This window comes from Microbacterium sp. NPDC012755 (assembly GCF_042901325.1).
Lineage (GTDB): Bacteria > Actinomycetota > Actinomycetes > Actinomycetales > Microbacteriaceae > Microbacterium > Microbacterium natoriense.
The window spans coordinates 2,940,951-2,996,612 of the sequence record NZ_JBIBCT010000001.1; the positions used below are offsets into that span (position 1 = coordinate 2,940,951).

The 55,662-nt window shown below is 68.2% G+C and carries 55 protein-coding genes (2 of these 55 running past the window's edge); 37 read left to right on the forward strand and 18 right to left on the reverse strand.

What is annotated here, in order from left to right:
• The 4 genes from ACFY5A_RS13700 to ACFY5A_RS13715 all read right to left on the reverse strand — a co-directional run.
• Positions 1-54, reverse strand: the start of a protein-coding gene (locus ACFY5A_RS13700; protein ID WP_387234795.1) for an ABC transporter ATP-binding protein. Its footprint begins 642 nt before the window's first position; the window shows 54 of its 696 coding nt (coding positions 1-54); it begins with the start codon at positions 52-54; its stop codon lies off the left edge, out of view.
• 78 nt (positions 55-132) lie between these two features.
• Positions 133-1,212, reverse strand: coding sequence for a GNAT family N-acetyltransferase (locus ACFY5A_RS13705; RefSeq protein WP_387234798.1), 1,080 nt, complete (start codon positions 1,210-1,212; stop codon positions 133-135).
• Positions 1,209-2,294 (reverse strand): GNAT family N-acetyltransferase, encoded by a 1,086-nt coding sequence (locus ACFY5A_RS13710; RefSeq protein WP_387234802.1) that lies wholly within the window; start codon positions 2,292-2,294, stop codon positions 1,209-1,211. Before ACFY5A_RS13710 ends, ACFY5A_RS13705 begins: the two co-directional genes overlap by 4 nt.
• A 39-nt stretch (positions 2,295-2,333) precedes the next feature.
• Positions 2,334-2,615, reverse strand: a complete 282-nt coding sequence (locus ACFY5A_RS13715; protein ID WP_223586489.1) for a hypothetical protein — start codon at positions 2,613-2,615, stop codon at positions 2,334-2,336.
• Between the two features lie 537 nt (positions 2,616-3,152).
• Here ACFY5A_RS13715 and smc point away from each other — a divergent pair.
• The 3 genes from smc to ACFY5A_RS13730 all read left to right on the forward strand — a co-directional run bounded on the left by smc (position 3,153) and on the right by ACFY5A_RS13730 (position 8,294).
• Positions 3,153-6,698: a chromosome segregation protein SMC gene (gene smc / locus ACFY5A_RS13720; RefSeq protein WP_387234805.1), complete on the forward strand. Its 3,546-nt coding sequence runs from the start codon at positions 3,153-3,155 to the stop codon at positions 6,696-6,698.
• Positions 6,699-6,876: 178 nt separating this feature from the next.
• On the forward strand, positions 6,877-7,749 hold the full coding sequence (gene ftsY, locus ACFY5A_RS13725; RefSeq protein ID WP_105673341.1) for a signal recognition particle-docking protein FtsY: 873 nt from the start codon (positions 6,877-6,879) through the stop codon (positions 7,747-7,749).
• A 44-nt stretch (positions 7,750-7,793) separates the two neighbouring features.
• A complete protein-coding gene (locus ACFY5A_RS13730) occupies positions 7,794-8,294 on the forward strand; it encodes a DUF2004 domain-containing protein (protein WP_105673342.1) in 501 nt (166 codons plus the stop codon).
• Positions 8,295-8,353: 59 nt separating this feature from the next.
• Here the strand turns inward: ACFY5A_RS13730 and lipA are convergent, their stop codons facing one another.
• Positions 8,354-9,343, reverse strand: coding sequence for a lipoyl synthase (gene lipA / locus ACFY5A_RS13735; protein WP_223586486.1), 990 nt, complete (start codon positions 9,341-9,343; stop codon positions 8,354-8,356).
• Positions 9,340-9,993 (reverse strand): lipoyl(octanoyl) transferase LipB, encoded by a 654-nt coding sequence (gene lipB / locus ACFY5A_RS13740; RefSeq protein WP_341942254.1) that lies wholly within the window; start codon positions 9,991-9,993, stop codon positions 9,340-9,342. The genes lipA and lipB overlap by 4 nt, the downstream gene beginning before the upstream one ends.
• 97 nt (positions 9,994-10,090) lie before the next feature.
• Here lipB and ACFY5A_RS13745 point away from each other — a divergent pair, with 97 nt between their 5' ends.
• From ACFY5A_RS13745 to ffh, 4 genes are all read left to right on the forward strand, one after another.
• Complete coding sequence (locus ACFY5A_RS13745; protein ID WP_387234808.1) at positions 10,091-10,672, forward strand: TetR/AcrR family transcriptional regulator; 582 nt, start codon at positions 10,091-10,093, stop codon at positions 10,670-10,672.
• A 64-nt stretch (positions 10,673-10,736) separates the two neighbouring features.
• Complete coding sequence (locus tag ACFY5A_RS13750; RefSeq protein WP_387234811.1) at positions 10,737-11,411, forward strand: hypothetical protein; 675 nt, start codon at positions 10,737-10,739, stop codon at positions 11,409-11,411.
• Entirely contained in the window at positions 11,408-11,908 is a 501-nt protein-coding gene (locus ACFY5A_RS13755) for an RNA polymerase sigma factor (protein ID WP_387234814.1), read from the forward strand. Before ACFY5A_RS13750 ends, ACFY5A_RS13755 begins: the two co-directional genes overlap by 4 nt.
• Positions 11,909-11,920: 12 nt before the next feature.
• Complete coding sequence (gene ffh / locus ACFY5A_RS13760; protein ID WP_341942250.1) at positions 11,921-13,477, forward strand: signal recognition particle protein; 1,557 nt, start codon at positions 11,921-11,923, stop codon at positions 13,475-13,477.
• Positions 13,478-13,482: 5 nt separating this feature from the next.
• Here the strand turns inward: ffh and ACFY5A_RS13765 are convergent, their stop codons facing one another.
• The gene (locus ACFY5A_RS13765) at positions 13,483-14,388 is read right to left on the reverse strand and encodes an EamA family transporter (RefSeq protein ID WP_387234817.1); all 906 of its coding nucleotides are present in this window, start codon (positions 14,386-14,388) and stop codon (positions 13,483-13,485) included.
• 78 nt (positions 14,389-14,466) lie between these two features.
• Here ACFY5A_RS13765 and ACFY5A_RS13770 point away from each other — a divergent pair, with 78 nt between their 5' ends.
• The gene (locus tag ACFY5A_RS13770) at positions 14,467-15,348 is read left to right on the forward strand and encodes a LysR family transcriptional regulator (RefSeq protein WP_341942248.1); all 882 of its coding nucleotides are present in this window, start codon (positions 14,467-14,469) and stop codon (positions 15,346-15,348) included.
• 60 nt (positions 15,349-15,408) lie between these two features.
• Here the strand turns inward: ACFY5A_RS13770 and glpK are convergent, their stop codons facing one another.
• The 3 genes from glpK to ACFY5A_RS13785 all read right to left on the reverse strand — a co-directional run bounded on the left by glpK (position 15,409) and on the right by ACFY5A_RS13785 (position 19,507).
• The gene (glpK, locus tag ACFY5A_RS13775) at positions 15,409-16,923 is read right to left on the reverse strand and encodes a glycerol kinase GlpK (protein ID WP_387234822.1); all 1,515 of its coding nucleotides are present in this window, start codon (positions 16,921-16,923) and stop codon (positions 15,409-15,411) included.
• Between the two features lie 26 nt (positions 16,924-16,949).
• Positions 16,950-17,702 (reverse strand): MIP/aquaporin family protein, encoded by a 753-nt coding sequence (locus ACFY5A_RS13780; protein WP_341942246.1) that lies wholly within the window; start codon positions 17,700-17,702, stop codon positions 16,950-16,952.
• Positions 17,703-17,797: 95 nt separating this feature from the next.
• Positions 17,798-19,507: an FAD-dependent oxidoreductase gene (locus ACFY5A_RS13785; RefSeq protein WP_387234825.1), complete on the reverse strand. Its 1,710-nt coding sequence runs from the start codon at positions 19,505-19,507 to the stop codon at positions 17,798-17,800.
• A 102-nt stretch (positions 19,508-19,609) separates the two neighbouring features.
• On the opposite strand from ACFY5A_RS13785, the gene ACFY5A_RS13790 reads away from it, so the two are divergent.
• Entirely contained in the window at positions 19,610-20,581 is a 972-nt protein-coding gene (locus ACFY5A_RS13790) for a sugar-binding transcriptional regulator (RefSeq protein WP_387234828.1), read from the forward strand.
• 2 nt (positions 20,582-20,583) lie between these two features.
• Here the strand turns inward: ACFY5A_RS13790 and ACFY5A_RS13795 are convergent, their stop codons facing one another.
• On the reverse strand, positions 20,584-21,732 hold the full coding sequence (locus ACFY5A_RS13795; protein ID WP_387234831.1) for a glutamate--cysteine ligase: 1,149 nt from the start codon (positions 21,730-21,732) through the stop codon (positions 20,584-20,586).
• Positions 21,733-21,941: 209 nt separating this feature from the next.
• Here ACFY5A_RS13795 and rpsP point away from each other — a divergent pair, with 209 nt between their 5' ends.
• The 4 genes from rpsP to trmD are packed head-to-tail and all read left to right on the forward strand — an operon-like array spanning position 21,942 to position 23,917.
• Entirely contained in the window at positions 21,942-22,379 is a 438-nt protein-coding gene (gene rpsP, locus ACFY5A_RS13800) for a 30S ribosomal protein S16 (RefSeq protein WP_105673354.1), read from the forward strand.
• A gap of 5 nt (positions 22,380-22,384) precedes the next feature.
• Positions 22,385-22,615 carry an RNA-binding protein gene (locus tag ACFY5A_RS13805; protein WP_105673355.1) on the forward strand — a complete coding sequence of 77 codons (231 nt, stop codon included), beginning with the start codon at positions 22,385-22,387 and terminating at the stop codon, positions 22,613-22,615.
• Positions 22,599-23,210 carry a ribosome maturation factor RimM gene (rimM, locus tag ACFY5A_RS13810; RefSeq protein ID WP_341942243.1) on the forward strand — a complete coding sequence of 204 codons (612 nt, stop codon included), beginning with the start codon at positions 22,599-22,601 and terminating at the stop codon, positions 23,208-23,210. The genes ACFY5A_RS13805 and rimM overlap by 17 nt, the downstream gene beginning before the upstream one ends.
• 11 nt (positions 23,211-23,221) lie before the next feature.
• Positions 23,222-23,917, forward strand: coding sequence for a tRNA (guanosine(37)-N1)-methyltransferase TrmD (gene trmD, locus ACFY5A_RS13815; RefSeq protein WP_387235947.1), 696 nt, complete (start codon positions 23,222-23,224; stop codon positions 23,915-23,917).
• Here the strand turns inward: trmD and ACFY5A_RS13820 are convergent.
• Complete coding sequence (locus ACFY5A_RS13820) at positions 23,914-24,486, reverse strand: histidine phosphatase family protein (protein WP_341942242.1); 573 nt, start codon at positions 24,484-24,486, stop codon at positions 23,914-23,916. The two genes, trmD and ACFY5A_RS13820, sit on opposite strands and share 4 nt — an antisense overlap.
• Before the next feature lie 81 nt (positions 24,487-24,567).
• Here ACFY5A_RS13820 and ACFY5A_RS13825 point away from each other — a divergent pair, with 81 nt between their 5' ends.
• Entirely contained in the window at positions 24,568-25,305 is a 738-nt protein-coding gene (locus ACFY5A_RS13825; RefSeq protein ID WP_387234836.1) for a class I SAM-dependent methyltransferase, read from the forward strand.
• 78 nt (positions 25,306-25,383) lie between these two features.
• Here the strand turns inward: ACFY5A_RS13825 and map are convergent, their stop codons facing one another.
• Complete coding sequence (map, locus tag ACFY5A_RS13830) at positions 25,384-26,166, reverse strand: type I methionyl aminopeptidase (protein ID WP_105673358.1); 783 nt, start codon at positions 26,164-26,166, stop codon at positions 25,384-25,386.
• A 109-nt stretch (positions 26,167-26,275) separates the two neighbouring features.
• Between map and ACFY5A_RS13835 the strand changes: the two genes are divergently transcribed.
• The 9 genes from ACFY5A_RS13835 to ACFY5A_RS13875 all read left to right on the forward strand — a co-directional run bounded on the left by ACFY5A_RS13835 (position 26,276) and on the right by ACFY5A_RS13875 (position 33,479).
• Complete coding sequence (locus ACFY5A_RS13835) at positions 26,276-26,764, forward strand: MFS transporter permease (protein WP_105673382.1); 489 nt, start codon at positions 26,276-26,278, stop codon at positions 26,762-26,764.
• A gap of 167 nt (positions 26,765-26,931) precedes the next feature.
• Positions 26,932-27,279, forward strand: a complete 348-nt coding sequence (gene rplS / locus ACFY5A_RS13840) for a 50S ribosomal protein L19 (RefSeq protein WP_105673383.1) — start codon at positions 26,932-26,934, stop codon at positions 27,277-27,279.
• A 118-nt stretch (positions 27,280-27,397) separates the two neighbouring features.
• Positions 27,398-28,132: a signal peptidase I gene (lepB, locus tag ACFY5A_RS13845; protein ID WP_341942240.1), complete on the forward strand. Its 735-nt coding sequence runs from the start codon at positions 27,398-27,400 to the stop codon at positions 28,130-28,132.
• Complete coding sequence (locus ACFY5A_RS13850) at positions 28,129-28,788, forward strand: ribonuclease HII (RefSeq protein ID WP_105673360.1); 660 nt, start codon at positions 28,129-28,131, stop codon at positions 28,786-28,788. Before lepB ends, ACFY5A_RS13850 begins: the two co-directional genes overlap by 4 nt.
• 61 nt (positions 28,789-28,849) lie before the next feature.
• Positions 28,850-29,176: a DUF2469 family protein gene (locus tag ACFY5A_RS13855; RefSeq protein ID WP_017204525.1), complete on the forward strand. Its 327-nt coding sequence runs from the start codon at positions 28,850-28,852 to the stop codon at positions 29,174-29,176.
• A gap of 99 nt (positions 29,177-29,275) precedes the next feature.
• Entirely contained in the window at positions 29,276-29,638 is a 363-nt protein-coding gene (locus tag ACFY5A_RS13860; protein ID WP_387234840.1) for a YraN family protein, read from the forward strand.
• Positions 29,635-31,164, forward strand: a complete 1,530-nt coding sequence (locus tag ACFY5A_RS13865; protein WP_387234843.1) for a YifB family Mg chelatase-like AAA ATPase — start codon at positions 29,635-29,637, stop codon at positions 31,162-31,164. The genes ACFY5A_RS13860 and ACFY5A_RS13865 overlap by 4 nt, the downstream gene beginning before the upstream one ends.
• On the forward strand, positions 31,164-32,339 hold the full coding sequence (gene dprA / locus ACFY5A_RS13870; protein WP_387235950.1) for a DNA-processing protein DprA: 1,176 nt from the start codon (positions 31,164-31,166) through the stop codon (positions 32,337-32,339). Before ACFY5A_RS13865 ends, dprA begins: the two co-directional genes overlap by 1 nt.
• Before the next feature lie 237 nt (positions 32,340-32,576).
• Positions 32,577-33,479, forward strand: coding sequence for a tyrosine recombinase XerC (locus ACFY5A_RS13875; RefSeq protein ID WP_387234846.1), 903 nt, complete (start codon positions 32,577-32,579; stop codon positions 33,477-33,479).
• A gap of 69 nt (positions 33,480-33,548) precedes the next feature.
• On the opposite strand, the gene ACFY5A_RS13880 is transcribed toward ACFY5A_RS13875, so the two are convergent.
• A complete protein-coding gene (locus ACFY5A_RS13880; RefSeq protein WP_341942237.1) occupies positions 33,549-33,929 on the reverse strand; it encodes a M23 family metallopeptidase in 381 nt (126 codons plus the stop codon).
• Between the two features lie 761 nt (positions 33,930-34,690).
• Between ACFY5A_RS13880 and rpsB the strand changes: the two genes are divergently transcribed.
• The 9 genes from rpsB to ACFY5A_RS13925 all read left to right on the forward strand — a co-directional run bounded on the left by rpsB (position 34,691) and on the right by ACFY5A_RS13925 (position 41,378).
• Entirely contained in the window at positions 34,691-35,602 is a 912-nt protein-coding gene (gene rpsB / locus ACFY5A_RS13885) for a 30S ribosomal protein S2 (RefSeq protein WP_223586473.1), read from the forward strand.
• A 50-nt stretch (positions 35,603-35,652) separates the two neighbouring features.
• Entirely contained in the window at positions 35,653-36,480 is an 828-nt protein-coding gene (tsf, locus tag ACFY5A_RS13890) for a translation elongation factor Ts (RefSeq protein WP_223586472.1), read from the forward strand.
• 91 nt (positions 36,481-36,571) lie between these two features.
• Positions 36,572-37,288 carry a UMP kinase gene (gene pyrH / locus ACFY5A_RS13895; RefSeq protein WP_105673366.1) on the forward strand — a complete coding sequence of 239 codons (717 nt, stop codon included), beginning with the start codon at positions 36,572-36,574 and terminating at the stop codon, positions 37,286-37,288.
• 67 nt (positions 37,289-37,355) lie between these two features.
• A complete protein-coding gene (gene frr, locus ACFY5A_RS13900) occupies positions 37,356-37,910 on the forward strand; it encodes a ribosome recycling factor (protein WP_105673367.1) in 555 nt (184 codons plus the stop codon).
• Positions 37,911-37,916: 6 nt separating this feature from the next.
• Complete coding sequence (locus tag ACFY5A_RS13905) at positions 37,917-39,071, forward strand: phosphatidate cytidylyltransferase (protein ID WP_341942236.1); 1,155 nt, start codon at positions 37,917-37,919, stop codon at positions 39,069-39,071.
• Entirely contained in the window at positions 39,071-39,649 is a 579-nt protein-coding gene (locus ACFY5A_RS13910; protein WP_341942235.1) for a DivIVA domain-containing protein, read from the forward strand. Before ACFY5A_RS13905 ends, ACFY5A_RS13910 begins: the two co-directional genes overlap by 1 nt.
• A 47-nt stretch (positions 39,650-39,696) precedes the next feature.
• Positions 39,697-40,365, forward strand: a complete 669-nt coding sequence (locus ACFY5A_RS13915) for a transglycosylase SLT domain-containing protein (protein ID WP_387234851.1) — start codon at positions 39,697-39,699, stop codon at positions 40,363-40,365.
• Positions 40,366-40,374: 9 nt separating this feature from the next.
• On the forward strand, positions 40,375-40,662 hold the full coding sequence (locus tag ACFY5A_RS13920) for a hypothetical protein (RefSeq protein WP_387234854.1): 288 nt from the start codon (positions 40,375-40,377) through the stop codon (positions 40,660-40,662).
• The gene (locus ACFY5A_RS13925; RefSeq protein WP_341942232.1) at positions 40,659-41,378 is read left to right on the forward strand and encodes an alpha/beta hydrolase; all 720 of its coding nucleotides are present in this window, start codon (positions 40,659-40,661) and stop codon (positions 41,376-41,378) included. The genes ACFY5A_RS13920 and ACFY5A_RS13925 overlap by 4 nt, the downstream gene beginning before the upstream one ends.
• A gap of 7 nt (positions 41,379-41,385) precedes the next feature.
• Here ACFY5A_RS13925 and ACFY5A_RS13930 read toward each other — a convergent pair whose 3' ends face one another.
• On the reverse strand, positions 41,386-42,435 hold the full coding sequence (locus ACFY5A_RS13930) for an AI-2E family transporter (protein WP_341942231.1): 1,050 nt from the start codon (positions 42,433-42,435) through the stop codon (positions 41,386-41,388).
• Positions 42,436-42,618: 183 nt separating this feature from the next.
• Here ACFY5A_RS13930 and ACFY5A_RS13935 point away from each other — a divergent pair, with 183 nt between their 5' ends.
• On the forward strand, positions 42,619-44,574 hold the full coding sequence (locus ACFY5A_RS13935) for a glycosyl transferase (RefSeq protein ID WP_341942230.1): 1,956 nt from the start codon (positions 42,619-42,621) through the stop codon (positions 44,572-44,574).
• The gene (locus ACFY5A_RS13940; protein ID WP_387234858.1) at positions 44,571-45,494 is read left to right on the forward strand and encodes a tetratricopeptide repeat protein; all 924 of its coding nucleotides are present in this window, start codon (positions 44,571-44,573) and stop codon (positions 45,492-45,494) included. The genes ACFY5A_RS13935 and ACFY5A_RS13940 overlap by 4 nt, the downstream gene beginning before the upstream one ends.
• A 39-nt stretch (positions 45,495-45,533) precedes the next feature.
• Here ACFY5A_RS13940 and glgB read toward each other — a convergent pair whose 3' ends face one another.
• The 3 genes from glgB to glgX all read right to left on the reverse strand — a co-directional run bounded on the left by glgB (position 45,534) and on the right by glgX (position 51,945).
• A complete protein-coding gene (gene glgB / locus ACFY5A_RS13945; protein ID WP_387234861.1) occupies positions 45,534-47,738 on the reverse strand; it encodes a 1,4-alpha-glucan branching protein GlgB in 2,205 nt (734 codons plus the stop codon).
• Complete coding sequence (locus ACFY5A_RS13950; RefSeq protein ID WP_387234864.1) at positions 47,735-49,807, reverse strand: alpha-1,4-glucan--maltose-1-phosphate maltosyltransferase; 2,073 nt, start codon at positions 49,805-49,807, stop codon at positions 47,735-47,737. Before ACFY5A_RS13950 ends, glgB begins: the two co-directional genes overlap by 4 nt.
• 65 nt (positions 49,808-49,872) lie before the next feature.
• The gene (gene glgX / locus ACFY5A_RS13955) at positions 49,873-51,945 is read right to left on the reverse strand and encodes a glycogen debranching protein GlgX (RefSeq protein ID WP_341942227.1); all 2,073 of its coding nucleotides are present in this window, start codon (positions 51,943-51,945) and stop codon (positions 49,873-49,875) included.
• Positions 51,946-52,037: 92 nt separating this feature from the next.
• Between glgX and ACFY5A_RS13960 the strand changes: the two genes are divergently transcribed.
• The 3 genes in view from ACFY5A_RS13960 to ligA are tightly spaced (at most 44 nt apart) and all read left to right on the forward strand, a layout consistent with a single transcriptional unit that may run on beyond the window.
• Positions 52,038-53,198, forward strand: a complete 1,161-nt coding sequence (locus ACFY5A_RS13960) for a cysteine desulfurase family protein (protein ID WP_387234867.1) — start codon at positions 52,038-52,040, stop codon at positions 53,196-53,198.
• 44 nt (positions 53,199-53,242) lie between these two features.
• Positions 53,243-54,340, forward strand: coding sequence for a tRNA 2-thiouridine(34) synthase MnmA (gene mnmA / locus ACFY5A_RS13965; RefSeq protein WP_387234870.1), 1,098 nt, complete (start codon positions 53,243-53,245; stop codon positions 54,338-54,340).
• Positions 54,341-54,378: 38 nt separating this feature from the next.
• A protein-coding gene (gene ligA, locus ACFY5A_RS13970; protein ID WP_105674917.1) for an NAD-dependent DNA ligase LigA crosses the window boundary here: on the forward strand, positions 54,379-55,662 show its 5' portion. The gene runs 1,083 nt beyond the window's last position; the window shows 1,284 of its 2,367 coding nt (coding positions 1-1,284); it begins with the start codon at positions 54,379-54,381; the stop codon falls past the right edge of the window.

Genomic DNA, 55,662 nt, shown 5'->3' on the forward strand with positions numbered 1-55,662 from the left:
GGTCGTGCCGTAGGTCTTGGTGAGGGCGTGAGCTTCGAGGACGGAGGAGTTCATGCTTCCCAGCCTCTCGTCACGCCCTCACCGCCGTCATCGGCCAGAGGAGTGATCCGGCTACATCGGACGGATGATGTCTCAGATCCTCTTCTGCCACGCGCCGGCGTACGAGACCGGGACGAAACCGATGGCCTCGTTGATGTCGAGCATCGGCCGGTTCTCCTCGGCGTTGAAGGTGGAGACCACCGTCGCCGCGGGGACGAGGTCGCGCCACCGCAGAAGGTTGGCGCACTTCACGATCGTTCCGAGCCTGTGCCCGCGGTGCTCCTTCGCGACGAGGGTGCCGAACTGATGGGTGACCCCTGCGCGCTCCTTCGCGATGACCAGCTCGTTGTAGGCCACGAGCGCGCCGGTCGGCGCATGCTGCACCGCGGCGACGGAGACCAGTTGACCCCCGTCGAGCAGCCGCGACTCTCGGCGGATCACGCGCTCGGCGTCCCAGTGCTCGGCGACGAACTCCATGTCACCGCTCGGAGCATCCGTCGACAGCCGGGCGAGGATGGAGGCGTACCCCTCTCGCAGTTCGGCAGGGGTGGGCAGGTTCCAGGAGATGACGCGGTAGTCGGCCCCCGCGAAGGCCTCGGCGTCCGCCAGCGCCTGCCGGATGCCGGTGTCGTCGGCATGCAGATCGAGCTCGCTGTTGCGCTCCACCTGCTCGAGGCCGTACCCCGCGCCGGCGAAGAGATCGGCCAGGGGAGTGGCCGGGATGCGGCCCCACCCCGTGCCGGGCGTCAGCATGCGCTCCGCGTCGATCGGACGGTGCAGGGTCCACGGCTGCAGGATGCTGCGTCCGCGCGACCGGGACTCCTCCTCGGCGCCTGCGAGGAGCGCCTCCTCGACGCCGCGGCCCCAGTGCTCCTCCGCGACGAGCAGGTCGATCTCGGCCGTCTGCGCACCGTCCTCCTGCGCGAACGCGACGGAAACCATGCCGAGGATCTCTCCGTCGACACGAGCCACGAAACCCACCTCCTGGGTGTCCGTGTCGTCCAGCCATGAGGGCAGCAGCTCCTCGGCGGAGGGGGAGAGATCGGGCAGTCCGACGGCCTCATCGCAGATGCGGCGGTTCAGGGCGGCGAACGCGAGGAAGTCGCCGGCGTCGTCATCGCTCAGGGTTCGTGGCACCACGAGCGGAGAGATCGTGATGGTCGGGGTGGTCATGAGAGGTCCTTCCTCCAGGCGCCTTCGTAGGCGATCGGGGTGAAGCCGAGGGCTTCGTTGATGGAGAGCATCGGCCGGTTCTCCTCGGCGTTCCAGGTGATCACGCGGGGACTGTCGGGTCGGAGATCCCTCCAGTCGAGCAGCCCCGCCGTCTTGACGAGCATCCCGAGTCGATGCCCGCGGTGCGCAGAACGCACCAGGGTGTCGGCCTGGTGGGTCGTGAGACCCAGCTCCCCGCCGATCGACAGCTCGTTGAAGGCGCAGAGCTCACCCGTCTCCGCGTGCTGGGCGGCGGTGACGAGCACCGTCTCCCCGCGCTGGAGGTAGCGGTCGTCGTGACGAGCGACACGCTCGGAGTCCCACTCCTCTTCCGGCATGTCGAGGTCGGCGTCAGGGGCGTCCGTCGACATGGCCTGCTTCAGGCGGGCGTACCCGTCGACGAACTCGGCGGGAGTGGGCAGCTGCCAGCTCACGATGCGGTATCCCGGCGCGTGCGCAGCTGCCTCCGCGTGCAGAGTGCGGAGCCGGTCGGCGTCGCCACTCAGCTCGAAGGCGCTGACGCGTTCGACCTGCTCCAGCGCGAATCCGTGGCGGAGCAGGAAACGAGCGCCGTGGTCCTTCGGGATGCTTCCGAAGCCGGTGGGCGAGTCCAGCCGGGACTCGTCGGCGTCGGTGTGCTCGATCCAGACCAGCAACCGCGCGACTCCTGCGATCGCGGCCTGCTGCTCGATGAAGCGCAGCGCCGCAGTGCCGATGCCCCTGCTCCATACGGAGCGGAGCAGGTTGATCGTGAAGAAGGCCGCGCGGCCGCCGTCGTCCGCGATGATGTTCAGGACGGCGACGCCGACGGCCTCCTCGCCGATGCGGATCAGCCACTGCCGGCGCTCCAGGTCGGCGTCCGACCGGAGGAGCGCCAGCAGGGCAGCCGGCGCGAGGTGATCGTCGTCTCTGCCCGTGGTCTCGGTCAGCGAGGCGTTCCGCACTCGCGCGTACTCGATGAGGTCGGCCGCGTCCGCCGCATCCGCCCGTGCGGGGAGCACGAGCGGATGCAGCGTGGCGGTGTCGGTGAGCGGGATGCTCATGTGTGTTCTCCTGTCGGCGCAGCTTTCACTGCGCGTTGGTCAGCGCATCTGCCGTTGCAGCTCGTACATGAGCAGGGCGTGAGTCTCGGCGGCAGAACGTTCCCGCCGCTCGATGAAGAAGCCGTCGTCGGGAGCGAGCGCGAGTGCGCGCGGTGCCCGACGAGGCCGCTGCGCCCGTTGGAGCAGCCACAGACCGATCCTCAGGGACAGCCGATCGGCGAGCGCCAGGCGCCGCTGATCGCGGGGTGCGGGGATCTGCAGGACCAGCTGGTCCTCGGTATCCGGCGGGTGGGTGGTGCTGGCGTACAGCGTGGTATTCACGGTGATTCCTTCGATGAATGATGGTGATGGGGTGCGGAGACGCCACCGACGACGACCGGAGCCGTTCGGCGGGAGCGGTGGGTGCGGTGGAGGTCCGCCGACGGATGCCGCTGAGAAGAGCGGGAGCCGGAACGGCGGTGGCCGTGATCTGCGAGGAGATCAGAGGACGGGGCGCGGAGAGACCACGAAGAGAGAACCCACCTGCGGCGGGCGAAACTCAGAGTGCGGTTCTACGAGAGCGCGCTGCGACGGTCGCCGAAAGCGGTCACCGAGAACGCAGAACGCGGCGCGGCAAATACACGCGCGGCGAGGCCAGTGGCCTGTGCGTTGAGCTGAATCATCATCGGTAACCTCCTTTTCGTGTTGCGATCCGGTGGTTACCGTAGCGAACGTTCGGATCGGGAGTCAAGCACCGGGCGTGTCGCACGGCGTGTCGCGAGGCGATCGGGTTCGGTCGCGTTCCGCGCGGTATCCCCGCCGACGCCCGTGATTCCGGTAGCGTATGGGCGTGATTCTCCCTGACCGAGTGGCCTCCGCATGCATCTGAAGAGCCTGACGCTCAAGGGGTTCAAATCGTTCGCGCAGCCGACGAGCTTCGTCTTCGAACCCGGGGTCACCTGCATCGTGGGGCCGAACGGATCCGGCAAGTCGAACGTCGTGGACGCGCTCGCCTGGGTCATGGGCGAACAGGGGGCCAAGACGCTCCGCGGCGGCAAGATGGAGGACGTCATCTTCGCCGGGACTTCGACGCGAGGACCCCTGGGGCGCGCCGAGGTCCAGCTCACGATCGACAACGCCGACGGAGCCCTCCCGATCGACTACGCCGAGGTGACGATCAGTCGCACGCTGTTCCGCAACGGATCCAGCGAGTACGCGATCAACGGGGAGAACTGCCGGCTTCTCGATGTGCAGGAGCTGCTCAGCGACTCCGGTCTCGGCCGTGAGATGCACGTCATCGTCGGTCAGGGGCGCCTCGACACCGTTCTCCAGGCTTCGCCCGAAGACCGTCGTGGCTTCATCGAGGAGGCCGCCGGCATCCTGAAGCATCGACGGCGCAAGGAGAAGACCCTGCGCAAGCTCGACGCGATGGAGGCGAATCTCACGCGCCTCAGCGACCTGGCCGGCGAGATCCGCAGACAGCTCAAGCCTCTGGGACGCCAGGCCGAGATCGCCCGCGAGGCGCAGACGATCGCCGCCGTCGTGCGCGATGCGAAGGCCCGCATCTTCGCCGACGACGTCGTCGCGCTCCGCGCGGCTCTCGCGGATCACACGCGCACCGAGCACGAGCGCCACACCGAGCGCCTGGTGCTCTCCGACCAGGCGGAGGCGGTGCGCGCGGGGATCACCCGCCTCGAGCAGGATCAGAACTCCGTCGTGGTCGACAGGGCGCGCGGGATCGCCTTCGGCCTGGAGCAGGTGCAGGAGCGGATGCGCGGGCTCTACACGCTCGCGAATCAGCGCCTCGCGCTCCTCGGATCGGAGGAGGACGACGCCGCGGTGACCGCGGTGACCGTCACACAGGCGACCATCGACGAGGTGAAGGACGAGATCACCGAGATCTCCGCCGGTCTGGGCGACGCGCAGGATGCGGCCACGGTCGCGAGCAGAGAGGTCGTGCACGCTCGCGCAGAGCTGGACACCCTGGACGTCGACATCGCCGAGCAGAGCGCGCTCGTCTCCGAGTACGACATGCGTCTGACCGCGCTTCGAGGAGCCGCAGAGGCCGCCGCATCCACTCTCGCCGCCGTCCGCGGCGCTGTGCTCCGTCAGGAGAACGCGCTGGAGGCGGCCGAGGCGCGTCGCCGGGAAGCGGCGGAGGCTCTGGAGTCGATCGATGACGCCGAGGCGCCTGATGGCACGGCCGCCGAGCACGCCGCGGCATACGAAGCGGCGCAGAAGGCGGCGACGGCCGCCGAGGCCGAACGGGAGACCCTGCGTGAACGGCTGCACGCGGCCGAGCGCGAGGTGGATTCGCTGACGGCCAAGGCCGCGGCCCTCGGCAGCGCGCTGTCCCTGTCCGGCGGGGCCGCGGAGATCGTCAGGACAGGGGGCGCGGGCATCCGCGGACTCGTGGGCGACTCGGTGCAGGTCCGCTCGGGTTTCGAGGCGGCCGTCGCCGCCGTACTCGGTCCCCTCGTGGAGGGCGTGCTCGTGGACACGCCCGTCGATGCGTTCACGCTTGCGGCGGAGGCGGCCGAGCAGCGCAGGGGAGTCGTGGACTTCGTCGTCGCCGAGGCGCCGCGTCCGTCGGCGTCGTTGCCGTCGATGCCCGGGGTGACCCCCGCGATCGACACCGTCACCGCGCCAGAGGGAGTCCTCGGCATCCTCTCGCACGTCCTGATCGCCGACGACCTCGATGCCGCACGCGCGGCTCGGTCGGCCCTGGATGCGACGGGCGACACCACGACCACGATCGTCACGCTGGGTGGAGACGTCGTCACCGCCCAGACCCTGCGCACCGGTTCGGGCGGGGAGCGTTCGCGCATCGAACTCGCCGCCGAGCGCGACGCCGCCACGGAGCGGCTCGCCGAGGTGCAGGTGATCGTCGACTCGCTCCGCGAGGCCCGCGAGGATGCGAACGACCTCATGGAGACGACCCGCCGTCAGGCGAAGGACGCGCTGCGCGCGCTGCGGGAGCACGACGCCGCACTGGCGAGCCACGCGGAGCAGGTCAACCGGATCACGGTGCGACACGAGTCCGCGGTCGCGGAGTGCGAGCGGCTGAAGTCAGGACTCGACCAGGCGCAGGCCGCCGTCGCCGAGGCCGAGGCGAAGGCCGACGCCGCGAAAGCGGAGCTGGAGAAGGCCGTCGACGCACCTCGCCCGGTCCTCGACGCCTCTGCCAGAGACGGCCTTCTCGAGGCGCTCGAGCTCGCCCGTGAGGGGGAGGTGCGGGCACGCCTCGACATCGAGACCCTGCGGGAGCGCGTGCGAGCGGGCCAAGCCCGCGTCGCGTCTCTGGAACGGCAGCGGGAACAGGAGCGCGATGCCGCGGCCGAAGCTGCTCGTAGGGCGGTCGTGCGCCGCGCTCAGCGCGAGTCGGCATCCGGGGTCGCGCAGGAGCTTCCGCGCATCCTCGACTCCCTCGACCGCTCGGTGACGGAAGCCCGTGTCGCCCTGGCCGAGGCGGAGGCCGCTCGCTCCGCGCAGAACGAGGAGCTCACCGCGCTGCGCACTCAGGAGAACTCGCTCCGCGAGCGTCTCGCCGGCCTCACCGAGAGCGTCCACGGGCTCGAGCTGCAGATCCACGAGAAGAAGCTGCATCTGAACAGCCTGCTCGAGCGCGTCTCCTCAGAACTCGCACTCGACGAAGATATTCTCATTGCGGAATATGGACCTGATCAGCTCGTTCCGCGTGATCCTGGCGTCGAGCCACCCGAGGGCGACGGCGCAGACGACACCGCGATCCCCTTCGATCGCCGTATCCAGCAGCGTCGACTGGCGGATGCCGAGCGCAAGCTCGCGCAGCTCGGACGAGTCAATCCGCTCGCTCTGGAGGAGTTCGCCGCGCTGGAGCAGAGGCATGCGTTCCTCACCGAGCAGCTCGCCGATCTCACGCAGACCCGGCAGGATCTGCTGACGATCATCGCCGACCTCGACGAGCGCATGCAGACGATCTTCGCGAGCGCATTCGACGACACGAAGACGGCTTTCGGCGAGGTCTTCCCGCTGCTGTTCCCCGGTGGAACGGGGAGCATCTCGCTCACCGATCCCGACAACATGCTCACGACCGGGATCGAGGTCTCTGTGCGCCCCGTGGGGAAGAAGATCGAACGCCTGTCCCTGCTGTCCGGTGGGGAGCGCTCGCTCGCGGCGGTGGCGCTGCTGGTCGCGATCTTCAAGGCGCGGCCCAGCCCCTTCTACATCCTCGACGAGGTTGAGGCTGCGCTCGATGACGCCAACCTCGGCCGGCTTCTGACCGTGTTCGAGCAGCTGCGCGAGAGTTCCCAGCTCTTGGTGATCACCCATCAGAAGCGCACGATGGAGATCGCCGACGCCCTCTACGGCGTCTCGATGCGCCAGGACGGCGTCTCGGCCGTCGTCGGACAGCGCGTGGGCGACCGGGCGGCCGCAGTGAGCTGACACCGCCGTCGCCGGTCGGAGAACCCTGACCGTTCCGTGTCGACTCGGCGTGTCGAGGCGCGACACGTCGCCCGGCATCCGTCTCGTCCTGGATTTCCCGACGTCAGCGTGGCAGCGAGGCCTCGACCGGAGCGGATGCTCGCGGATCATTCCCGCATGCTACCCGTAGGCTGGAGGCATGGCGGAGAAGTCCTGGTCCCTCGGTCGCGCACTGCGCGGCATGTTCGTCAAGCCCACGATCGACGAGACGACGTGGGAGGACCTCGAGACGGCTCTGATCACGGCTGACTTCGGCCCCGACATCAGTGAGCGCGTCGTCGAAGAGCTGCGCGAGAAGGTGGAGCGCTACCGGACCACCGATCCCAAGGATCTCCAGCGGATGCTCCGCGAGACCCTCGAAGAGCACTTCGCGAAGTTCGACACCACCCTCAAGCTCACGGAACGCCCCGCGGTGGTGCTCGTCGTCGGCGTCAACGGCGTCGGCAAGACCACCACCATCGGCAAGTTCACGAAGTTCCTCCGCGGATATCAGCGCAGCGTCGTCGTGGGCGCAGCCGACACGTTCCGCGCGGCCGCGGTCGACCAGCTCGCGACCTGGGCGCAGCGCGGGGGAGCGGCGATCGTCCGCCCGCAGCAGGAGGGGCAGGATCCGGCATCCGTCGCCTTCCAGACGATCGAGTTCGCGCAGCGCGAAGGCATCGAGATCGCGATCATCGACACCGCGGGTCGACTGCACACCAAGGGCGGGCTGATGGACGAGCTGTCCAAGATCCGCCGCGTGATCGAGAAGCAGGCTCCCATCAGCGAGGTTCTCCTCGTTCTCGACGCGACCACCGGCCAGAACGGCGTGATGCAGGCCGAGGCCTTCCTCGAGCACGCCGGGGTCACCGGACTCGTGCTCACCAAGCTCGACGGCTCGGCCAAGGGCGGCTTCGTCCTCGCCGTTCAGGAGCGCACCGGCATCCCGGTCAAGCTTCTCGGACAGGGCGAGGGGATCGACGATCTCACCGGTTTCACCCCCCACGTGTTCGTGCAGTCCCTTGTCGGTTGAGAGCGGGACTACCGCCGCGAGCACGAGGCTGGTTTCATAGCGGTATGGCGATCGAACACGACTACTTCGGACTGCTCTCCTCCGGTCCCGACGGCTCGATCTTCTGGTCGGAGACGGTGGAGCTCGGTGACCAGAGCGTCACCGTGGATCTGACGGCGCCCGACCAGGACGACGTCTCCGCCGACGCGCTCGACATCGCCGCATCCCTCATCTCCGGACTGGAGAACGTCGACGCCACCGCACGGCGAGGGATGCTGTCGGAGGTGGACGATCGCACCAGCGAGGTGACCGAGTACATCCTGCAGCAGCAGGAGGCCTATGGAGAGGAACTCGAGGAGGTCCTCGTCGACGTGAGCGGCGATGCCGCGGTCGACATCATCCGCTCCCTGCGCCTCATGAGCATGACGATCCTCGCCGACGAGCACGGGGGCTCCGAGCCCTTCGCCGTCCTCGAGTACGCTCTCGACGCCGATTCCACCGATGACGTGCTGCTCGTGAACCTCGGTTCCGACGGCAGCGTGCAGTCGGTCATGAGCGCCGACTGAGGTTGAACACGCAGTCCCGCGCCGCCCCGCCGGAGCGAGGCGACGCGAGACGAGGCCGGTCAGACGGCCTGAGCGAATCCCAGGTCGGCGCTCTCTGCGATGTGGGCCAGGTGCGGAGGGATCTCGCGCCCCTTCGACACCATCGACTGCGCCCACAGCCGCCCGGCCCGGTAGGACGAGCGCACGAGGGGACCGGCGAGGACGCCGAGGAAGCCGATCCGCTCCGCTTCCTCCTTGAACGCGACGAACTCGTCTGGCTTGACCCAGCGGGCCACGGGGAGGTGGCGGGGTGAGGGCCGGAGGTACTGCGTGATCGTGATGATGTCGCACCCGGCGTCGTGCAGATCGTTCAGCGCCTGCACGACCTCCTCCGGCTCCTCGCCCATGCCGAGGATGAGGTTGGACTTCGTGATGAGACCGGCATCCCGAGCCTGCGTGATCACGTCGAGCGAGCGCTCATAGCGGAAAGCGGGGCGGATGCGCTTGAAGATGCGCGGGACGGTCTCGACATTGTGCGCGAAGACCTCGGGGCGGGCCTCGAAGACCTCGCCGAGCAGCGCAGGGTCGCCGTTGAAGTCCGTGGCGAGGAGCTCGACGCCGGTGTTCGGGTTCATCGCGTGGATCTGCCGAATGGTCTCGGCGTTGAGCCATGCCCCGCCGTCGGGCAGGTCGTCACGGGCGACGCAGGTGACGGTGGCGTAGCGGAGGTTCATCCGGACGATGCTCTCGGCGACGCGACGCGGTTCGTCGGTGTCGTAGTCGGCGGGCTTGCCCGTGTCGATCTGGCAGAAGTCGCAGCGGCGCGTGCACTGCGACCCCCCGATCAGGAACGTCGCCTCGCGGTCCTCCCAGCATTCGTAGATGTTGGGACACCCGGCCTCCTGGCACACCGTGTGCAGGTCCTCGCTCTTCACGAGCGAGTGCAGGGCGGTGTACTCCGGTCCCATCTTCGCCTTGGTCTTGATCCAGGCGGGCTTGCGCTCGATGGGGGTCTCGGCGTTGCGGATCTCCAGGCGGAGGAGTTTGCGGCCTTCCGGGGCGGCGGTCATGCGGGTGCTCCTGCGTACTCGGCGGATGCGTACTCGTCGGTGAAGGCGGCGATCACGCCGCCGAGGATGTCGGACGGCGAGATGTCGGCGCCGACGACCTCGCTGACGGTGGTGACACCGGCATCCGTGATCCCGCAGGGGATGATGCCGCGGAATCCGGAGAGGGTGTTGTCGCAGTTGACGGCGAAGCCGTGCATGGTCACGCCCTGCTGGACGCGGACGCCGATCGCCGCGACCTTGTCCTCGGAGAGGGGGCGGCGCACCCAGACGCCGCTGCGTCCATCGACCTGGTAGCCGTCGACGCCGAGCGGGCGGAGCACCTCGATCAGGATGCGCTCCAGTCGACGGACGTGCGCCACGACGTCCAGGGGCTCGGGGAGGCGAACGATCGGATAGCCGACCAGCTGCCCCGGCCCGTGCCAGGTGATCTTGCCGCCGCGATCGACGTCGACGACGGGCGTGCCGTCCTGCGGGCGCTCGTGCGCCTCGGTGCGCTTCCCCGCGGTGTACACGGCCTCGTGCTCGAGGAGGATCAGCGTGTCGGAGCGGACTCCCGCGACGACATCCGCATGGATGCGGCGCTGCAGATCCCAGCCGTCGGTGTAGGGGACGAAATCCGGGGCGAGACCCGCGGTGAGGACGTCGAGCATGCTCGTGCCACCTTCGCTCTATTAGTTGGATGCGGTCTAACAATACTCCGAGGTGGAGGCTTTCGCGCCTCCGCGCGCCGCGCGGTAGCGTGTGACCATGACCATCAGCCGAGCAGGACGCCCGAAGGCGTCGTCGAGGGAGACTCTCGCCGAAGCGGCCTGCGAGCTGTTCCTCGAGCGCGGCTACGAGTCCACGTCGATCGCGGACATCACCCAGCGCGCGGGCGTGAGCCGCTCCAGCTTCTTCAACTACTTCGCCTCGAAGAGCGACGTGATCTGGGCGGAGTTCGACGCACGGCTCGCGGAGGCGGCTGCGGCTCTCGGCGCGCTCTCGACCGGCGCCGAGGCGGCGCAGGTCCGCGGCGTGCTGCACGCGGTCGTGCAGGACTTCGCGCCCGACCCGCTCGCCCTCGCGCTCCGCAACCGTGCGGCCATGGGCCTCGACGAGGAACTGGTCCGCGAGACCGGCATGCGTCACGCGCGGCTGTCGTCCGCCATATCCGATGCGGCGCGAGCCGGCGGGGTCGGAGAGATCCGTTCCGACATCCTGGGGGCCGCCTTTGCGGCGGCGCTGATGTCGTCGCTGCGCGTCTGGGCGGAGCACGGTGCGGGGTCGCGGACCCCGGAGGCCGTCCTCGACGAGGCGCTGCACAGCCTCGACGACCTGCGCTGGAAGTAGTCCGCGGACATCCGGCGCGATGCCGGACACGTACGGAGTGAACCCATCCAGAAGGGACGCACTCATGGACACAGGACAGTTGGACGATCTGCTCGACTCCTCCGCACCCGTCGCCTGGTCACTCGACCCCCGCGACGTGCGGGCGATGATGGCGGAGGCCCGGGTGGTTGAGGGGCCGAAGCGACCCCGACGGCGCGTGAGGACGGCTCTGACAGCCGGTGCTGCGCTCGCCCTGATCGTCGGAGGCGGTGGAGTCGCCGTCGCCGCCGGTCTCGTCACGTGGCCCGGCTCGCTCGAACATCCGGACGGCTCCTACGGGTTCGCGCTTCCCAGCGGCAGAGCCTGTGAGGTCCGGTTGCTCGTCGAGGATCGCACGGCCTCGACGACCGATGCCGGTCAGGACGACGTGTCGACACGTGACGTGCAGGACTCCGTCGCGACCTGGCTGCGCGATGGCGCGCTGGAGCGTGAGCTCGACCTGGAAGCGGCGGACGACGAGGCCGCGCGAATCCTCGCGGAACAGGCGGACAGGTACGGGATGACCGTGCTGATCGGCGCGGATGGTTGGCTCGCCGACGCCGCGATCGCACCGGGGCGTCCCGATGCCGATGACGCTCGAGCGTTCGCGGTGAACCGTGCGGTGCACGAGGCGATGATCGATCATCTCGTCGGCGCCGGGTTCCCGGAGGACACGTGGATGTTCAGCGCGGATGGCGGAGTCAGATGCGAGGCCGAGTGAGTCCCGATTCCGTCCGTCTCACCACGGCGGTCGAGGCCAACGCATCCGACCTCCTCTCCTATGTCTCGCGTCGCGTCGGTCCGGACGACGCCCCCGACCTGCTCGGGGAGACCATGGTCGTCGCCTGGCGCCGAGTAGGCGAACTCCCCGTCGACGCGGAACGAGCGCGGATGTGGCTCTTCGGCATCGCACGAGGCACACTGCTCAACCACGCGCGCGGCCAGCGCCGACGCTGGGCTCTGGTCGATCGGATCCGCGGCGATGCGGCGGAGGGCAGGAGCGGCCCGGCGGCGGATGCAGGTGCGGAGGTGCGCGATGCGATCACACGTCTCGATCCGGATCGCGCCGAGATCGTGCGCCTCGTGCACTGGGACGGCTTCTCGCTCACGGAGGCGGCCGAGCTTCTCGGCATCCCTGCATCGACGGCCAGAGGACGCTATCAGCGTGCGAAGGAGGAACTCCGTGCCGCGCTGAGCATCGAGGTTCCGCTCGCGTAGAATCGAAGCACCATGGCTACGTTTGGCACGCTCTCCGATCGGCTCACCGAGACCTTCCGCAACCTGCGCACGAAGGGAAAGCTCACCGCCGCCGACGTCGACGGCACCGTGCGCGAGATCCGTCGCGCACTCCTCGACGCCGACGTCGCGCTGTCCGTCGTGAAGGAGTTCACCGCGAAGGTGCGCGAGCGCGCGCTCGGCGATGAGGTGAACAAGGCCCTCAACCCGGCCCAGCAGGTCGTGCAGATCGTCAACGAGGAGCTCATCCAGATCCTCGGCGGCGAACAGCGTCGCCTCCAGTTCGCGAAGACGGCGCCGACGGTCATCATGCTCGCCGGCCTTCAGGGCTCGGGAAAGACGACCTTCGCCGGAAAGCTCGCGAAGCAGCTCGAAGGAGAGGGGCACACCCCGCTCCTCGTCGCCGCTGACCTGCAGCGTCCGAACGCCGTGAATCAGCTCCAGGTCGTCGCGGAGCAGGCCGGCGCGACCGTCTACGCCCCCGAGCCGGGCAACGGCATCGGCGACCCGGTCAAGGTCTCGCGCGACGGCGTCGAGCACGCCCGTCGCCACCAGCACGACGTCGTCATCATCGACACCGCCGGACGTCTCGGCGTCGATGCGGAGCTCATGAAGCAGGCCGCCGACATCCGCAAGGCCGTCGACCCCGACGAGGTGCTCTTCGTCATCGACGCGATGATCGGTCAGGACGCCGTCAACACGGCCAAGGCCTTCCAGGACGGCGTCGACTTCACCGGCGTCGTGCTCTCCAAGCTCGACGGCGATGCTCGAGGCGGTGCGGCTCTGTCCGTCGCCTCCGTGACCGGACGCCCCATCATCTTCGCCTCGACGGGCGAGCGCCTCGAAGACCTCGAGCCTTTCCACCCCGATCGCATGGCGAGCCGCATCCTCGACCTCGGCGACATCCTCACCCTCATCGAGCAGGCCCAGCAGGCCTTCGATGAGGAAGAGGCCATGAAGATGGCCGAGAAGCTCGCGACCGAGCAGTTCACGCTCGAGGACTTCCTCGGCCAGCTTCAGCAGATGAAGAAGATGGGCTCGATGAAGAAGATGCTCGGCATGCTGCCGGGCATGGGCCAGATGAAGCAGCAGCTCGAGGACTTCGACGAGCGCGAGATCGACCGCACCGAGGCGATCATCCGCTCCATGACTCCGGTCGAGCGCCGCAACCCCAAGATCCTCAACGGCTCCCGACGACTGCGCATCGCGCGCGGTTCCGGCATGACGGTGACGGATGTGAATCAGCTCGTGCAGCGCTTCGACCAGGCCGCGAAGATGATGAAGACGGTCGCCCGTGGGGGGACGCCGAACATCCCGGGCATGGGACCCGTCCCCGGGATGGGACGCCCTGGAGCGTCGTCGAAGCGCGGCAAGAAGGGCAAGTCCTCCGGCGGTTCGAGGTCGGGCAACCCGGCCAAGCGCGCCGCGGAGAACGCCGGTCTCACCGCCCCGACCACTCCCACCGGGTCGGGCTTCGGCCTCGGCGGGGCGAAGGCGGCACCGAGCGAGGCCGACCTCGCCGAGATCCAGAAGCTCTTCGGCAAGGGCTGATCCCCTCAGCGTCGGACGAGCGCGCTCTCGGCTGCGCCGGGAACGGCCGGCACGGGCTTCGGTCGGGTGACGAGCTGGCCTGAGACGAGCGCGGCCAGCACGAGCGTCATTCCGATCGCCTGCAGGGGCGTGAAGCTCTCTCCGGCGACGGTCGCTCCGAGGATCGTCGCGACGACGGGCGAGAGCAGTGCGAGCAGCCCCGGGGCGATGACCGGGAGTCGCTGGATGCCGCGGAACCACAGCGTGTAGGCGAAGAGGCCGCCCACAGTGCCCAGCCACAGGTAGCCGAGCGCGGCCCCGCCGTCGATCTGCGGCGGCGCGCCCTCGATCAGGAACGTGAGCGGCAGCAGCAGAAGTCCTCCGGCGGTGAGCTGCCATCCTGCGTAGGCTATGGGGCCGACGCCCTCCGGACGCCCCCAGCGCTTCGTGAGGATCATTCCGACCGCGGTCGCCGTGACGCCGCCCAGGGCCGCCAGGATGCCGATGGCGTCCAGCTGAGCTGCGGGCCCGAGGACGACGAGTGCGACGCCGCCGGCGCCGACGGTCGCAGCCGCCGCGGTGAGCGGACGGATCCTCTCGTGCAGCACGAGAGAACCGAGTGCGAGGATGATCAGCGGCTGCACGCCGGCGACGGCCGCCGCCACTCCACCGGGAAGACGCTCGGCCGCGAGGAACAGCAGGGGGAAGAATGCCCCGATGTTCAGGACGCCGAGGGCGAGCGACTTGAGCCACCAGGAGCCGCGGGGGAGGGACCGTCCGATTGCGATGGCGACCAGTCCGGCAGGAAGCGAGCGGAGAAGACCGGCGAGCAGCGGATGCCCGGCGGGCAGCAGCTCGGTGGTGACGAGGTAGGTCGTGCCCCAGGCCATCGGAGCCAGAGCGGTGAGGAGCACCGTGGTCAGTCGATTCATGATTCCAGCGTGATGGCTGCAGAGGAATGAGTCCAACGCATAGTTGTCAACTCATGCATGAATAGAGATCATGAATGAATGGACCTTCAGCAACTGCGATATGCGGTCGAGATCGCGGACGCATCGAGCTTCACCCGCGCAGCCGAACGCTGCTTCGTCACGCAGTCCGCATTGAGTCATCGGATCGCCGCGCTGGAGAGCGAACTCGGTCAGCGGTTGTTCACCCGCACGAGTCGGAGCGTCCGGGTGACCGAGGCCGGTGAGGCCTTCGTGCGGAGGGCACGAGTCGCCCTCGCCGCCGCGGAGGGTGCGAGGGAGGATGCCGCGGCTGCCGTGGGACGGGTCATCGGGACTCTGCGCCTCGGTGTGATCCCGACCGTCGCCGCGGTGGACGTCCCCGCCCTCATCGCGCGGTTCCGCGCGGCGCATCCGTCCGTTCGCGTCGAGCTCACCGTGGGCAACAGCGACACCCTGATCTCATCCGTCCGACACGGCGATCTCGACGTCGCCCTCCTCGGGCTTCGAGAGGAGAGCATCCCGAGCGGTGTCGCCCTGCGCACGCTGTCCAGGGAGCGGCTCGTCGCCGCGATGCCGCCGCATCATCGACTCGCCCGCCGGAAGAGCATCCGACTCGCCGATCTCGCCGGCGAGGTGTTCGCCGACTTCCCCGCGGGCACGTCAGGGCGCGCGCAGAGCGATTCCGCATTCGCGGGCGCCGGTGTGGTCAGAGATGTGGCGTTCGAGGCCGACTCGGCAGAGCTGATCCTCGGCCTCGTATCGGCAGGGCTAGCGATGACCCTGCTCGCTCCGGGTGTCGTCGCCCGGTCGCAGGCCGCGGTCGAGTCGGTGCCGGTCGACGACGGTCCGATCCGGGTCGAGTACGCGGCGTGGGATGAGCAGGCGCCGAGGACAGTCGCCAGGGCCTTTCTCGTCGAGTTGGAGACCGCAGATCTCGGCTGACCGCAGCAGGGCGGGCCCGGAGAGGACTCCGGACCCGCCCTGTCGTTCAGCGAAGCGAGATCACTTCACGTCGTCGTCGACCCAGTCCATCGACTTGGTGACGGCCTTGCGCCACAGGCGCAGCTGGCGGTCGCGCTCAGCGACCTCCATGGACGGCTCCCAGCGCTTGTCCTCCTGCCAGTTCGCGGACAGGTCGTCGAGGCCGTTCCAGAATCCAACGGCCAGACCTGCGGCATAGGCGGCGCCGAGCGCGGTGGTCTCGGCCACGACCGGACGGACGACCGGGACGCCGAGCACATCCGCCTGGAACTGCATGAGCGCGTCGTTGGCGACCATGCCGCCGTCGACCTTCAGCTCAGTCAGGTCGACACCGGCGTCTGCGTTCACGGCATCCAGCACATCACGCGTCTGGAAGGCGACGGCCTCGAGCGCTGCGCGAGCGATGTGGTTCTTGTTCGCGTAGCGGGTGAGGCCGACGATCGCACCGCGGGCGTCAGGACGCCAGTAGGGCGCGAACAGACCGGAGAACGCGGGGACGATGTACACGCCGCCGTTGTCGTCGACCTGCTTCGCCAGCTCCTCCACCTCGGGGGCGGAGTCGATGATGCCGAGCTGGTCGCGCAGCCACTGGATCAGCGATCCCGTGACGGCGATCGAACCTTCGAGAGCGTAGTGGGTCGGTCCGTCGCCGAGCTTGTAGCCGACGGTGGTGAGCAGCCCGTTCTTCGAGTGGACGATCTCCTCGCCCGTGTTGAAGATGAGGAAGCAGCCCGTGCCGTAGGTGTTCTTGCTCTCGCCGGCGTTGAACGCGGCCTGTCCGAAGGTCGCGGCCTGCTGGTCGCCCAGGATGCCGGCGATCGGCGTCTCGCGAAGCAGCGAGGAGTCCTCTGCGGCGCCGTAGACCTCGGAAGAGGAGCGGATCTCGGGCATCATCGAGCGCGGCACGCCGAACGCCTCGAGGATGTCGTCGCGCCACTCCAGCGTCTCGAGGTCCATGAACATGGTGCGAGACGCGTTCGTGACGTCGGTGGCGTGCACGCCACCGTCGACGCCGCCGGTGAGGTTCCAGAGAACCCAGCAGTCGGTGGTGCCGAAGAGGAGGTCGCCCGCCTCGGCCTTCTCGCGAGCGCCCTCGACGTTCTCGAGGATCCACGCGATCTTCGTGCCGGAGAAGTAGGTCGCCAGGGGCAGGCCGACGACGGGCTTGAAGCGCTCGACGCCGCCCTCCGCCGCGAGACGGTCGACGATGGCCTGCGTGCGCGTGTCCTGCCAGACGATCGCGTTGTACACCGGCTGACCCGTGGTCTTGTCCCAGACGACCGCGGTCTCGCGCTGGTTGGTGATGCCGACTGCGGCGATGTCGTGGCGGGTCAGGTCGGCGCGGCTCAGGGCCAGGCCGATGACCTCCTGCACGTTGCGCCAGATCTCGGCCGCGTCGTGCTCGACCCAGCCGGCCTGCGGCAGGATCTGCTCGTGCTCCTTCTGGCCCGTCGCGATGATGCTGCCCTTCTTGTCGAAGATGATCGCGCGGCTGGAGGTGGTTCCCTGGTCGATGGCGATGATGTAGTCAGCCATGGTGTGTTCTCCTTTGAATTCAGGGGTCAGGCGAGGTGGAGCAGTGCCGGCGCCACGAGAGCGGCGATCACACCGCCGATGAGCGGACCGACGACCGGGACCCACGAGTAGGACCAGTCGCTGGAGCCCTTGCCCTTGATGGGCAGGATCGCGTGAGCGATACGCGGACCGAGGTCACGGGCGGGGTTGATGGCGTAGCCCGTGGGGCCACCGAGGGACGCGCCGATGCCGACGACGAGGAGGGCGACCGGCAGTGCCGTGAGCGGGCCGAGGCCTCCGGGGGTTCCGACCTCGATGTCGCCGTAGTCCGCGAACGCGAAGATGACGAACACGAGCACGAACGTGCCGATGATCTCCGTGACGAGGTTCCAGCCGTACGAGCGGATCGCGGGACCGGTCGAGAACACGCCGAGCTTGTTGGCGGCTTCGGGCTCCTCGTCGAAGTGCTGCTTGTAGCCGAGCCAGACGATGATGGCACCGATGATCGCGCCGAGCAGTTCTGCACCGGTGGCGGTGGCGAACATGGCGAAGTCGATCTTCTTGGCGACCAGGAGGCCGATGCCGACGGCGGGGTTCAGGATCGCGCCGGAGTATGCGGAGACGAGCACACCCGCGAACACCGCGAGGCCCCACCCCCAGTTGACCATGAGGAAGCCGCCGCCGTTGCCCTTGTTCTTGGCGAGCGCGACGTTCGCGACGACTCCACAACCCAGAATGATGAGCATCGCCGTGCCGACGAGCTCAGACAGGAAGTAGAGACCGAGATTCACATCAGTCATGTCTTCATTGACCTTTCTTGTGCGGCAGGACCCCTCAGTCCTGCCGCGTTATGAGGGATTTCACGTCGCAGAGGAGGGCGACGGTGGGAATCTCGTCAGCCGCGTGCGCGGGACGAGATGTTCAGGCCGTGTCGTTCGTTGAGGAGGAGTCGGGTCTGCTCGATTTCGGCATCGTGGCGGTCGCGATCCCAGTCCAGCAGGGGAGCGAGCGCGTCGCCGATCTCGTCGAGAACCTCTGCGCTCGCATGTCCGGTGAAGGCGATGCTCGTGCGCCGCAGGATCACATCCTGCAGTCGAGCGACGAGCTCGTTCTTCACCATCCACTCGAGCTCGCGCGTGGAGAGGTCGCCGCCGGCGAGGGGGGCGTCTTCTCCCTGCTCGATGTAGTCCCAGACCTGAGCCGCTCGCGTTCCGTAGCGGGCGAGGAGGTGATCGGCACGGGCGCCGGCGCCGGGGAGGTTCTCCTGGATCCAGATGCGGCGCGCCTTCTCGGTGCGGGGGAAGTCACGACCGCCGCCGATGGCGCGACCGGCGGTCGACACGGTGCGGGTGCGACCCACCAGGCCGAGCACCACATCGGAGAGCGACTCTCCCAGGGCGCGGAACGTGGTCCACTTGCCCCCGACGAGGCTGACCAGGGGAGTGGCGCCCTTCTCGTCCACCTCGATGCGGTAGTCGCGGGACACGAAACCGGGCGCGGTGTCCTCGTGGCGGGGCAGCGGACGGATGCCGGAGAAGTTGTAGACGATCTGGTCGCGGGAGACGTCGATCTGCGGGAACACGTGATGGATGAGGTCGAAGAAGTACGTGACCTCCTCGTCCGTGCACACCGGGACCTCGCGAGGGTCGGCGTCGATGTCGGTGGTGCCGACGAGCACGCGGCCCTTGAGCGGGTAGATGAGCACGATGCGGCCGTCGGAGTGCTCGAAGAAGATCTCGCGACCGCGGGTCGCCTCGAGCAGCTCCGGGTGGTCGAGCACGATGTGCGAGCCCTTGGTGCCGCCCATGAAGCGCGTGATGTCGCCGAGCGCATCGTTCGTGAGGTCGGTCCACGGGCCGGAGGTGTTCACCACCACGTCGGAGGCGATGCTGAACTCGGTGCCGCTCTCGCGGTCGCGCAGCAGGACCTTGTCGCCGTCACGGCCGATGGCCTCGACGTAGTTGAGCGCGATCGCTCCAGGGTGCGCAGCGCGGCCGTCCTGGAGGACGTCGAGGGCCAGACGCTCGGGGTCGTGCATCGAGGCGTCGTAGTAGGTCGCCGTGTACTTGATGTGCGGGTCGAGCGCGGGCAGCTCCGCGAGGGACTTCTTGCGACCGAGGAAGCGGTGGCGCGGCACCATGCCGCCGTCACGCGAGAACGTGTCGTAGATGGTGAGGCCGACCTTGATCAGGAACGCGCCGCGCTCCTGGGGCTTCCCGCTCTTGTGCGTCAGGAAGCGCAGGGGAGCGGACAGGATGCCGGAGAACGTGGAGTAGATCGGGATCGTCGTCTGCAGCGGCTTCACGTAGTGCGGCGCGATCTTCAGCAGGCCGTTGCGCTCCTCCACGGATTCACGAACGAGACGGAACTCGCCGTTCTCGAGGTAGCGGATCCCGCCGTGGATCATGTGGCTCGACGCCGACGATGCGCCGGACGCGAAGTCCCCGCGCTCGACCAGGACCACGTCGACGCCCTGGAGCGCCAGATCGCGGAACGTCGAGATGCCGTTGATGCCTCCGCCGATGACCAGGACGCTGGTGCGTCCGGCTTCGCGGACTGCTATGACCTCGGCGCGCTCCGCCGATGAGTGTGTCGACTCGATCATCCTCGACCTCTCTTCTCTGCTTGCCCCCAGCTTCGACCCGGTGGACCGGCGCGCGCAAGTCCGCTGCACATATGTGCAAGGATCGGGGTACGGGAGGTCGTGATGGCACAGGCAGACGCGCATTCACGCGATTCGAAGCTGATCGCCGCGCTCACCGCGGCGCAGCTCTACTACATGCAGGACAAGACGATGGAGGTCATCGCCCAGGAGCTGGGCACCTCCAGGTCGTCCGTGTCACGGCTGCTGAGCTTCGCGAGGGAGAGCGGACTGGTCGACATCCGCATCAACTCCCCGCTCGAACGCCTGGGCATGCTGGAGCAGCGCATCCGCGACCGCCATCACGTCGCGGCGCACGTGGTCCCGATGCCCGAGATCGTCAGCGAGGTGGAGCGGCTGGAGCGCGTGGCCCTCACCGCGGGGCGGCTGCTCTCGCAGTTCGTGGACTCGAACATGATCATCGGCGTCGCCTGGGGGTCGACCATCAGCGCGGTGAGTCGTGGACTGACGCAGAAGGAGACGCACAACACCACGTTCGTGCAGCTCAACGGCGCGGGCAACACCCAAACCAGCGGCGTCGAGTACTCGAGCGACATCCTGCAGAGGTTCGGGAGCGCATTCGGCGCGCAGGTCCAGCAGTTCCCCGTTCCCGCCTTCTTCGACGATCCGTCCACGCGGGAGGCGATGTGGAGGGAGATGAGCACCCGGCGCGTGCTCGATCTGCAGGCGAAGATGGACATCGCGGTCTTCAGCCTCGGCTCCCCGGCCGCGGAGGTGCCCAGCCGGGTCTACGTCGGCGGGTATCTGAGCCGGGACGACTACCGGAGTCTTCGGGAGGATCACGCGATCGGCGACGTCGCGACGGTCTTCTTCCGTGCGGACGGGTCATGGCGCGACATCCGGGTCAACGCGAGGGCCACGGGCCCCGGACTCGATCGGCTCCGTCGCGTTCCCCGACGGGTCTGCGTCGTCTCAGGCATCCCGAAGCTGGTCAGCCTGAGATCGGCGATCGCGGCCGACCTCGTCACCGATGTCGTCCTCGACGAGGGGCTCGCCCGCCAGCTCGTCGAGGACTGAGGTCAGTCGTGGGTCGACGTCTCCGGCCCTGAGCGGAACTCGCGGATCAGGTGCTGCACGACCGCCGACAGATCGCCACCCGCGGCATTCGCGACCGCCAGCTGCCGCGCGTGGCTGGCGCCGTCGGCCAGGATCGTGCCGATGCTCGCGTACTCCTTCGCGCACCCCAGATCGTGCGCCACCGGTGCGAGCTGCTCGAGCGTCTCGGCGAGGTGGTCCCTGACGGGACGCTGGATGCCGTCGGCGTCGACGATCACGCGCGCATCGAGCCCGTACCGAGCCGCTCGCCACTTGTTCTCACGGTGATACCAGGCGGGGAGCTCGGGCAGAGTGCGTCCTTCGTCGAGCTCGCGCGAGAAGTGCTCGACGAGGACTTGAACCAGAGACGCCACGGCGGCGAGCTCGGGAAGGGTCGACATTCCGTCGCATGCGCGCACTTCGATGGTGCCCCAGCGCGGCGCGGGCCTGATGTCCCAGCGCACTTCGGAGGCGTCGGCCATCACGCCGGTGCGGATCATGTCGTCGAGGTACCCCTCGAACTGCGACCAGTCGTGCAGAGGCCAGGGGAGACCCGCGGTGGGGAGCTGCTGGAAGACGAGAGCGCGGTTGGAGGCGTACCCCGTGCTCTCGCCCGCCCAGAACGGGCTGGACGCGGCCAGAGCCTGGAGATGCGGGAGGAAGCCGGCGAGAGCGTTGATGATGGGGAAGACCTTGCGGTGATCTTCGACGCCCACGTGCACATGGATGCCCCAGATCATCATGTTGCGGCCCCACCACTGGGTGCGCTCGATGAGCTTGTGATAGCGGGTCTTGTCGGTGACCTGCTGCTCGTACCACTGCGCGAACGGATGGCTCCCCGCCGAGAGCAGTTCGATGCCCGCCGGGTCCGTCGCCGCGCGGACCGCGGCGATCGCCTTCGCGATGTCGTCCACCGCGTGCGCGACCGACGTGCCGACGCCGCTGGTCACCTCGATCGTGTTGGTGAGCAGCTCGCCGGTGACGGTGTGGCGCTCATCGGCGCTCTCCGCTTCCAGCGCGGCGAGCAGCTCGGGGGCGCGGCCGACGAGGTCGCCGCTCACCGGATCGGCGAGCATGATCTCCCATTCCAGGCCGACGGTGGACCTGGCGGATGGAGCGAATTCGAGCTTCACGAGCACAGTCTCGCACGCAGCTCTCGCGACACGGCAACCCCCATGTCGCCACGTTTCGCGCCAGGAGCCCGCATCTGGCAGAATAGAGGTTTGGACGACGTGCTCGACCCTCTATCCAGCACTCATCCACCCTTTCAGAGCTTCCGCCGGGTGTGCACCCCACTCTCCAGGCGATCGGTTCGTTTCCTTCCACACAATTCAGGAGAATCGTGGCTGTCAAGATTCGTCTCAAGCGCCTGGGCAAGATCCGTGCGCCCTACTACCGCATTGTCGTCGCCGACTCGCGCACCAAGCGCGACGGTCGTGTGATCGAGGAGATCGGCAAGTACCACCCCACCGAGGAGCCCTCGTTCATCGAGGTCGACTCCGAGCGTGCCCAGTACTGGCTCTCCGTCGGCGCTCAGCCGACCGAGCAGGTCACCGCCCTCCTCAAGATCACGGGCGACTGGGGCAAGTTCAAGGGCGACAAGGACGCGAAGTCCACCCTTCGGGTCGCCGAGCCCAAGGCCGCGTTCGAGATCGACGCGTCCAAGAAGTCCGTCGTGAAGCCGAAGGCGGAGAAGAAGGAGGCTCCCGCTGCGGAGGCTCCCGCCGCCGTCGAGGCCGACGCGGAGGCCGCTGAGGCCCCCGCCGCCGACGCAGAGTAATCGTCGTGCTCGCCGCCGCGCTCGAACACATCGTCAAGGGGATCGTCGATCACCCCGAAGATGTGCACATCACCGCATCCACCTCGCCGCGAGGCGATCTGCTCGAGGTGCGTGTGCATCCCGACGACCGTGGACGCGTGATCGGGCGCGGCGGCCGCACCGCGAAGGCACTTCGCACCCTCATCTCCGCTCTGGCGGACGGGCGTCGTGTCCGTGTCGATGTCGCGGACGACTGACGTGGTGCAGAAGGACCGCAATCAGGGCAAGAACCAGCTTCGCGTCGGCCGCCTCGTCAAGGCCCACGGCCTGAAGGGCGCGCTCAAGCTGGAGCTGTACACCGACAATCCCGAGCGTCGATTCGTCACGGGAGCCGAGTTCACGTTGCAGGTGCCAGAGGCATCTCCGTGGCACGGCAAGACCGTCACCGTCCGCGAGTACCGCGTGATGAACGGCAACCCCGTCGTGTTCCTCGACGATGTCGAGGACCGGTCCGCCGCCGAAGGACTCGTCCGTGCGATCCTCTGGATCGACCAGGACACGTCCGAGGTCGAGGAGAACGCCTGGTTCGACCAGCAGCTCGTGGGCCTCGATGTCGTCCGCGATGACGTCGTCGTCGGAAAGGTCGCTCGCATCGAGCACTTCCCCGCGCAGGACCTGCTGATCGTCAAGGCCGGCGACCAGGAGATCATGGTGCCGTTCGTCGAGGCCATCGTGCCGACCGTCGATGTGGCGGCGGGCAAGGTCATCGTGACCCCTCCTGCAGGCCTCTTCGAGGAGCTGCCGGATGCCGCAGGTTCGGAAGAGGACGCCGCCGCAGACGCGGCCGAGTGATCGCGGCCGCCGTGCGCATCGACGTCCTCTCCATCTTCCCGTCGTACTTCGACGGGCTCACACTGTCGCTGCTCGGCAAGGCGCAGGACGCCGGGATCCTCGATCTGAACGTCCGAGACCTCCGCGACTGGACGTACGACCGTCATCGCACCGTCGATGACACACCGTACGGCGGCGGCGCCGGGATGGTGATGAAGCCCGAGCCCTGGGGCATCGCACTCGACGAGCTCGCCACGGCATCCGAACGGCCGACGATCATCTTCCCGTCGCCGGCGGGCGAGGTCTTCACCCAGGCGACAGCGAGGGAACTCGCGACGCGCGAGCACCTGATCTTCGGGTGCGGACGCTACGAGGGCATCGACGAGCGCGTCTTCGAGTACGCGGACACCGTCGGCGAGGTGCGCCTCATCAGCCTCGGGGACTACGTCCTCAACGGCGGAGAGGTCGCCACGATGGCGATGATCGAGGCGATCGGTCGACTGATCCCCGGAGTGGTCGGCAACCCCGAGAGCCTCGTCGAGGAGTCCCACGAGGACGGGCTGCTCGAGTACCCCTCCTATACGAAGCCGTCCATGTGGCGCGATCGCGCTGTGCCGGACGTGCTGCTCAGCGGCAACCATGCGGCGATCGCGACCTGGCGCCGTGAGCAGCAGCTCGAGCGCACCGCTCGACGCCGACCCGACCTCCTGTCGGAGCAGGACGACTAGAGCATCCTCTCCGCACCGTGGTCGATCTCGAAGACCACGCCGGGCGGATGCCGGAGGCCCAGGGCCGTCGAGGAATCCAGCCCGCGCAGCTCCGCACGCAGCATCCGTCCGATCATCTCGTGACTCACGATCAGCGGTGCACCCTCAGCAGCCCACCCGCATGCCGAGAGAGCTCGACGCGCCCGCGCACGGACCTGTGCGTAGCTCTCGCCGCCGGGGAACGCCCAGCCGTAGCGGTTCTCGGCGCGCTCCTCACGGGCGGTCGGGAATGCGAGGTCTATCTCGTCCCACGTCATCCCCGCCATCTCGCCGTGGTGCAGCTCCGCGAGTTCGTCGATCTCCACGACGCGCGCTCCGAGGACTTCGGCGATGATGCCCGCCGTGTGCACGGCTCTGCCGAGAGGACTGCTGCAGATCGTCGTGATGCCGACAGCGCTGACCCGCAGGGCCGTGGACGCGGCCTGACGCACGCCGTCGACGGTGAGAGGGGAGTCGAGCTGCCCTTGGAGGCGGTGCTCGAGATTCCAGATCGTCTGCCCGTGGCGCACCAGGTACACGCGGTCGGGCACGTGACGATCCTGGGGAATCATGCACTCAATATGGCACAGCCGTGTCGATCCGGGCGCGCCCTGCGCTGATAGCGTCGAGTCATGGTCGATGAAACCCTGGCGCGCTCCTTCGAGGGGATCGGGTCGGAGTACGAGAGGTACCGACCAGGGTTCCCAGCCGGGGCGGTCGAGCTCCTCGCCCCCGACAGGGTGGGAACGATACTCGACCTCGGTGCGGGCACCGGCAAGTTCACCGAACTGCTGATCGGGCGCGCCGATCGTGTGGTCGCCGTCGAGCCGTCGACCGCCATGCTCGACGTGCTGCATGCCAAGCTGCCCGAGGTGACCGCCCTGAGCGGCACCGCGGAGCGGATTCCGCTGGAGGATGGGGCCGCAGACGCCGTCTCCGTCGCTCAGGCGTTCCACTGGTTCGATCGCGAGCCGGCTTGCGCCGAGATCACCCGGGTACTCGCTCCCGGAGGCGCGATGGCGCTGATCTGGAACCGCGCCGATCCTGCATGCGCCTGGGACCGTTCGTGCCATCGAATCGTGCACCCGGCCGTCGGTGCGTCAGACGACACCACGCGCGCCGCCGCGGAGGAGCTTCCCGGATTCCGCTTCTTCCGCCACGAGGAGCTCACCTGGCGGGAGGTCATCTCACGGGACGACTACATCGGTCGATGGACCACGGTGAGCAGTTTCCTCGTCGCCGATGAGCCGCGACGCGCGGAGATGCTGGCCGACGTCCATCGTGTGCTCGATGAACATGTCGACACCGCAGGGCGCGCGGAACTCGATCTGCCGCATCTCACGGACGTGTACCTGTACCGTCGCGCCTGAGGGACCGTCCTCTTCGCCCGAACGACGGCGTGTGGGGGCCCGTCGCGTCGTGGAAGCCGACGCGACTCGGCGGCTGAGTCAGTCGACGCCGAGGAAGGAGCGGTCGGTGAGGATGATCGGACCGTCCTCGGTGACCGCGACGGTGTGCTCCGAGTGCGAACCCCGAGAGCCGTCCACGCTGCGCAGCGTCCAGCCGTCGGGGTCCGTGATCAGCTCGTCCGTGGTGGCGAGCAGCCACGGCTCCAGGGCGAACACGAGTCCCGCGCGCAGCGGGAAGCCACGACCGGCTCGCCCGTCGTTGGGCACATGCGGGTCGCCGTGCATGATGCGTCCGACCCCGTGGCCGCCGAAATCGGTGTTGATCGAGTAGCCCTCGCCGTGTGACACGGCGGCGATGGCCGCAGAGATGTCGCCGATGCGGTTGCCGACGACAGCGGCCTGGATCGCCGCGTCCAGCGCGCGCTCCGTGGTCTCGATGAGGCGGAGGTCCTCGTCGCGCGGTGTGCCGACGACGAACGACACCGCCGAATCGGCGACCCAGCCGTCCACGGACACGGCGAAGTCGAGCGACACGAGGTCCCCGTCGCGAATCGTGTAGTCGTGGGGGAGTCCGTGCAGGACCGCGTCGTTCACCGAGGTGCAGATGACCTTGCCGAACGGACTCGCTCCGAACGAGGGGTGGTAGTCGATGTAGCAGGACTCGGCGCCGGCCTTGCGGATCATGTCGTGTGCGCGACGGTCGATCGAGAGGAGGTTCGTGCCGACCTTCGTCTCGTCGCGCAGGGTCGCCAGGGTCTCGGCGACGAATCGCCCGGCTGCGCGCATCTCGTCGATCTCGGCAGGGGTGCGCAGTTCGATCATGGGGTGTCCTCTCGTCCACTCCATTCTCCCTGATGCGGCGGCCGCGGAGATCCGCGCGCTCACAGCGAACACCGGGGTGAGGGTGGGCCGCGCGTCGTACGATCTGAGCATGTGGTTGCGTCAGGCGTTCTTCCGGTGGCTGCTTCCGGCTGCCTTCCTGCTCCCGCTCTGGCTGGTCATCGGGGGGATCGTCTTCCACGCGGGGTGGGGGATGCTCTGGGTGCTGTTCATCGCGGTGCCCTCGGTCTTCGTCGGGCAGCTTCTCCTCACGCTGCTCACGCGCTCTCGCCCGTCGGTCCGCATCGAACGGGCGGTGTCCTGGTGGGACGTCGCCGGTTTCACGCTCTGGCATGCGCTCACCATCGCGGTCGGCTGCTTCATCGAGGGCGCATTCGGTTGGTTGCTGGCCGGCGCCATCATCGTGGGCATCGCGCTCGTCTGGCTCCAGCTGTGGCAGCTCTGGAGCGAGGCGAAGGGCAGCGGCGCCCGTCTCCGGGAGACCATCTCGTGGTCGACGGTTCCCGCGCCGGACGAGCCCGCGCCGCAGACCACCGTGCACGAGGTCATCGTCGTGCGGGAGACCGACCCCCGCGACTGATCCTCGTTTTGGCCGCGGCACGCATCCATGGCAGAATGGATGTTTGTGCCGTGACCGGTTCTGCCTCAGGGGAACCCGCGGACGCGCAAGCGCCGTACGATGCACATCCGTTCTTGTTCCTTTGAAAACATGCAACCGACCTGAGGCGAGTGCAGAAAGAGACGATCATGCAGATCCTCGACGCCGTCGATGCGGCTTCGCTCCGTTCCGACATCCCGGTCTTCAACCCCGGCGACACTGTCAACGTCCACGTGAACATCACCGAGGGCACCCGCTCTCGCGTCCAGGTCTTCAAGGGCGTCGTCATCGGCCGCCAGGGCGACGGCGTGCGCGAGACCTTCACGGTCCGCAAGATCAGCTTCCAGGTGGGCGTCGAGCGCACCTTCCCGGTGCACTCCCCGGTGATCGACCACATCGAGGTCGTCACCCGCGGTGACGTGCGTCGCGCGAAGCTCTACTACCTCCGCCAGCTGCGCGGCAAGAAGGCGAAGATCAAGGAGAAGCGCGACAACTGACGCGCAGGTTCTCCACAGCACCCCGGGACACGATGTTCCGGGGTGCTGTGTTTTGCGCCGGATGTGCGACCCTTGGTAGTGCCGTCTCAGAGCGGTGCGAGACTGTGAAGGAACCTTGATGACGACTGAGCCCGCCACCGCGTCCACGCCACCCGTCAAGCGGCGCCGCGGGTTCCTCATCTTCCTGCGCGACGTTCTGGTGATCGTGCTGATCGCCGCGCTGGTGTCCTTCGTCGTGAAGACCTTCGTCGTGCGCTCCTTCTACATCCCGTCGGCGTCCATGGAGCAGACGCTCATGGTCAACGACCGCATCCTGGTCGACGAGCTCACCCCGCACTGGACGGGATACGACCGCGGTGACGTCGTGGTGTTCAAGGACCCGGGCGGCTGGCTCGACCCGCAGCCGCAGACCCCGGCGGCGCCGCCGCTCGTGCAGGCGGTGGACTGGGTTCTCAACCTCGTCGGCATTTCCGCGACCGACTCGCAGGATCATCTGGTCAAGAGGATCATCGGGCTCCCCGGCGATCACGTCGTGTGCTGCAACGCGCTCGGCCAGATCACCATCAACGGCACCCCCATCGACGAGCTGTCCTATCTGAACCTCCCGCAGGGGGACACGGCCGCCTCCAACGCGCCCTTCGACGTGGTGGTTCCGAAGGATTCCCTCTGGCTGCTGGGAGACAACCGCGATCGCTCGCGCGATTCCCGTGAGCATCAGGATCTCCCGAGCGGAGGCTTCGTGCCTCTCGCGAACGTCGTGGGCAAGGCGTTCCTCACGACCTGGCCCCTGAACCGCTTCGGGACGATCGACGGCCACCACGACACCTTCAACGGCGTGCCGGATCCGGAATGACCGTCGTCGCACCCAAGCTCACCCTCGAACGGAAGCTCCTGAGCGAGTGCGAGCTGATCATCTCGCTCGACGAGGTGGGCAGGGGCGCACTCGCGGGACCGGTCGCCGTCGGAGCGGCCGTGATGGATGCGGCTGGTGCACGTCGCCGCGTTCCCGAAGGCCTGCGTGATTCGAAGCTCGTCACCGAGAAGCGTCGTCCGGACGTCGCAGCGCGCGCCGCGGCCTGGGTGCGTGCATCCGGTGTCGGCTGGGCCAGTGCGGCGGAGATCGACGAGGTCGGGATCATGAGGGCGCTGGGGCTCGCGGCGTCACGAGCCGTGCAGAGCGTGGTGGATCAGGGCGTCGCCATCGAGAGCGCTCTCGTTCTGCTCGACGGGAACCATGACTACGTCTCTCGGGTGCACCCGGTGCCGCTCCGCGTGCGCTCCCAGGTGAAGGCCGACCGCGACTGCGCATCGGTGTCGGCGGCATCGGTGATCGCGAAGGTCGCGAGAGACACGCACATGGCCGAGCTGCATCTCTCGCATCCCGACTACCAATGGGACAGGAACAAGGGCTATGCCAGCCCCGAGCATCGCGACGCCATTCGCGCACGGGGACTGTCTCCTCATCACCGTGCATCGTGGGCGATCACGGACGCTCCCACGCTGTTCTGATCCGCGTTCTGAGCGGCTCCGTGCCGCGCGGTGGTGCGCACGACTCTAGGATGGACACATCATGGATGAGGAAGCATTCGACGACTACGACCGCGAACTCGAGCTGGCGCTGTTCCGCGAGTACCGGGACGTCGTCTCCCAGTTCCAGTACGTCGTCGAGACGGAGCGACGGTTCTACCTGGCGAACGAGGTGAACGTCGTCCGTCGTGACACCGAGCACGACTTCTACTTCGAGATCTCGATGAGCGATGTCTGGGTGTGGGACATCTACCGCGCTGATCGCTTCGTGAAGGCCGTGCGCGTCCTCACGTTCAAGGACGTCAACGTCGAAGAGCTGCAGCGTCGGGAGTTCGAACTTCCGCAGGAGCTCTCCCTCGACGGCGAGTAGCCGTCCCCAGGAGGCGATCCTCGGCGAGTTGTCCACCGATTCGCGGAATGGTGAGAGCGCGCCCGCACTCCTCGTGAGGCGGATCGGCAGGCTGTCGACATGGCAGCGAAAGACGACCTCGGCGCAGCGGGGGAAGAGCGGGCGACCCGCTATCTGATCGACCACGGGTACGAGATACTCGACCGGAACTGGCGATGTCCGCAGGGCGAGATCGACATCGTCGCCGCGAAGGGCCAGGTGCTCGCGATCGTCGAGGTCAAGACCCGTCGGTCGACGGCGTTCGGCCATCCGTTCGAGGCGATAGACGCACGAAAACGACGCAGGCTGTGGCAGCTCGCACATGCCTGGATGGAGCGGCACTCCGATCAGGTTCGGGGAAGGACGGTCCGGCTCGACGCGATCGGGGTGATCGGGCCAGACCCGGATGCCGGAGTGCTCGAACACCTGAAGGATCTGTCATGACGACGGCGCGGACCTGGGCGGTCGCGTTGTCGGGGGTCGACGGGCACCTGGTCGAGGTCGAGGCAGACCTCTCGAATCAGACGCCGGAGTTCAAGATCATCGGCCTCCCCGACAAGGCCCTGGGTGAGGCGGTCCAGCGCGTCCACAATGCGTGCAAGAACGCGGAGCTCGACCTTCCGCGCCGACGACTCACCGTGAACCTGTCACCCGCGAGTCTTCCCAAGCACGGATCGGGATTCGACCTGGCGATCGCCGTATCGGCGCTGGCTGCAGGGGGAGCGGTGCAGCAGAGGTCGATCTCCCGCACGGTGCACATCGGCGAACTCGGCCTGGATGGTCGGGTGAGACCGGTGCCAGGGGTGCTGCCCGCCGTGTTCGCGGCGGCACGCGCCGGCTTCGACCAGGTGATCGTCCCTCATGCGAATGCCGACGAAGCTCGTCTCGTGCCGGGCACCGATGTGCGTGCCGCTCGCTCGCTGGCGGAGGTCGCCGTCTGGCACGGAGCCGATGTGGTGGTTCCGGAGGTCGATCCCGTGCCCGCCGCGGCTCCTTCCGTCGAACCCGAGGCTCACGGTGATCTGGCGGACGTGGTGGGCCAGGACGAAGCGGTGACGGCGCTCATCGTCGCGGCCACTGGAGGCCACCACATGCTGTTGAGCGGTCCTCCCGGCGCGGGAAAGACGATGCTCGCCCGAAGACTGCCGGGGATACTCCCGAGGTTGACGGAGGGCGAGGCATTGGAGGTCGCATCGATCAGGTCTCTGACCGGCGGCTCCGTCGCAGTGCTCGACCACAGAGCTCCGCTGGAGGCACCGCACCACAGCGCATCGGTCACCGCGCTCGTGGGCGGAGGGTCCCGTGCCGTGCGCCCGGGGGCGATCGTCCGTGCGCACCGCGGGGTGTTGTTCCTCGACGAAGCGGCGGAGTTCTCCAGGGTCGCGTTGGATGCGTTGAGACAGCCGCTGGAGTCAGGGAAGATCGACGTGCACCGCGCCGGCTTCACCGCTCACTTCCCCGCGCGGTTCCAACTGCTCCTCGCGATGAATCCCTGCCCCTGCGGCAACTACGGTGTGCGAGGGGCGGAGTGCGTATGCCCGTCCATGGCCATTCGACGGTATGCGACGCGACTCTCCGGTCCCCTCCGGGACAGGATCGACATCGATCTGCCCGTGGCGCGCGTCGCAACCTCGCGGGCGATGTCCGCTGGGCGATCCGCACTGTCGTCGGCGGAGGCGCAGCAGCGTGTCATCGAAGGAAGGGAGCGGGCGGCCGCTCGGCTGAAGGGCACGCCATGGCGTCTGAACGGCGATGTTCCCGGAACCTGGCTCCGCCAGACATCGCAGCGGATCGATCAGGCTGCACGGGTGCCGTTGGAGCGCGCCCTGGAACGCGGCGCCCTGACACTTCGAGGGTACGACCGCGTGCTGCGGCTCGCCTGGACCATGGCAGACCTCGAAGGCCGCGAGCGACCAGGGCTCGACGAGGTCGGGCGAGCGCTGGTGCTCAAGAGAGGCGGCGCGTCGTGATGGATGCTCTGCGTCAGGACGAGGCGCTCGTGAAGGCCCTTCGGCGGGCGCGCCCCGACGATGACATCGCGGAAGTCGCGGCCCGTGTCGCGTGGAATGTGCTCGTCGAACCGGGCGATGCCGTCGCCGGAGCTCTGATCGCGGAACTGGGTGCAGAGGAGGCGCTCCGATTCGCCTTCGCCGACGACGGGGGCTCCCTCGCCTATCAGAGACGGTCGCGCGCGCTCAGAGACGCACTCGGCAGATGGCGTCCTCGTGCCTCTGTAGATGCCGTCCGCAGCGCCGTGACTGACGCGGAGCACGTCGCGGCGACCCTGCTCCTCCCCGGCGACGGCCTCTGGCCTGAGTCCCTCGATGACCTCGGGCACCATGCACCGACGATGCTGTGGGTGCGCGGGGATGCTGCCGTCCTCACTGCGTCGCCTCGTGCGTCGATCGTCGGCGCCAGGGCATCGAGCACCTATGGAGAGTTGCTCGCGTCGGAGTTCGCAGGGGATCTCGCAGCGAGCGGAGTCGTGATCGTCTCGGGCGGCGCGTACGGAATTGACGGAGCGGCTCATCGGGCAGCGCTCGGTGTCGGCGGGGCGACCGTTGCGCTGCTGGCAGGCGGTGTGGATCGGGCCTATCCGCAGGGACATCAGGAGTTGTTGGGGGCGATCGCCAGGAGTGGCGCGGTGGTCAGCGAGGTTCCCTGCGGTACGGCGCCGTCCAAGTGGAGGTTCCTGAGCAGGAACAGGCTGATCGCGGCGCTCGGCCAGGCCACGGTGGTCATCGAGGCGGGGTGGAGAAGTGGCTCGCTCAACACGGCCGGGCACGCGGCGTCCCTCGGGCGTCCGCTCGGTGCGGTCCCCGGGCCGGTCACCTCCGCGGCGTCAGCGGGCTGCCATCGTCTGCTTCGCGAGTACGACGCGCGCTGCGTCACGACGACAGCGGAGATCCGAGAACTGTGGGGTGAGCCCGTTCGCGACCAGAGTGCGAATGTCACCGACCCTGAACTGACGAGGCTGCTCGACGCCCTGCCGACGCGCTCGCGCGCCTCGACGCAGGAGCTCGCGCGACGGAGCGGTCTGGCGCCCGACAAGGTCACGGCCCTGCTCGGCCTTCTCGAAGTCGAGTCCGTGGTCGACCGCAGAGACGACGGATGGCGGCGCATATCGACACGCGACCGGGGATAAGAGGCCTCCGATCGCAGCGATGCGCGCGGCGTGATCTTGAGAGCGCCTCATCTCTGACGGCGTGGACGGCACATCTTTCAGCATCACACCGAAGCGGCGAGGGTGAGCCGTGGTGAGCATCAGGCCGAAGCGGCGGGGTGAGCAGGAGGCTCAAGCGGCGGGGTGAGCCGTGGTGAGCATGACGCCGAAGCGGCGAGGCTGAGCGGTGATGGATGTAGGGCGGGGCAAGCTGTAGCCATGGAGTTCGCGGCGGCGGCGGAGGCGTTCACCGAGCATCTGCAGCAGGTGCGGCGGCTGTCGCCGGCGACGGTGCGCGCCTATCGGTCGGACCTGCGTGACCTCGGTGGTTCGTTCGACGGCGCCGATCTCGCGGCGGTCGATCTCGAGGTGCTGCGCGACTGGCTCTGGAAGGCCACGCAGAGAGGTGATGCGCGATCGACGCTCGCACGGCGTACGGCGGCAGCCCGTTCGTTTTTCACGTGGGCGCTCGAGCAGGAGCTGATCGATCGCGATCCGAGCCTTCGCCTCGTCGCGCCCAAGCGTGGGCGAACGCTGCCGACAGTGGCCTCCCAGGACGCGATGCGCGAACTTCTCGAAACGAAACGGGCCGCGGCGGTTGACGGAGATCCGATCGCGCTGCGAGACCACGCGATCCTGGAGCTCCTGTACGGAGCAGGAATCCGCGTCTCAGAATTGTGCGGACTCGACATCGATGATCTCGATCTCGACCGCGGCACCGCCCGTGTTCTCGGAAAGGGTGCGAAGGAGAGGGTGGTTCCGTTCGGGGTGCCGGCGCGCATCGCGGTCGCCGGCTACCTCACCCGAGCGCGTCCGTCGCTCCGTGCACGAGCCGAGACCGCAACGCCCGCGGTGTTCCTCGGGGCTCGTGGGGCTCGCGTCGGTGCCCGAGCCGTGTACTCGCTGGTCGCCGACGCGCTCGCCCCGTTCGTCGGGGCGGAGACCGTGGGGCCACATGCACTCAGGCACACGGCCGCCACTCACCTGCTCGACGGGGGAGCGGACCTCCGCGCGGTGCAGGAGATCCTCGGGCACGCCAGTCTCGGCACGACCCAGATATACACCCACGTGTCGGCCGAACGTCTGACGGCGACGTATCGTCTGGCGCATCCCCGTGCATGAGCATGCCAGCGCGTGAGCGGCTGCCTTTCTCCGACGCAATCTCGACCGTGTGCGGCGGGCCGCCCCGGCCTAGAGTGGGGCGCAGCACGGAAGCAGCACCGCCCTGGGCACGTCTCCGAAGAGAAGCATCGGATTGATGTAGGCGCCGCCGAGCCGAACTCCGAGGTGCAGTGTGCCTGCGAACGCGTGCCCGCCGATCGCGACGGTCCCGATCGGCTGGCCTGCCGACACGACGTCTCCGGGAGACAGGTCTGACGTCAGCGGCTCGAAGGTCGACACGTAGCCGCCGGGATGCTCGATCGTGAGCAGGGCGCGGTCGACGACGATCCCGCGGAACGCCACGACGCCGTCTGCCGGTGCGTGAACGACAGAGCCGGGTGCGGAGGCCAGATCGATACCCCGGTGGCCAGGACCGTACTCATGCGCGGGGGCGCGATAGGGAGCGGTCACCTCGTGCGCCCCGTCGAGCGGCCACGCCCACCGCGGATAGTCGCCGTCCGGATCCCCTGCTGAAACGAAGGCCCCGCTCGCTGACGCGACGGCTTGGCTTGCAGGTGTGAGGGTGCCGCTCGCTGACGCGACGGCTTGGCTTGCAGGTGTGAGGGTCCCGCTCGCAGACACGTCGGCTTGGCTCGCAGGTGTGAGGATCCCGTTCACAGACGCGACGACTTGGACTGTAGGCGTGAGGATCCCTGTCGTGAAGATCCCGCTTCCGGGCGAGACCGTTCCATTGGCAGACAGGAGGGACCCGTTGACCGGCGTGAAGACGGCTCGCGCAGGCGTGAACGCTCGGTCCGCTGACGCGAGCGCGCCGTCCGCAGGCATGTGCGAGAGCAGGAGGAGAGCGATGAGGAGAATGCCGGTGCCGAGACGTTCCAGTGTGCGCATGAGCGTCATACTGCCCCGCACGGACAGAGACGCTGCGATGCAGATCGCGTACCGGACGGAAGCGGGGGAGAAGTGGCTTCGGGTCTGCCGTTGTGAAGGAGGAATGGAGGCGACGGCATCCTGTATGCTGAAGGGGCACCTCGAAATCGAGGTGACTACGCGTGCCCTGAGCGACCACTGCATTTCTGCGGAGGTCGTGGCATCCACTCCCACAGGTCCATCTCGCAAGAGGTGGCGGGCGTGTGTCGGGCACCAGGCAGTCCGATCATCCGATCGGCGATAACCTCAACGGCGCAGAACCGCGCCAGAACAAGGAGACGACCATGGCTGTGGTCACCATCCGCCAGCTGCTCGACAGCGGCGTGCACTTCGGACACCAGACCCGCCGGTGGAACCCGAAGGTGAAGCGCTTCATCCTCACCGAGCGCAGCGGCATCCACATCATCGACCTGCAGCAGTCGCTGGGCTACATCGACAAGGCGTACGACTTCGTCAAGGAGACCGTCGCTCACGGCGGCACCATCCTCTTCGTCGGCACCAAGAAGCAGGCGCAGGAGATCCTCGCAGAGCAGGCCACCCGCGTCGGCCAGCCCTACGTCAACCAGCGCTGGCTCGGTGGACTCCTCACCAACTTCTCCACCATCGCGAAGCGTCTCGCTCGCATGAAGGAGCTCGAGGAGCTTGACTACGAGAACCCGGCCGCTTCGGGCTTCACGAAGAAGGAGCTCCTCCTCAAGAAGCGCGAGCTCGACAAGCTGCACAAGTCGCTCGGCGGTATCCGCAACCTCACCAAGACGCCGTCCGCGCTCTGGGTCGTCGACGCCAAGCGCGAGCACCTCGCCATCGACGAGGCCAAGAAGCTCGGCATCCCGGTGATCGGCATCCTCGACACCAACGCGGACCCGGACGACTTCCAGTACCCGATCCCCGGTAACGACGACGCGATCCGCTCCGTCTCGCTGCTCACCCGCATCATCGCGGATGCAGCTGCCGAGGGCCTCCAGCAGAAGCACAACCCGGAGACCGGTGACGCCGAGCCGCTCGCGGACTGGGAGCGCGAGCTTCTCGAGACCCCGGCCGAGGAGACTCCGGCTGACGCCGCCGAGCTCGTCGAGGCCCCCGCGGTCGCTGCAGCCGACGAGGCCGGCGCCGAGGCGCACGACGAGGCCGTCGCGGTCGAGTCCGGCGAGGAGACCGCAGAGGTCGCCGCCGCCGAGGCAGCAGACTCCAAGTAATCCACGCGAACACCACGCACACACACCTACGAAGCAAGGAGCCACCACACATGGCCAACTTCACCATCGCCGACCTCAAGGCGCTGCGTGAGCAGCTCGGAACGGGAATGGTCGACACCAAGAAGGCGCTCGAGGAGGCTGACGGAGACGTCGAGAAGGCCACCGAGATCCTGCGCCTGAAGGGTGCCAAGGGCAACGCGAAGCGCGCCGACCGCTCCACCAGCGAGGGCCTCATCGTCGCCCGCGAGCAGGATGGCGCTGTGACGCTCATCGAGCTCGCCTGCGAGACCGACTTCGTCGCGAAGAACGAGCGTTTCATCGCCCTCGCCGACAAGGTCGCCGACGCTGCTGCCGCTGTCAAGGCGGACTCGGTCGAGGCGGCTCTGGCCGCTCAGGCCGGCGAGAAGAACGTCGAGACGATCATCTCGGAAGAGGCTGCGATCATCGGCGAGAAGGTCGAGCTCCGTCGCGTCCGCACCATCTCGGGCGACAAGGTCGAGGTCTACCTGCACCGCACGAGCAAGGACCTGCCGCCGCAGATCGGCGTCGTCGTCGCCTACTCGGGTGACGACGCGGAGACCGCTCGCAGCATCGCGCAGCACATCTCGTTCGCCAACCCGTCGTACCTCTCCCGCGAGGACGTCCCGGCCGACGCCGTCGAGAAGGAGCGTGAGATCGTCACCGAGATCTCCCGCAACGAGGGCAAGCCCGAGGCGGCTCTGCCGAAGATCGTCGAAGGCCGTGTGTCCGCGTTCATCAAGCAGGTCGCCCTGCTCGAGCAGGACTACGCGAAGGATAACAAGCTCTCTGTCGCCCAGGTGGCGAAGGACGCCGGTATCACCGTGACGGACTTCGCGCGCTTCAAGGTCGGCGCGTAGCACCGTCGAAGGGGTTCGGATCGTCTCGATCCGAACCCCTTCTTCATGCCCAAGAGGCACTATCTTGAATCGGGACGAGAGGACAACACCCATGACCGAACGCACCGGACGCCGCCGCGTCCTTCTGAAACTCTCCGGTGAGGCCTTCGGCGCCGGTCAGCTGGGCGTCAACCCCGACGTCGTCAGCCAGATCGCCCGTGACATCGCGGCCGCCGTCGATCGTGTCGAGATCGCGATCGTCGTCGGTGGAGGCAACTTCTTCCGCGGCGCCGAACTCAGCCAGCGCGGTATGGACCGTGGTCGTGCGGACTACATGGGCATGCTCGGCACCGTCATGAACGCCCTCGCCCTGCAGGACTTCCTCGAGCAGGCAGGCGCACCCACCCGCGTCCAGTCCGCGATCTCGATGACCCAGGTCGCTGAGCCGTACATCCCGTTGCGCGCGGAGCGCCACATGGAGAAGGGCCGCGTCGTGATCTTCGGCGCGGGGGCAGGCCTGCCCTACTTCTCGACCGACACGGTCGCCGCTCAGCGCGCGCTCGAGATCGGCGCCCAGGAGGTCCTCGTCGCCAAGAACGGCGTCGACGCGATCTACACCGCCGACCCGAACAAGCATGCCGATGCCGAGCGCATCGAGCGGGTCACCTACCGCGACGCGCTGCAGCGCGGCCTGAAGGTCGTCGACTCCACGGCGTTCAGCCTGTGCATGGACAACAACATGGACATGCGCGTCTTCGGCATGGAGCCCGCGGGCAACGTGACTCGTGCGCTGCTCGGCGAGCCCATCGGCACTCTCGTCACCGCCTGAGCGCCTCAGCGGGCTCAGAGCCCGCGACCGATAGAATTTTCAGAACACCCCGACGATAGGAGTCACCGTGATCGCGGATGTCCTCGCTGAAACCACCTCTCGCATGACGCGCGCCGTCGATGCCGCCAAGGAGGACTTCGCCACGGTCCGTACGGGACGTGCGAACCCTCAGATGTTCCAGAAGGTGCTGGTGGACTACTACGGCACGCCGACCCCGCTCGCTCAGCTCGCCTCGCTCGCGAACCCCGAGGCGCGTTCGCTCATCATCACGCCGTACGACAAGTCCGCGCTGAAGGCCATCGAGCAGGCGATCAGGGACATGCCGAACCTCGGCGCCAACCCGACCAACGACGGCAACATCGTGCGCGTGACGATGCCCGAGCTGACGGCTGACCGTCGCAAGGAGTACGTCAAGCTCGTGAAGGCCAAGGGCGAGGACGCGAAGGTCCACGTCCGCGGCATCCGTCGCAAGGCCAAGGACGAGCTGGACGCCCTGAAGAGCGAGCTCGGCGAGGATGAGATCGCTCGAGGCGAGAAGGAACTCGACGCACTCACGCGCCAGCACGTCGATCTGATCGACGACGCTCTCAAGCGCAAAGAGGCTGAGCTCCTCGAGGTGTGATCGGACATGTCCGACGATTCGCGCGAGGCCGTCGACGGCACGCCGCCGGGGCGCCGAGAGGCGCGCGGTTCGGCGACCCCGTCGGGCGGCGTTCCGCTGGCCGATGAGGCCTTTCCGGCCTTCGACGCATCGAGCATCCCGCCGCGACCCTCGCTGCCCGCTCCCGCCCAGTCCGATGCTCTTCTGAGCACGGGGGAGCACAACGCGATCCGGGAGCAGTGGAGAGCGGCTCGCGATGAGCTGGGCAGCCACGTCTCCCATGCTCGTGACCAGCTCGATCAGGCGAACGAGCGGATCAAGCAGCGCAATGAGCGGATCAAGCAGCGCACCGGTCGGGACCTGATCCTCGCGATCGGGATCGGCCTCGCGTTCGGCGCAGCCCTGCTCGCCTCCCTTCTGTTCGACAAGGTCTACTTCGTGCCGCTGGCGCTGGCCGCCGCCCTTCTCGGGGTGTACGAGGTCACGCTCGCGCTGCGTGGTGCCGGTCGACGGATCGATCTGGCACCGCAGCTCATCGCTGCGGCTCTGCTGGTCGGTCCTGCGTACTTCGTCGAGATCTGGCTCGTCTGGGTGATGCTCTTCCTCGCCGTGGCCTTCGTGATCGTGTGGCGACTTGTCGCGCAGATGGTCGAGAAGGACGGGCGCACCTACGGGGATGTCCTCTCGGATGCCGTCATCGGCGGATTCGTCCAGATCTATGTGCCCTTCCTCGCTGCAGTGGCGCTGATCCTGCTCCGTCAGGAGGGTGGACAGTGGTGGGTGCTGAGCTTCATCGCGATCGCCGTCGCGGCCGACACGGGAGCGTACGCTGCCGGCCTGGCCTTCGGTAAGCACCCGATGGCCCCCAGGATCAGCCCCAAGAAGACCTGGGAGGGATTCGCCGGGGCCGTCGTCGCGTCGATCACTGCCGGCGTGCTCCTCGCGCTGTTCCTCCTCGAGCTGCCGTGGTGGGCCGGAGCGATCTTCGGAGTCGCGATCCTGCTGTCGGCCACTCTCGGCGATCTCGCCGAGAGCATGCTCAAGCGTGACATCGGCATCAAGGACATGAGCTCCTGGCTGCCTGGGCACGGGGGGCTGCTCGATCGCCTCGACAGCATCCTGCCGTCGACGATCCCCGCCCTGTGCCTCTACTTCCTTCTCTCTCCCTGGGTGGTGCTGTGATGGCTTCAGAAGATTCTCTCGCTCTCGACAAGACCGAGGCTCCGCCGGCGTTCTCTCTCGTCAGTGGACGGACCCGCGGGTACCACCGCGCTGCCGTCGACACGTTCCTGTCTGCGGCTCGCACGGCGTTCGAGGGCGGCGGTGACCTGACCGCGGCGGATGTCCGCATCGCGTCCTTCCCCCTGGTGAAGAACGGCTACGTGGTGGCGGAGGTCGACGCGGCTCTCGGTCGTGTCGAGGACGCCCTCGCCGGACGCGAGCGCGACAGGGTCGTGCGCTCTCAGGGAGCGGGCGTCTGGGTCGAGCAGGCCCGCGAGGAGGCCCAGGTGATCCTGGATCATCTGGCGCGGCGCAAGCGTCATCGCTTCGCTCGAACCGGTGTGCTCACGTTCGGCTACCGGATCGACGAGGTGGACCACGTCGCCGCACGCATCGTCCGCTACCTTCGCGACGGTGAGGCGCTCACGGCCGAGCAGCTGCGCTCTGCCGCCTTCCGCATGCAGCGCGGCGGGTACCGCGAAGAGCAGGTGGATGCGCTCATCGATGCGACGGTCGACGTCATCCTGGCCGTTCGCTGAGAGTTCAGAGGCCCGTCTCAGAGATGACCGGTAGACTTCGACGCATCGTGAACTCCCGAAAAGACATGATCTCCGAACGAAACGACGTGAAGGTTGCTCCGGCATCCACGGCGTTGTCGTCGCGCACGGGAACCCGCGGACGTCGGGCGGCAGGTATCGTCGCCGCTCTCGCGGTCGTCGGATTCGCGGGCGCCATGGTCGCGCCGACCGGTATTGCGCTGGCCGATCCGCCCGCAGAGGCTGCGACCGAATCGGCGTTCTCGGCGGCTCTGGTCGACACGCAGAACCTCACCGTCACGGTCGAGGGTGCGACGATCGCTCCGATCGAGCGCGGCACCTTCTCGGTCTATGTGACCCCGAAGCCGACCCCGACGGCGACGGCGAAGCCGGCCTCGACGGGTGGCGGAGGGGGCGGCGGACCGCTCTTCTACACGGGCGGCGGGGCTCCCGCCGAGTGGATGTCGGCCGCAGGGATCTCTGAAGGCGACTGGGGATACGTCGACTACATCGTCTCCCGCGAGAGCGGATGGAATCCCAACGCGACCAACAGGAGCTCGGGTGCCTGCGGACTCGTCCAGGCTCTCCCGTGCAGCAAGGTCCCGGGCAACGGCTACGACCCGGTGGACAACCTGCGCTGGGCGACCGGTTACGCGACCGGCCGCTACGGCAGCTGGGCCGGCGCGCAGGCGTTCTGGTCGAAGAACCACTGGTGGTGAGCTCGGGTCATGGCCCGCTCACGGAAACGCCGTCCGGCGCGCCCTGACACCGAGGACTCCCTGGATCGTCTGCTCTCCTCCTGGAAGCGCACCGAGGTGCGCCGTGGCGTCGAGTGGACCGTGCAGCCGGTCTCGGGCGCCCAGGCTCTGAAGGACTACATCTGCCCCGGATGCGGTCGCTCCGTCGAGGCGGGGACGGCTCATCTCGTGGCCTGGCGCGCGGACGGGGTGCTCGGCGATGCCGCCGACCTCGCTGCGCGCCGTCATTGGCATTCGCACTGCTGGAGGATTGCATGACCATCGAGATCCGTGGCCCCCTGGAGCTTCCGGCGGCGCGTGAGGACATCGTCCTGCAGACGGCGGACGGTCTCACTCTCGTCGGCGAGCTGGCTCTTCCCGAGGCGCATGCGCCTGTCGCGACGCTGGTGACGCTGCATCCGCTCCCGACGGCCGGCGGTTTCATGGACTCCCACATCCTCCGGAAGGCGGCCGCCCGCCTCCCTGCGCTCGCGGACCTCGGGGTGCTGCGTTTCAACACGCGCGGGACGACGTCGCCCAGGGGAACGAGCGACGGCGCGTTCGACGGCGGAGCGGCCGAGCAGTTCGACGTCGCGGCCGCGATGGACTTCGTCCGCGAGCGCGCTCTTCCCCGGCCCTGGCTGGTCGGCTGGTCATTCGGCACCGAGCTCGCCCTCAAGTACGGCCGAGAGCACGATATCGAAGGCATCGTCCTGCTGTCCCCGCCGCTGCACCGCGCCACCGAGGCGGAGGTGGCCGCATGGGCGGAGACCGATCACGAGGTGGTCATCCTCGTTCCGGAACTCGACGACTATCTGCGCCCGAAAGAGGCAGCGGATCGATTCGCGTCGATCCCTCATGCCCGGCTGATCGCCGTCGAAGGCGGCAAGCACCTCTGGGTGGGGGAGAGCCAGACGAGACGGGTCCTCACCGAGATCGTCGCGGCCGTCAATCCTTCCGCGCTTCCGCTGGCCACGCACTGGCCGACGGACTGACGACGGATCAGCGTTCGTTCATCCGGGGGATCAGTACCTGCCGGTAGATGATCAGGACGCTCGCGGCCACAGGGATAGCGATGAGAGCGCCGAGCAGGCCCAGGAGGCTTCCACCGGCGAGAGCGGCGACGACCACCACCGCACCGGGGACCGATACCGCCCGACTCATGATGCGCGGCGAGATGATGTACGCCTCGATCTGCATGTAGATGAGGTAGTAGATGGCTGCGGCGATCGCGGTCGCGGGGGAGCCGAGGCCGGGGATCAGGCACGCCAGCACGATGATCGTCGATCCCGTCAGCGTGCCGACGAGCGGGATGAGAGAGAAGAAGAAGGCGACGACGGCGAGGACCGCGGTGAACGGCGCCTGGATGATCGAGAGGAAGATCATGCTGAGCACGCCGTTGATCGCGCCCTGCGCGACCTGACCCATGACGTAGTACCCCACGGAGTCCGTGATCTGCTCGGCGAGGTCGATGAAGCGCTCGCGCTTCGACGCGGGGGCGAGCTGGTAGACCGCCCGCTTGAGCGACGGGGTCGACGCGGTGAGGTAGATGGTCAGGATCAGCACGATGAAGGCGCCGAAGAGGCCGCTGAGGATCGCCCCGCTCGCGGCGATCACGCCCTGACCGATCTCCGTGAGGTTCGTGTTGAGCCAGTCCTCCAGGTAGCTGAAGACCTTGTCCACATCCAGATTCGGGAAGGTGGCGACGATCCAGTCCCGCGTGTCGTCGATCAGGTTGCTGCGCTGCACGATGGCCGTGATCTGCGCGACGAGCTCGGAGATCTGATCGACCAGCACCGGCAGGACGATCAGGACGATACCGGCGAAGACGCCGAGCACGGCCAGGATCGTCACGAGGACGGCGAGCCAGCGGGGGAGACGGCGCCGCTCGAGGAAGGACACGAGCGGGTCGAGGCCGAGGCTGAGGAACAGTGCGGTGCCGACGTAGAGCAGGATCGTCGACAGATTCTGCAGGCTGCCGATGAGCATCACGCCCAGACCCACGCCGAGCGTCGCCACGAGGGCGGTGCGGAACGGGTTGTGGATCTTCATCGGAGCTCCTCGGGCGAATCGGCTGAAGCAAGGCTATCGAGCAGAGCCCTTCCAGACGCTCCCGACGTGCCGTGGAGCCGGCCCGTCGACGCCCTCGTGGGCAACACACAGGAGCTTTCGCTAGTCTGGAACGTCGAGTGTTGCGATTCGGACGGATGTCCGAGGCGCGTGAGGAGACTATTCGTGCGTTTCGTATGGGCCGTCGTGGCCTTCGTGCTGGCCACGGTTCTGATCGGTGCGGGCATCGCACAGCGAACCATCTTCCTGGGTCCGGACTCGCAGCAGACGACGGTCAAGGTCGAGGAGCCCGCTCCGTTCGTGATGCTGGATGGTGACGTGCTGCGCCAGCACCCAGGTATGCAGACGCTGATCGTGCAGGGAGGCGGAGACATCTTCGCCGCGTACGGTCGCACGGCAGACATGAAGGCCTGGCTCGCCGACACCTCGTACAACCACGTCACCGTCGGCAAGAGCGGCGCGTTGAACGTGAAGCTCGTCGAGGCGGAGACGTCGGATGCTGCGGATCCCGGAACCGGCGACGGCTCGACGCCGGCACCCACCGAGACGCCGGCCGCCGATGACGGATCGACCGATGCGACGACCGGCGGGCACAACCCCGCCGGATCCGACCTCTGGCTCGACTCCTTCACCAACGCCGACACCCTGATCGCCGACAAGATGCAGCTGCCCGACGGTGTCAGCATGCTGATCGCCTACGACGGCACGAAGAACGCACCCGACGACATCAAGGTCTCCTGGCCGCTGGACACCTCCACGCCGCTCGCGGGCCCCCTCGTCGCCGCCGGTGTGCTCGTCCTGCTCGTCGGCCTCGTCCTCTACATCCTCGCGATCCGTCACCAGCGCCGCGGACGTGGTCCGCGCCGCAAGGGTCCCGGCCCGCTCCCGGTGACCGAGCCCATCGACGTGGCCGCGCTGCCCGCTGCCGAGCGTGCAGTGATCGAATCCTCGTCCACCCCCGCCGCCGCAGACGCCGCAGAGACGCCGGAGGCGCCGAAGGAGGACGATCCGGAGTCCGCGCCGCCGAAGACCGAGATGCGGAGCGCGCGACCGGCTCGCCGCCGCTGGGCGCTCGCCCTTCCCGCTCTCGCGGTCACAGCTGTCCTGGCGACCGGGTGCACCGCCGACTCGTGGCCGCAGCTCGGGGCATCCACGCCCACCCCTACTCCGACGCCGACCGTGATCGCCCCGGAGAACCAGAAGCCACCGGCTGTCACGGAGGCGCAGGCGAAGCGGATCCTCGAGAGCATCTCGTCGACCGTGGCTGATGCCGACTCCGCGATGGACATCGAGCTCGCGAAGACCCGTCTCGACGGCGCCGCGCTGGCGACGCGCGCGACGGACTACGCACTGCGCGCCGCGATCCCCGAGACTCCCGTCCCGGCGGTCATCCCCACCGATGACGTCGAGGTCGTGCTTCCCGAGGCGACCGATCGCTGGCCGCGCACCGTGCTCCTGCTGTCGAAGAGCAAGGGCGACGAGACCGTGCCGCCCGTCATCCTCACCATGACGCAGCAGGACCCGTGGTCGAACTACAAGGTCACCAACATCGCGGAGATGTCGGCGGACTCGGTGTTCCCTGAGGTCGTCGCCCCGTGGCTCGGCACCTCGCTCGTCCCGGACGATTCCGCGTTCCTCAGCCTGGCTCCGGGTAAGCTCGCCGCGGCGTTCGCCGACGTGGTCGATGCGAACGAGCAGAGCGCGTCCTACGGCGCATTCGATGAACTGGCGCTCAAGTACGCGACCTCCATCCGCGACAGCCGGCAGGCCGTGGTGGACAACCTCGCCGCCAACAACGCCGCCGAGACCTCGCAGACCGCCTTCGACATCGTCCCGTCCGATTCGCCCCCGGTCTCGATGACGACCCTCGACAGCGGAGCGATCGTCGCGGTCTCCCTGATCGACACGCAGACGGTCACTCCGACGTCGGCGGAGGCCGTGATCCGGTTCGAGAAGAACCCCGAGGCGAAGGCCCTGACCGGAGTCACCGAGTCCGCCAAGGGCGTGGCCACGAAGTACGAGTTCCAGCTGTTCTTCGCCGTTCCGGCGCAGGGGTCGACGGAGCAGATCCGTCTCCTCGCCGTGCGGCAGGACCTTCTCTCCGTCGAGGTGATCAAGTGAGCGAGATCTCGCCCGCAGCCCTTCGCGGCGCCGTCGACCTCTCGACGCTCCGCAACCGCCCCGCTGCCCCCGCGCAGGGAGCCCCCGCGCCCGGCGTGACCGACGTCGTCGTCGACGCCACCGACGAGTCCTTCGGCGAGATCCTCGAGATCTCTCGCACCGTCCCCGTCGTCGTTGACCTCTGGGCGGAGTGGTGCGGTCCCTGCAAGCAGCTCAGCCCGATCATCGAGAAGGTGACCCGCGAGCTGAACGGCCGCGTGCTGCTCGCCAAGGTCGATGTCGACGCGAACCCCCAGCTTGCGCAGGGGTTCCGCGCGCAGTCGATCCCCATGGTCGTGGCGGTCATCGCCGGTCAGCCCGTGCCGATGTTCACCGGTGCGGTGCCGGAGCAGCAGGTGCGGGACGTGTTCGCCCAGCTGCTGCAGCTCGCCGCGCAGAACGGCGTCACCGGCACGCTCACGGTGGGAGAGGGCGCGGAGCCCGCTGCCGAGCCCGAAGAGCTGCCGCTGCCCCCGCTGCATGCCGAGGCCTACGCCGCGATCGAGGCGGGCGACTACGCCGCCGCGATCGTGGCCTACGAGAAGGCGCTCGCGGAGAACCCTCGCGATGAGGAGGCGATCGCCGGTCTCGGCCAGGTGCGTCTTCTCGATCGCGTGCAGTCTCTCGACCTCCAGGCTGCTCGTGCGGCGGCGGCCGCAGGTCCGCTCGACGTGCAGGCGCAGTTCGATGTCGCCGATCTCGATCTCGCAGGCGGACACATCGACGACGCGTTCGGGCGACTGCTCGATCTCTTCGAGAAGCTGCCGTCCGACGAGCGCACCGCCGTGAGGGAGCGCCTCGTCGAGCTCTTCGGTCTCATCGGGGCCGCTGACCCCCGCGTCGGCGCTGCACGCAACCGGCTGACCTCGCTGCTGTTCTGATCGATGCGCCGTGGGCCCGTCACGGGCCCACGGTCGCGATCAGCCGTGGTTGATGGTCGGCACGTGCGGCTCGCCCTGATAGCGCAGCCAAATCGTCGACAGGGCGGGAAGGGTGATCGTCGCCGTCGGCGCCTCCGCCCCGTCGGATCTCGCGACGACGACGCCGAGGTTCCCCGAACCACGGCCGCCGTACTCCGCCGCATCCGTGTTGAGGATCTCGTTCCAGACGCCCTCCCGCGGAAGGGCCAGCCGGTATCCGGTGCGCTCGATGCCGGCGAAGTTGCTCACCACGACCAGGCGTCCGCCGTGTCCGTCGCGTCGCTCGAAGGCGATCACCGTCGGGTCCCAGCTCGGCGCGCCGAGGCGTGAGAAGGACGATCCGTCGTTGTCGCGCTCCCAGAGCGGAGCCTGTGCGCGATAGGTGCGGTTCATCGTGCCGACGAAGTCCTGCAGCTGCGCGTGCGACGGCTGTTCGAGCAGCCACCAGTCGAGTTCACGCGACTCGGACCACTCGGCCAGCTGACCGAACTCCTGCCCCATGAAGAGCAGCTTCTTTCCGGGGTGCCCCCACATGTAGGCGAGGTAGGCGCGCATGTTCGCGAGCTTGTGCCAGTGGTCGCCGGGCATCTTCGCCAGCAGGCTGCCCTTGCCGTGGACGACCTCGTCGTGGCTGATGGGCAGCAGATAGTTCTCCCCGAAGGCGTAGACGAAGGAGAACGTCATCTCGCCCTCGTGGTGGGCGCGGTACATGGGATCGCGCTCGATGTACTGGAGCGAATCGTTCATCCAGCCCATGTTCCACTTGAATCCGAACCCGAGGCCGGCGTGGTCGGTGGGCGCGGTCACGCCGGGGAAGGCCGTCGACTCCTCGGCGATCATCAGGATGCCGGGGTGCAGACGGTACGCGGTCGCGTTGACCTCCTGGAGGAAGCGGATGGCCTCGAGGTTCTCCCGCCCGCCGTGGACATTCGGTTCCCACTCGCCGTCCTTGCGCGAGTAGTCGAGGTACAGCATCGAGGCCACGGCATCCACCCGCAGTCCGTCGACGTGGAACTCGCTCAGCCAGAACAGGGCGTTCGCCACGAGGAAGCCGCGGACCTCCGGGCGACCGTAGTCGAAGATCAGGGTGCCCCAGTCCTGGTGCTCGCCACGACGAGGGTCCGGATGCTCGTAGAGCGCCTGGCCGTCGAACTTCGCGAGAGCGAAGGCGTCCTTCGGGAAGTGCCCGGGCACCCAGTCCATGATCACGCCGATGCCGGCCTGGTGGAGGCGGTCGATCAGATACCGCAGGTCGTCCGGCGTCCCGAAACGGCTGGTCGCCGCGTAGTAGCCGGAGACCTGATAGCCCCAGGAGCCGCCGAACGGATGCTCGGCGAGCGGCATGAACTCGACGTGCGTGAAGCCGGCGTTCGTGACGTGCTCGATGAGCGGCTCCGCCGCATCTCGGTAGCCGAGGCCGCCGCGCCACGACCCGAGGTGCACCTCGTACACGGAGAGCGGCTGCGCCACGGCGTGCGTGGCGGCTCTGCGCGTCATCCAGGCGCCGTCGGACCAGGTGTGCGAGGACTCCGTGACGACGGACGCCGTCTCCGGGGGCACCTGCGCGGCCTGGGCCATCGGATCCGCCTTGAGGATCCAGTCGCCCGACCGCGTGCGAATCTCGTACTTGTACCTGGCACCGAGATCGAGGTCGGGGATGAAGAGCTCCCAGACACCGCTGACGCCCATCGAGCGCATCGCATGCGCCTCGCCGTTCCAGCCGTTGTGGTCGCCGACCACCCGCACGGCGGTGGCGTTGGGGGCCCACACCGCGAATGAGACGCCGGTGTCGCCGTCGAGGGTGCGGGGATGGGCTCCGAGCACCTTCCAGAGCCTCTCGTGACGCCCTTCGGCGATGAGGTGCAGGTCGATGTCGCCGAGTGTGGGAACGTGGCGGTAGGGGTCGCCCACGATGGTCTCCGGATCGTCGTTGTACGCGGTCGCGACGCGATAGGCCACCGGAGCGCCGTCGTGCTGACCCTCCCAGATCCCGTGGGCGATGTGGGTGAGGTCGAGGCGGGTGCCGTCGGAGAAGACGGCCGCGACCGATGAGGCGAGCGGTCGACGGACGCGGATGAGCGTCATCGTGCGATCCGCCGCATCCTTGAACGGATGAGCGCCGAGCACGGAGTGCGGATCGTGATGAGACGCTCCAGCGACGGTGGCCCAGTCTGCGGATGCCGTCACGTCTTCGACGTAGCTCATGCTCGTTCCCTCACCTTCAGGATGTGCACCGGCTCGCTGAACGAGTCGAGGCGCACGTAGTTGTGGTCTGCCCAGGTCCAGACAGCCCCCGTGACGAGGTCTTCGACCTCGAAGCTCTCACCGAGCGGCACACCCCACACGGTCGTGTCGAGGTGCACCGTGGTCTCTCGCACCGAGTGCGGGTCGACATTGGCGACGACGATGATCGTGTCTGACGCCCCCGTGCCGGTGAACTCGGCGTCGAGGTGCTTGCTGTAGACGAGCACCGCGTCATCGTCGCTCCAGTGGACCGACAGGTTGCGGAGCTGACGGAGTGCAGGGTGCTCGCGACGGATGCCGTTGAGACGGCGGAGGAGCGGGGCCAGTGATTCCCCGGCGGCCTCGGCTCCCTCCCAGTCCCGCAGCTTGAACTCGTACTTCTCGTTGTCGATGTTCTCTTCCGACCCGGGGCGGGCGACGTTCTCGAACAGCTCGTAGCCCGCGTACACGCCGTAGACGGGGGCCGCGGTCGCCGCGATGCACGCGCGGATCCGGTACGCGGCGCGTCCACCGAACTGCAGGTACTCGGTGAGGATGTCATGCGTGTTCACGAACAGGTTCGGACGCATGTAGTCGCTCGTCTCGTGGGAGACGGAGGTCAGGAACTCCTCGAGCTCCGCCTTGGTGTTGCGCCAGGTGAAGTAGCTGTAGCTCTGCTGGAATCCGACAGCGGCGAGTGCCCGCATCACCGCAGGGCGGGTGAACGCCTCGGCGAGGAAGATCACGTCGGGGTCGGCCGCGTTCACGGTGGAGATCAGCCACTCCCAGAACTGCAGAGGCTTGGTGTGGGGGTTGTCGACGCGGAAGATCTTCACGCCCTGCGAGACCCAGTGCTGCACGATGCGCAGCATCTCCTGGTAGATGCCCTCAGGATCGTTGTCGAAGTTCAGGGGATAGATGTCCTGGTACTTCTTCGGAGGGTTCTCCGCGTACGCGATCGTGCCGTCGGGGAGGGTCGTGAACCACTCGGGGTGCTCGACCACCCAGGGGTGGTCGGGGGATGCCTGGAGCGCCAGGTCGAGGGCGACCTCGAGCCCTTCGGCCTGCGCCGCCCGCACGAACGCTCGGAAGTCGGCGGGCTTGCCGAGGTCGGGGTGGATCGCATCATGACCGCCCTCTGCCGCTCCGATGGCATAGGGGGAGCCAGGGTCTCCCGGCTCGGTCGTGAGGGTGTTGTTGCGGCCCTTGCGGTTGGTGGTGCCGATCGGGTGGATCGGCACCAAGTAGATCACGTCGAACCCCATGGCGGCGACCGCGGGGAGCCGCTTGGCGGCCGTGCGGAACGTGCCGCTCTTGATGGTGCCGTCCTTCAGTCGCTTCGCGCCCTCCGACCGCGGGAAGAACTCGTACCAGGCGCCGACGCCCGCGGCCGGGCGCTCCACGAGGAGCGTCTGCGGTGCGGTCGCCGAGCGAAGGGTGGTCAGCGGGCGATCGTGGAAGATCTGCGCCAGCTCGGCATCCGTCGACGCGGCGAGGGCGAGGTCGGCATCCCCGTCGGCGAGGGATGCGGCGACCGAGGCGAGGTGCTTGCGCTGCGGAGCGGGGCGGTCCTTCTCCGCCGCGGCGCGGAGGAGGAGCTCTGCGCCGAGCGCGGCCATCACCGGCACGTCGACTCCGGCTGCGATCTTCAGCTCCGCGGCGTGCGCCCAGGTCGCGAAGTCGTCGGAGAAGGCCTCGAACACGAAGGTCCATGCCCCCTGGACGTCGACGGCGAGCTCGGCGGCCCAGGTGTCGGTGCCGTCCTTCCGAGGGCGGAGACGGTGGAGTGACTCCTCGCCCTCGGGGGAAACCAGCCGCAGCTGGACGCCGATGATGTCGTGCCCCTCTCGGAACGCGACGACGCTGAACGGCACCACTTCTCCGACGAAGGCCTTGGGGGCGAACCCTCCGGGCACCCGGGGGGCGCCGTTCAGCAGCGGGATGCGCGTCGTGCGCAGATCCTCGCCGTCCGAATGGGCGCCGAGGGGGCGCAGGGGGATCTGAGAGGGGCTCCGAAGAGCCGTGGTCCGGGTACTCGCGCGTGCTGCCACACCCTGAATGTACCGCTACCCGAGCAACGCGGGTAGCGAGGTGACAGGGCGGGTCGCGCTACGATTCACTCGACCCGGAAGAGGCGCATCGACGTGCCCGGAATGGGCAGCACGTCGCCGGGTGCGAACACCTCCGCGGCATCCGACGGACGCTCATCGGCGCTCGACCAGAGCTCGACGAAGCGCGTCGCTCCCTCGATCTCTTCGGGCAGCCGCACGTCGATCGGCGCCTCGGTGCCGTGCACGATCAGGAGGATCCTGTTGGCGGCCTCCGTGTCGGGGGTCGAGGCGGCGACGTACTGGATCGTCCGGTTCCCCGGGTCCGTCCACTGCTCGCTCTCCATCGTCTCGCCGTTCTGATCGAACCAGTCCATGACGCTCGCGTTGGGGATGTGCTCGCCGAGCCGCGCGTACTTGCTCGGGCGCAGGGCGGGGTTCTCGGAGCGGAGCGAGATGAGACGAGCCACGTGCGCGCGGAGGTCCTCCTGCCACGGCTCCTCATCCCAGCCGAGCCACGTCATCGCCGAGTCCTGCGCGTAGGCGTTGTTGTTGCCGCGCTGCGTGCGTCCCACCTCGTCGCCGGCGGTGAGCATGGGGATGCCGGCCGAGAGCAGCAGAGTGCCCAGCAGGTTGCGCATCGCCTTGCGCCGTGCAGCGAGGATGGCCGGGTCGTCTGTGGGGCCCTCGATGCCGTGGTTGAACGAGCGGTTCATGTCGGCGCCGTCGCGGTTCTGCTCGCCGTTGGCCTCGTTGTGCTTCACGTCGTAGGAGACGAGATCGTGCAGGGTGAAGCCGTCGTGCGCGGTGACGAAGTTGATGCTGGCCAGGGGGCCGCGCTCATCGGCGAAGGTGTTGGACGATCCGGCGAGCCTGGTCGCGAAACCGCCGATGCCCACGGGGGCCGATGCGCGTCGTGCGTAGTCGATGTCGCTGAGCCAGAAGTTGCGGACGCGATCGCGGTAGCGGTCGTTCCACTCGTGCCAGCCCGCCGGGAAGTTCCCGGTCTGCCAGCCGCCGAGGCCCACGTCCCAGGGCTCGGCGATGAGCTTCGTGTCCTTGAGGACCGGGTCGTTCGAGATCGCGGTGAGCAACGGGTGCTCCGGGGTGTAGGTGTGCGCGGCGTCCCGGGCGATAGCCGTCGCGAGATCGAAGCGGAACCCGTCGATCTGCATCTCCTCGGCCCAATAGCGCAGCGAATCGAGGACGAGTCGGGCGCCGGCATCCGTCGAGGTGTTGACGGTGTTGCCGCATCCGGTCGTGTCGATGTACGCGCCGTTCGCGTCCTGTCGGTAGTAGCTGGCATTGTCGATGCCGCGCATGCTCCACCGGGGACCGCCGAGACCTTCCTCGGCGGTGTGGTTGTAGACGACGTCGAGGATGACCTCGAGACCTGCCTCGTGGAGGAGCCGGACCATGCCCTTGAACTCGGCGAGGACGGCTTCGGGGCCGCCCTTGCGGGACTCCTCCGTCGCGTAGGCGGTGTGCGGAGTGAAGAAGTTCAGGGTGTTGTAGCCCCAGTAGTTCGTCAGTCCGCGTTCGAGCAGCCGCGGCTCCGGTACGAACGCGTGCACGGGCAGCAGCTCGATGGACGTGATGCCCAGAGAGTGGAAGTACTCGATCATCGCGGGGTGGGCGAGGCCCGCGTAGGTGCCGTGGAGCGCCGGAGGAACATCGGGCTGGCGCTTGGTGAGCCCCTTCAGGTGTCCTTCGTAGATCACGGTGCGGTCGAGCGGCACTCGGGGCTTCTGCGACTGGCCCCAGTCGAAGCCGTCGACGATCACGACGGAGCGCCATTCCTCGTAGCCGTCGCCCTGGGCGAGTCCGCGGGCGTAGGGGTCGAGGAGAAGGGTCTCCGGGTTGAACGTGTTGCCCGGGCCGTGCGGTCCACCGACGCGCAGGGCGTAGCGGACTCCGGGCTGGAGGAGCGGGGTCGTGACCTCCCAGACGCCTCCGGGGAGACGCTCGAGGTCGGCCTGGTCGGTCACCCAGTCCAGGTCGGTGGCGTCGAAGACGACGAGCTCGACGGAGGAGGCGTTCTGAGACCAGACGCGCAGGGTGCCGACGCCGTCGTGCAGACGGACGCCGAGGTTGTCGAGTGCTGGACCGCCGGGCACGGTGAAGTCTCGGTTCGCGGGCATAGGTACACATTAGGGGGCGGGGCTCGGGTCTCACGACAGGGCGTACTCAGTTCCGTGTGCCACGGTGCCGGAAATAGGGGAGAGTTGTAGGGATGCGCCACTACCTCGACCATGCAGCGACCACGCCCCTCCGTGCGGAGGCGCGCGAGGCCTGGTTGACGGCGACCGACGTGGTGGGAAACGCGTCGTCCACGCACGGAGCGGGGCAGGACGCCCGCCGTCTGCTCGAGGAATCGCGCGAGCGTGCGGCCGCGGTGCTCGGATGCGAGCCCATCGAAGTCGTGTTCACCTCCGGCGGGACGGAGTCGATCAACCTCGCCCTGCAGGGGCTGTGGAGCGCGAGGGCGGAGGGCGCCGACGCGATCGTGATGCCGGATGCAGAGCACCACGCGACGATGGACACCGTCGCCTCGTTGGTCGCCGGGGGCGCCGTGCTGCGTCCTGTCGCGGTCACTGCGGAGGCGCGCATCCCCGTCTTCGGCTTCGCCCGGGCGCTGCCCGGTGCTGCGCTCGCGACCGCGCTGGTCGCGAACAACGAGGTCGGAACCGTCAACGACGCGCGTGCACTGAGCGCGGCCGCTGCAGATGCCGGTGTGCCGCTGCACCTCGACGCCGTGTCCGCCCTCGGTCATCTCCCGCTCTCGTTCCGTGCTCTCCGCGGCGATGCGTCAGGCGGGAGCGGTCTCGTCGCCCTGAGCGTCGCCGGGCACAAGATCGGGGCCCCCGTCGGAGTGGGGGCGCTCGTCGTCGCCCGCACGGCGCGGATCGCCGCTCTCCTGCATGGCGGAGCGCAGCAGCGCGGTCTTCGGGCGGGTACGCAGGACGTGCCGGGCGCCGCCGCGTTCGCCGCCGCCCTCGAACTGGCTTCCACCGAGCTCGACGCGGAGACGGAGCGGCTGATCCTGCTCCGCGACCGGCTGGTCGACGGCATCCGTTCGCTCGTCCCCGCGGCAGTGCTGCTGGGCGACCCGGTGGACCGCCTGCCGGGCAACGCGCACCTGCTGTTCCCCGGAGCCGTCGGTGAGAGCCTGCTGTTCCTCCTGGACATGGCAGGGGTCGCGGCATCCACGGGGTCGGCCTGCCAGGCGGGCGTCGCCGAACCGTCGCACGTCGTCATGGCGATGGGGCGCAGCGAGCAGGACGCGCGCAGCGTTCTGAGGTTCTCGCTCGGGCGCACCTCGTCCGACGCCGACGTCGACGCGGTGCTCTCCGCGATCGCGGATGCGTACGCGAGGGCGTCTGCGGCGCGTTGAACGCACTCGGAGCCCGTCCAGCCGTGCCCTCGTAGACTGGACGGATGCGAATTCTTGCGGCGATGAGCGGGGGAGTGGACTCCGCGGTCGCTGCGGCGCGCGCTGTCGACGCCGGGCACGAGGTCGTCGGCGTCCACCTGGCGCTGTCCCGCGCCGGCGGCACGCTGCGGACAGGCAGTCGCGGCTGCTGCACGATCGAGGACGCCCTCGACGCTCGCAGAGCAGCGGACCTGCTCGGAATCCCGTTCTACGTGTGGGACTTCTCCGAGCGCTTCCGCGACGACGTGATCGACGACTTCATCGCCGAGTACCAGGCTGGTCGCACGCCCAACCCGTGCATGCGCTGCAACGAGAAGATCAAGTTCGCCGCTCTTCTCGAAAGAGCGCTGGAGCTGGGCTTCGACGCGGTCTGCACCGGGCACTACGCCAACCTCGTCCCCACCGACTCGGGGCTCGAGCTGCATCGTGCCGCCGATGACGCGAAGGATCAGTCCTACGTGCTCGGCGTGCTCACCGCAGAGCAGCTCGCCCACACGTACTTCCCGCTCGGAGAGACGCCGTCGAAGGCGCTCGTCCGCGCCGAGGCGGAGGAGCGGGGCCTGAGCGTGGCGCAGAAGCCCGACAGCCACGACATCTGCTTCATCCCCGATGGGGACACGCGCGGCTGGCTCGCCGAGAAGGTCGGCACGGCCACCGGTGACATCGTCGATCGCGCGGGCGCCGTCGTCGGCTCGCACGAGGGCGCGCACGCGTACACGGTCGGCCAGCGTCGGGGGCTCAAGCTCGGGGTGCCGGCGGCCGACGGCAAGCCGCGATTCGTCCTGGAGGTGCGGCCCGTCTCGAACACCGTTGTCGTCGGCCCCAAGGAGGCTCTCGCGACGGCGGAGATCTCGGGTCGCCGCTTCAGCTGGGCCGGTGCGGGGCCCGATGAGCGATCCTTCGCCTGCGAGGTGCAGATCCGCGCCCACGCCGAGCCGGCGCCCGCGCAGGCCTTCGTGGAGCCGGACGGACTGCGGGTGGTGCCTGAGGTGCCGCTCGACGGCGTCGCGCCGGGGCAGACGGCCGTGCTGTACGTCGGAACCAGGGTCCTCGGGCAGTTCACGATCGACCGCACCGTGTCGGCGGTGCCCGCCGGGGTCTAGAGCCGTGCGATGTCGGCCCCCGATCGTAGACTGACGGGGTGCCGGAGAACATCTCGCTGGAAGACGCCCGTACCGAGGCCGAACAGCTGACCACGCTCATACTCGAGGCGAAAGACGCGTACTACGGACGCGACACCTCGGTGGTCGACGACTTCACCTACGACGGCTGGATGCACCGCCTCGAAGAGCTGGAGCGGCTGCATCCGGAGCTGCAGGGGCAGGACTCGCCCACGCAGATGGTCGGCGCCGCCGAGTCGACGGGGCTCGACACGATCGAGCACGCCGAGCGGATGCTGAGCCTCGACAACGTCTTCTCCATCGAGGAGCTCCGCGAATGGGCAGCGAAGACGCGGGCCGCCGCGGGGCGCGATGTGAACTGGCTCACGGAGCTCAAGATCGACGGACTCGCGATCAACCTGCGATACGAGGACGGCGTGCTCACGTCCGCGGCGACACGCGGAGACGGCCGTGTCGGCGAGATCGTCACCGAGAACGCCCTGCGCCTGCCCGAGATCCCCGAACGGCTGAGCGGCACGGGGCATCCGTCGATCGTGGAGGTACGCGGCGAGGTGTTCATCCCCGTGGCGGCCTTCGAGCGCCTCAACGCCGCGCAGGCGTCCTTCCGCGAGCGCGCCTACGCCGATGCCCTCGCGCGCTGGGAGTCCCGCAGCGGAGCGAAGAAGCCCTTCGACGAGGAGAAGGCGAGTGCGGCGGCCGCTCGTCGCTTCCCGGCATTCGCCAATCCCCGCAACGCCGCGAGCGGAGGTCTCCGCCAGCAGATCGACAAGAAGGACGGGCTCGAACTCGAGGCCGGTCTGCTGCGGATCGAGTCGCTCGCGATGTACGTGCACGGCATCGGCGCGTGGGAGAACCCTCCGGTCTCCGCGCAGAGCGAGGTCTATGAGCTCCTCGCGGGCTGGGGCCTGCCGACGAGCCCTCATGCGAAGGTCTGCACGAGCATCGACGAGGTCATCGGGTTCGTCGAGCACTTCGGCGAGCACCGTCATGACATCGAGCACGAGCTCGACGGCATCGTCGTGAAGGTGGACGAACTCGCGCTGCACGACGAGCTCGGCATGACCAGTCGCGCCCCGCGCTGGGCGATCGCGTACAAGTACCCGCCGGAGGAGGTCCAGACGACGCTCCTCGACATCGTGGTGTCCGTCGGACGCACCGGCCGGGCGACGCCGTTCGCCGTGATGGCCCCTGCGCACGTCGCCGGTTCCGTGGTTCGTCAGGCGACCCTCCACAACAAGGACGTCGTGAAGGCCAAGGGCGTGCTGATCGGCGACACGGTCGTCCTGCGCAAGGCGGGGGACGTG

Coding starts and splice junctions, on each gene's coding strand:
- ftsY (WP_105673341.1), top strand. CDS start 6,877: ATGGCGGAGAAGTCCTGGTCCCTCGGTCGCGCACTGCGCGGCATGTTC.
- ACFY5A_RS13710 (WP_387234802.1), bottom strand. CDS start 2,294: ATGAGCATCCCGCTCACCGACACCGCCACGCTGCATCCGCTCGTGCTC.
- ACFY5A_RS13910 (WP_341942235.1), top strand. CDS start 39,071: ATGGCTTCAGAAGATTCTCTCGCTCTCGACAAGACCGAGGCTCCGCCG.
- ACFY5A_RS13875 (WP_387234846.1), top strand. CDS start 32,577: ATGGAGTTCGCGGCGGCGGCGGAGGCGTTCACCGAGCATCTGCAGCAG.
- ACFY5A_RS13770 (WP_341942248.1), top strand. CDS start 14,467: ATGGACCTTCAGCAACTGCGATATGCGGTCGAGATCGCGGACGCATCG.
- ACFY5A_RS13865 (WP_387234843.1), top strand. CDS start 29,635: ATGACGACGGCGCGGACCTGGGCGGTCGCGTTGTCGGGGGTCGACGGG.
- lepB (WP_341942240.1), top strand. CDS start 27,398: ATGACGACTGAGCCCGCCACCGCGTCCACGCCACCCGTCAAGCGGCGC.
- rimM (WP_341942243.1), top strand. CDS start 22,599: ATGTCGCGGACGACTGACGTGGTGCAGAAGGACCGCAATCAGGGCAAG.
- ACFY5A_RS13925 (WP_341942232.1), top strand. CDS start 40,659: ATGACCATCGAGATCCGTGGCCCCCTGGAGCTTCCGGCGGCGCGTGAG.
- smc (WP_387234805.1), top strand. CDS start 3,153: ATGCATCTGAAGAGCCTGACGCTCAAGGGGTTCAAATCGTTCGCGCAG.
- glpK (WP_387234822.1), bottom strand. CDS start 16,923: ATGGCTGACTACATCATCGCCATCGACCAGGGAACCACCTCCAGCCGC.
- ACFY5A_RS13905 (WP_341942236.1), top strand. CDS start 37,917: ATGTCCGACGATTCGCGCGAGGCCGTCGACGGCACGCCGCCGGGGCGC.
- lipB (WP_341942254.1), bottom strand. CDS start 9,993: ATGCTCGACGTCCTCACCGCGGGTCTCGCCCCGGATTTCGTCCCCTAC.
- pyrH (WP_105673366.1), top strand. CDS start 36,572: ATGACCGAACGCACCGGACGCCGCCGCGTCCTTCTGAAACTCTCCGGT.
- map (WP_105673358.1), bottom strand. CDS start 26,166: ATGATCGAACTGCGCACCCCTGCCGAGATCGACGAGATGCGCGCAGCC.
- dprA (WP_387235950.1), top strand. CDS start 31,164: ATGGATGCTCTGCGTCAGGACGAGGCGCTCGTGAAGGCCCTTCGGCGG.
- ACFY5A_RS13780 (WP_341942246.1), bottom strand. CDS start 17,702: ATGACTGATGTGAATCTCGGTCTCTACTTCCTGTCTGAGCTCGTCGGC.
- tsf (WP_223586472.1), top strand. CDS start 35,653: ATGGCCAACTTCACCATCGCCGACCTCAAGGCGCTGCGTGAGCAGCTC.
- ffh (WP_341942250.1), top strand. CDS start 11,921: ATGGCTACGTTTGGCACGCTCTCCGATCGGCTCACCGAGACCTTCCGC.
- ACFY5A_RS13750 (WP_387234811.1), top strand. CDS start 10,737: ATGGACACAGGACAGTTGGACGATCTGCTCGACTCCTCCGCACCCGTC.
- ACFY5A_RS13765 (WP_387234817.1), bottom strand. CDS start 14,388: ATGAATCGACTGACCACGGTGCTCCTCACCGCTCTGGCTCCGATGGCC.
- ACFY5A_RS13850 (WP_105673360.1), top strand. CDS start 28,129: ATGACCGTCGTCGCACCCAAGCTCACCCTCGAACGGAAGCTCCTGAGC.
- rplS (WP_105673383.1), top strand. CDS start 26,932: ATGCAGATCCTCGACGCCGTCGATGCGGCTTCGCTCCGTTCCGACATC.
- glgB (WP_387234861.1), bottom strand. CDS start 47,738: ATGAGCTACGTCGAAGACGTGACGGCATCCGCAGACTGGGCCACCGTC.
- mnmA (WP_387234870.1), top strand. CDS start 53,243: ATGCGAATTCTTGCGGCGATGAGCGGGGGAGTGGACTCCGCGGTCGCT.
- ACFY5A_RS13855 (WP_017204525.1), top strand. CDS start 28,850: ATGGATGAGGAAGCATTCGACGACTACGACCGCGAACTCGAGCTGGCG.
- glgX (WP_341942227.1), bottom strand. CDS start 51,945: ATGCCCGCGAACCGAGACTTCACCGTGCCCGGCGGTCCAGCACTCGAC.
- ACFY5A_RS13860 (WP_387234840.1), top strand. CDS start 29,276: ATGGCAGCGAAAGACGACCTCGGCGCAGCGGGGGAAGAGCGGGCGACC.
- ACFY5A_RS13745 (WP_387234808.1), top strand. CDS start 10,091: ATGACCATCAGCCGAGCAGGACGCCCGAAGGCGTCGTCGAGGGAGACT.
- rpsB (WP_223586473.1), top strand. CDS start 34,691: ATGGCTGTGGTCACCATCCGCCAGCTGCTCGACAGCGGCGTGCACTTC.
- ACFY5A_RS13930 (WP_341942231.1), bottom strand. CDS start 42,435: ATGAAGATCCACAACCCGTTCCGCACCGCCCTCGTGGCGACGCTCGGC.
- ACFY5A_RS13730 (WP_105673342.1), top strand. CDS start 7,794: ATGGCGATCGAACACGACTACTTCGGACTGCTCTCCTCCGGTCCCGAC.
- lipA (WP_223586486.1), bottom strand. CDS start 9,343: ATGACCGCCGCCCCGGAAGGCCGCAAACTCCTCCGCCTGGAGATCCGC.
- ACFY5A_RS13785 (WP_387234825.1), bottom strand. CDS start 19,507: ATGATCGAGTCGACACACTCATCGGCGGAGCGCGCCGAGGTCATAGCA.
- ACFY5A_RS13920 (WP_387234854.1), top strand. CDS start 40,375: ATGGCCCGCTCACGGAAACGCCGTCCGGCGCGCCCTGACACCGAGGAC.
- ACFY5A_RS13705 (WP_387234798.1), bottom strand. CDS start 1,212: ATGACCACCCCGACCATCACGATCTCTCCGCTCGTGGTGCCACGAACC.
- ACFY5A_RS13790 (WP_387234828.1), top strand. CDS start 19,610: ATGGCACAGGCAGACGCGCATTCACGCGATTCGAAGCTGATCGCCGCG.
- ACFY5A_RS13835 (WP_105673382.1), top strand. CDS start 26,276: ATGTGGTTGCGTCAGGCGTTCTTCCGGTGGCTGCTTCCGGCTGCCTTC.
- ACFY5A_RS13825 (WP_387234836.1), top strand. CDS start 24,568: ATGGTCGATGAAACCCTGGCGCGCTCCTTCGAGGGGATCGGGTCGGAG.
- ACFY5A_RS13960 (WP_387234867.1), top strand. CDS start 52,038: ATGCGCCACTACCTCGACCATGCAGCGACCACGCCCCTCCGTGCGGAG.